We start from the raw sequence: 53,897 nt of genomic DNA, 5'->3' as shown, positions 1-53,897 counted from the left end.
ACGGCCTGATCGTGCGAGCTGCAAGGAGGGAACCGAAGGTCGATGCGGGCATCGACCTTCGGTTCACGACGCCGCAGATCGTGCGATCAGGCCGAGCGGAGCACGCGAGATCGTGGTCACCAGGCCCTAGGAGTCGAAGCCGAGGCCCAGCGCGTCGAGGGTGCGCAGGAGCAGGTTGCGCCGTCCGCCGTCGTGGTCGGCGCGGTCGAGCGACCAGCGGGTGGCCTGGATCCCCGCGGTGGCGAAGGGCTCCGGAGGGAAGGGCAGCGGGCGCGAGCGCACCATCTCGAGCTCGGTGCGCTCGGTCCGCTCGCCTGACAGCAGGTCGAGGACGACGTCCGCCGCGAAGGCCGTCGTGCCGACTCCGAGCCCCGTGTAGCCCGCGGCATAGGCGACGCGGCCCGAGATCGCGGTGCCGTAGAACGCGGCGAACCGCGTGCTGGTGTCGATCACTCCGGCCCAGCGGTGGCTGAAGCGCACGCCCTCGAGCTGCGGGAACGTGGTGAGGAAGTGCGAGGCCAGCGCGCGGTAGGTCTCGGGCCGCTCCTCGTAGCGCGAGCGGATGCGGCCACCGGGGTGGTAGACCGCGTCGTAGCCACCCCAGAGGATCCGGTCGTCGGCGGTCCGGCGGTAGTAGTGGAACTGGTTCGCCGTGTCGTTGACGCCCTCCCTCCCCCGCCAGCCGATCGACTCGAGCTGCCCGGCGTCGAGCGGCTCGGTCATCAGGACGTAGTCGTAGACGGGCACGGTCATGAGCCGGGTGCGGGCGAGGAGGGAGGGGAAGGCGCTCGTGCCGAGGATCGCGTGCGACGCCTCCACGGCTCCCCTGGCCGTGCGCACGAGCACTCCCGACGCGGTGGTTTCGAGGCCGAGCACCCGGCTGTCCTCGTGGATCTCGACGCCGAGCTCCTCGGCGACGCGGGCGAGCTCGCGCACCAGCTCGCCGGGGTGCACGAGCGCGCACTGCTCGGCGGGCACGACGAGACCGGCGAGATAGGTGGGCGAATCGACGAGGGCGCGGATGCCGTCGGCGTCGAGGAAGCGCGCGCCCGCGACTCCGTCGCCCTCGGCGAGCTGCGCGACCTGGTGCTCCTCGACGGCCACCGCGAGCGAGCCGGTGCGCTCGAAGCCGCAGTCCATGCCGTAGCGGGCGATCGTCTCCTGGATGCCGTCGAGGTTCTCGACTCCGAGGCGCTCGAGCCGGTCGCTCTCCTCCGGCCAGCGGGCGAGGCCGTTCTCGCGGCCGTGGGTGAGGCTCGACTCGACGAAGCCGCCGTTGCGTCCGGAGGCCGCCCAGCCGATCGAGCGGGCCTCGAGGAGGACCACGCGGCGACCGGGGTCGCGCTCCTTGGCGCGCAGGGCGCTCCACAGGCCGGTGTAGCCGCCGCCCACGATCACGAGGTCGGCGCGGACGGAGCCGACGAGCGGCGGCCGCGGGGCCGGCGCGTCCTCGAGCCAGAAGACGCCGCGCCGGGAGCCGGCGAGGGAGGCGTCGACGGCCGCGGAGGACGGGGCGAGACGTTCGAAAACAGTGGCGTTGATGGACATGATACCTCCATTACGCCAGTGATGGGCGAATTCTGCAACCGGATCCGTTGCCGGCACTGTCCGAGCACACCTCGATGCACCCCTCCTCCGACCACGCAACCGGGTCCGGGGCCCGCCGAACGTCGGCACCCGGCCAGGAGTCGAAACGGAGGAGATCTGTATACCGCTTGTACAACTCGCGGAATCCGACGCCCCCTCTTCCCCGCATTACAACAACGATGATCGAGGTTGTAGCATCGTGGAAACCTGCCCGAAACGGTGTTTGGGATACAAAAGAGGAGTCCCCGCGGTGACCATCACTCTGGAGCCGCCTCACCCCTCGCCCTGCTGGGAGCTACACATGACTGCTGTATCCCGCACCACCGCTCCACCCGCTTCCGGCCACACGGTCGCCTCCGTCCTCGACTCCATCGGCTTCACCCGCGCGCAGTTCTGGGTGTTCCTGCTGATCCTCGCCGGGGAGTTCTTCAACACGCTCGAGCAGAACTCGGTGGGCGCCATGGGCAGCCACATCAAGGAGACGCTGCAGATCGGCGACATCCAGCTCACGACGATCAACACCGCCACGGTGATCGGCGGACTGATCGGCCGTGTGCTGGCCGGCTACCTCGCCGACCGCTACGGCCGCCGCTTCTCCCTCAGCCTCAACCTGCTGATCTACACCCTCGGCGGACTGATCAGCGCCCTCGCGATGAACTACGAGATGCTGCTGGTCAGCCGGCTCATCGTGGGCATCGGCATCGGCGGCGAGTTCATGATCGGCCTCGTCATGCTCTCGGAGATGGTCTCCACCCGCTTCCGCGGCACCGCGATCGGCGCCGTCAACGTCGGCGCCGGAGGCCTGGGCAACTTCCTCTCCTACGGACTGTTCCTCCTGCTGCTCGGACCGCTGGAGACTCCTCTCGGCGGCCCCGACAGTGTCTGGCGCTGGTCGTTCGTGATCCTCGCCGTCCCCGCGCTGCTGGTGGTCTTCTACCGCCGCAAGCTGCCCGAGACGCCGCGCTGGCTGCTGTCGCAGGGCCGCACGGAGGACGCCAACCGCTCGCTCGCGATCCTCTCCTCGAACTCGCTCACCCCCACCGGCGCCCGCCCGCCGATCGAGCTGACGCAGGCGGACCTCCCGCCCGTGCAGATGTCGGCCTCCCCCGCCGCGGTCTTCAGCCGCCCGGTGATCCGCCGCACCGCCGCCCTCGGCGTCGCGTCCTGGATGGCCTTCGGCTCGCAGGTCACGCTGAACTTCCTGATGCCGACCCTGCTCGTCGAGCGCGGCTACTCCGTCTCGGAGAGCCTGCTCTACACGATGATCATGAACATCGGCTCGCTCCTCGGAGCGACGACCGCGGCCCTCATCGCCGGTCGGGTGGGCCGCCGCACGGCCGTCGGCACCGCCGGGGTCCTCGGCTGCCTCACCGCGCTCGCCTTCGCCGGCTTCGGGAACGGGACCGGTGCGATCCTCGTCCTCGGCGCCCTCTTCCAGTTCTTCACGATGGTCACCAACACGACCCTCGCCACCTGGACCGCGGAGATCTTCCCGACCGCGATCCGCGCCTCCGGAGCCTCGATCGTGAACGGCATCGGCAACATCGCCGGAGCGGTCATGCCGTTCCTCGCTGTCGCGCTCTACGGCTCGTTCGCCTTCGCCGGCGTCTTCGGACTCGCCGCCGTGATGTACGCGGTGCTCGTCGTCGCCTCCCGCTTCGCCCCGGAGACCCGGGGGCGCTCGCTCGAGGACGTCAACGAGAACGCCATCGCCGCCGCCCACTGACCCACCCACGCCCCCGGCGCTCCGGCGCCGGGGGCGCGAACCCACAAGGAGCACCATGGACACCCTCACCGTCTCGGCCACCGCCAACGGACTCAACTACCTCCCCGAGTACGTCGCCGATGTCGGCGGCCTGTTCGCCGAGCGCGGCCTCGCCGTCACCGCCACGGCCTGCGACCCCTGGACCGGCGTCCTCGACGACCTCGACTCCGGCGCCGCCGATCTCGCCCTCGGCGGGCTGTGGGTGCCCGGGATGTACGCCGGCACGAGCCGGGAGCTGACCGTCGTCGGGCAGCTCAACCACCGCTTCCCCATGACGATCGTCGCCCGCGAGGGTTCCGGACCCGTCGGGCTCGACTGGCTGGCCGGCAAGGTCGTGCTCGCCCCGGGCGCGGGCGGCAGCGCGCCGTTCGAGTTCACCGCGGGCCTGATCCGCGAGGCCGGCCTCGACGTCTCCGCCACCCGCTGGGTACGCGACCTGTCCACGGCGATGATGCTCGAGCTCTACCGAGGCGGCCTCGGCGACGCGATCGTGCTCGACCTGCTCTCGGCGAAGGAGCTCGTCGCGGCCGGCGGCGGGCAGATCGTCTTCCGCCACCTCGACGCGGGAGTGATGCCCAACAGCGTCTACTACACCCGCACCGAGCGGGTCGCGGAGCTCGCCGACCGCACCGAGCGCTTCGTCGACGCGATCGAGACGGCCATGCGGAGGATCACCGCGGGCGAGGCCGGCGCCGACATCGACGCGGTGCTCGCCGCCCGCTGGCCCGACCGCGACCCGGTCCTCCTGCGCGAGGCCGCTGAGGAGATGGCCGCCGGCGGGGTCTGGGACACGACGGTGATCGACGAAGCCGCCTCCGACCGCTGGATGCGCATCCTCGCGGAGGCCGGGCTCGTCACCCGCGCCCCCTCCCTCGCCGAGCTCACCGGCCGCGCGACGGTCGGCGCGCGCTGATGACGCTCGTCCTCGCCTCCGAGCAGATCTCCGCGCTGCTCCCCGACGTCGACGTGCTCGGCACGGTCGAGCAGGTGTTCGCGGATCTCGGCTCCGGAGCGCTGCACCAACCCGCCCCGACGGCTCTCGCGGGCGAGGACGACGGGCTGATCCTGCCGATGGCGGTCCGATCCGACGCCCTCGGTCTCGCCGCGGTGAAGCTCATGGCCGACCTGCCCGGCAACGCGGCACGCGGACTGCCGACGCAGCGGTCGACGATCCTGGTCACCTCGCTGGTGACCGGGGAGTGCGTCGCCGTCCTCGACGGCGCTCTCATCACCCGGGCCCGCACCGCCGCCGCCTCCGCGGTCGCCACGCAGTACCTCGCTCGGGCGGACAGCCGGGTGCTCGGCCTGATCGGTGCCGGCAACCTCGCCGTCGAGCACGTCCGCATGCTGCACGCGGTCCGGGACCTCGATGAGATCGTGGTCTGGTCGAGATCGGACGCGACGCTCGACCGCTTCGAGGAGGCGGTCGGGCGTCCCGTGACCCGCGCGGCGGATCCCCGCGCCGTCGTCGAGCGCTCCGACGTGCTCTGCACCCTCACCCCGTCCGTCGATCCGATCGTGCGCGGGGCGTGGTTGCACGCAGGCCAGCACGTGAACGCGGTCGGCGCCCGCCCGAGGCCCGAGCATCGCGAGCTCGACGCCGCGGCGATGGCGATCGGCACGCTCGTCGTCGACAGCGCGGCGACCGCTCGCGCCAAATCGGGCGACCTCGTCCGCGCGATGGCGGAGGGCGCGGTCGACGCGACGGCCGGGCTGCTCGAGCTCGGCGACGTCGTGGCCGGGACCGCGTCCGGCCGGACGACGGCGGAGGAGATCACCGTCTTCGATTCCGTCGGCCTGGCCGCGCAGGACCTCGCCGTCGCGGCCGCGCTGATCGACCTCGCGCGACTGCGGGACGCGGGCAGCGAGATCCGCCTCTCCGGAGTCCCCGCCGGAGCGAGCCGCTGATGCGCATCGCCGTCGTCAACTGCAACACGACCGCGTCGATGACCGAGACGGCCGCCGCCCGCGCTCGCCTCGCCGTCGGGCCAGGAACGGAGATCGTCGCGATCACCCCGAGTTGGGGCGTCGCCTCGGCCGAGGGCTGGTACGACAGCTTCCTCAGCGCGGCAGCCGTCCTGCACACACTCGAACGGCTCTCCGACGACATCGACGGCGTCGTGATGGCCGGCTTCGGCGAGCACGGCCGGGAGGGCGCCCGCGAGTTGCTCGACGTGCCCGTCGTCGACATCACGGAGGCGTCCGCGCACCTCGCGATGCTGCTCGGCCGTCGCTACGGCGTCGTCACCACCGTCCGCCGCGCGGTCGGCCAGATCGAGGACAGCCTCACCACCGCCGGCCTCATCGCGCACTGCGCCGCGATCGAGGACACCGGCCTCGGCGTGCTCGATCTGGAAGACGATCAGGAGGCGACCCTCGACGCCTTCGTCGCCGCCGGTGAGCGCGCCATCGCCCGCGGCGCTGAAGTGATCTGCCTCGGCTGCGCAGGCATGGCGGGGCTCGAGGAGCACGTCGGCGCGCGCCTCCCGGTGCCGGTCGTCGACGGAGTCGCCGCGGCGGCCGCCCTCGTCGAGACGCTCGTCCGCCAGGGGCTGAGCACCAGCCGGATCGACAGCTACGCCCGGCCGCTGCCCAAGGCGCGCAGCTGGCCCGGCGGGTGAGGTGAGCCGGGGACAGAGCGCACCGGGGCGACCGAGAGTGTTGAATGGTCGCACCGGCGTCGCGAGGAGGACCGACATGACACTCGCCAGCACCGAGGAGTCTCTCGCCAGCCAGACCTACCGGACCCTGCGTCGGCAGATCATCCTCGGACACCATCCGCAGGGGTCGCGGCTCGTCGAGGCGTCACTCGCCGCCGAGCTGCACGTGTCGCGGCTGCCGGTGCGCGAGGCCGTCCCGCAGCTCGCGAACGAGGGCTTCGTGCGGATGCTCCCCCGACGCTCCACTCGCGTCGCGCACTGGAGCGTCGAGGACGTCGTCGAGCTGTTCGACGTTCGGCTCAGCCTCGAGACTCTCGCCGCCCGCCTGGCCGCGCGGGCCGTCTCCGCCGGCGCGTCGCTCCAGCCGCTGCTCGACGCGATCGACGCCGAGCACCGCGCCCTCGACAGCGAGGACTGGCTCGAGGTCGCCGAGACCTCGACCGTCGTGCACGAGGCGATCGTCGAGGTCGCCGGCAGCGCGCTGCTCACCTCGTTGATGCGGGCGGTCACAGGGCGGATGACCTGGCTGTTCTACCTGACCAGCGCGCGCGACCAGCGTCAGCAGTCCGACGAGCACCACGGCCTCCTCGAGGCCATCCGCTCCGGCAACGATCGTCTGGCGGAGTCCATCGCGTTCACGCACATCGAGAAGGGTCGCGCGCCGTCGCTCGCGATGATCGCGGGGTAGTGGCAACCGGCGTGAGACGGCGCCCCAGCGACCGGTGAAGCATCCCCTTACGGGACGCGATACCTCCTGGACGGCGACCCGGGATCATTGCGTCATGGCTGAACCGTTTCCTGCCGTCTTCACTCCGATCGCTTTCGAAATCCAGCTTGTGCACGCGCGGCTTGATCGGGCTGACGAGCAGGTGCGGATGTTCCAAGAGACGTGGGACGAGTACCTGAGCACCAGGCCTCACAAGCTCCGGCACACCCCTGAAAGCGATGGGACGTTGACGGTGCGCCTGCACCGAACGAGACCACTTCCCGTCGAGTTGTCGGTGACCTTCGGGGAGCTGCTCTACGAGCTGCGCGCAGCACTCGACAACTGCCTCTACGCAATCGCGGTGCTCGTCTCGGGAGAGAACCCGCCGCCCAGCGCGGGGAGGCTGGAATGGCCGATCCGCGAAACGCCGACAGAGTGGAAGAGCCAGGCCGGCAGGTATCGCGACCTGCCGCCGGTGATTCGGGAGGCCCTCGAGAAGGTGCAGCCTTACCAGGCCGAGCTACCGGGGTGGAACAGCTTGGGGATCCTGCACGAGCTCGCCCGGGTGGACCGGCACCGATCGATGCACGGTCTGGGGCTGTATCTCTCTCATCTGCGCATGAAGGCCGATCTTCGGTACATCGAAGTCCTTGATCAGGGGCGGCCGGGCATCATCGGTGATGGTGACCCGATCGTGAGCCTGCGCCTGGCTGAGGGTCTCCTCCTTGCTCCCGACAACTTCGATCTGAGGGTCGAGTTCGACGTCGACGTGACGAACGTGACAGAGAGCATCGGCCCCACAGGACAGCCCGGCCGCCCGTGGGGCTCGCTCGACAAGCGCCTGCGCACCCTCGTCCTGGTGACGCGGCAATACACGACGGAACTACTGGGGATCGCCGCGGATCACGTTCTCGGACGAACGCCGTAGAGCGTATCGTCCGCCGAGAACCCTTGATGAGGCGCCGGGAGTGGTCAGCGGTGGCACCGCCTTGTCGTGATCCACGGCACCGACCGGTCGGCCGTGCTCGATCGAGAGGACGGTCGCTCTGACCTGTGACCGCGTGACCGCCTCCACCGGACGCGCTCCTCCGGAAATCGGCGGGACGATCGGATCGGACCGCGATCATCGGGTGCCGAGCGGGACGACCCGGCAGGGTGGAGGTCGAAGGGGGTGCCGTGATCGCGGAGCTGAACGGACTGGTCGAGCTGGTCGAGGACCGTCTCGACGACGACCTCGACGTGGCGGCGCTGGCGAGCGCGCTCGGCACGACCGAGCACCACCTCCGGCGGATGTTCTCGTCGCTCGCCGGCATGCCGCTGTCGGAGTACGTCCGGCGTCGCCGGATGACGGTCGCGGCAGCGCACGTCCTGGCGGGCGAGGACCTGCTGGGCGTCGCGGTGCGGTTCGGGTACGGGTCGACCGAGGCGTTCGGCCGGGCGTTCCGATCCGTGCACGGCGTCGCCGTCGGCGAGGCCAGGCGGCACGGCGGCCCCCTTCGATCGCAACCGCAGCTCAGGTTCCGCCTGACCGTCGAAGGGACCACCCCCATGACCACCCGCATCGTCGATCGACCGGCGTTCGTCCTCCTCGGCCACGTCGTTCGCGTGCCGCTCGTGCACGAGGGCGTCAATCCGCGCATCGCCGCCCACATCGCCTCGCTGCCCGCGTCCGAGCACGGCCGCCTGAAGGCCTTGAGCGACACCGAGCCGGCCGGGCTGCTCCAGGTGAGCGCCGACGTCGACCCCGACTACACCGAGGGGAGCGAGCTGACCTACCTGCACGGAGTGGCCGTCACGGGCACGGCCCCGGCCCCCGCCGATCTCGACACCATCGAGGTTCCGGCCGGCACCTGGGCGGTCTTCCGCACCGAGGGCGCGCATCCGGCGGCGCTGCAGGAGGCGTGGGCCGCGACCGCGACCGAGTGGTTCCCGTCGAACCCGTGGCGACTGCGCCCCGGGCCGTCGCTCGTCGCGGTGCTCGACCGTGCGGACGATTTCAGCACCGCCACCTGCGAGCTGTGGCTGCCGGTCGAGCGCGCCTGATCGCTCCGGCCGGCGGAACGGCGTGAGCAGCGGCGACCGGCCCCAGCACCCCGCCGTACACTGCGAGGGAACGGGGAGGGGCCATGCGAGGACGCCGGACGCAGGAGCGACTGCAGACACCCGCGGCGACCGCTCCGGCCGCCGCGCCCGAGGCCGACGACGTCTCGCCGGGCATGCGCATCGCGGCCGCGTGGTCGTGGCGGGTGCTCGCGGTCGCCGCGATCCTCTGGCTCGTCGTGCAGCTGGTCTCGATGGTGCCGGTCGTGGTCGTGCCGGTGCTCGTCGCGCTGCTGCTGACCGCGCTGCTGACTCCGCTGCGCGACCGGCTCGAGGCCTGGCGCCTGCCCCGCGGACTCGCGGTGCTCGTCTCGATCCTGACCCTGCTCCTCGCGATCAGCGGCCTCGTCGCTCTCGTCGTCGTGCAGACCCGGGCCGGGTTCGGCGGCATCGGGCAGCGCACGCTCGACGCGGTCGACGACGTGGAGGAGTGGATCCAGGGCCTCGGTTTCACCCAGGTGCAGCTCACCGACTGGGCGCAGAGCGCGATCACGTGGGCCGACGCGCAGGCCGCGACGATCGCCTCCGGAGCGCTCGCGGTGGGCTCGCAGGTCGCCGAGGTCGTCGCCGGCACGCTGCTCACCCTCTTCTCGCTGATCTTCCTGCTGCTGGACGGGCGGCGGATCTGGTCGTGGTTCCTCCGCCTGCTGCCGCTGCCGGCCAGGGCGCCGCTGCTCACGGGGGCGGCTGCCGGGTTCGAGGCACTCACGCAGTTCGTGCGGGCGCAGCTCGCAGTGGCGGCGATCAACGCCACGGGCATCGGCATCGGGGCGCTCGCGCTGCAGCTCCCGCTGGTCGTGCCGATCATGGTCACCGTGTTCCTGGGCTCCTTCGTGCCGTTCCTCGGCGCGATCGTCACCGGAGCGCTCGCGGCGCTGATCGCCCTGCTGTTCATCGGGCCGGTGGCGGCGCTGGTCATGGTGGGCGTGGTGATCGTCGTGCACCTGCTCGAGGGGCACGTGCTGCAGCCGCTGATCCTCGGGTCGGCGGTGAAGGTGCATCCGCTCGCCGTCGTGCTGGGCGTGGCGATCGGCCTCGAGGTCGCGGGCCTGGCCGGCGCGCTGTTCGCGGTGCCCGTGATCGCCACGGTCAACTCCGGAGTCACGGCGATGCGGGATCGCTCGGCCGCCCTGCACGATCGGACCGCCGCGTGAGCGCGCACCCCCTCGATCCGTCGGAGGTGCCCGGATCGAGGGTGCTGCCGGCGCTCGCCTGCCCCGTCTGCGGTGCCGCACTCGCTCCGGACGCGCTGCCGCGGCCCTCGCTCCTGCGCTGCCCGAACGGGCACAGCGCCGACGTCGCGCGGCAGGGCTACGTGTCGCTGCTGCGCGGGCGGCACGCCACCTCCGGCGACACCGCGGCGATGGTGCAGGCGCGCGAGGAGCTGCTCGGCTCGGGGCACTACCGCCCGATCCAGGACGCGGTGGCCGCGGCAGTGCCCGCGGACGCCCGGCTCGTCGTCGACCTGGGCTGCGGCACCGGCGCCTACCTCGCGGCGGTGCTCGACGCGCATCCGGGGGCCGCCGGCCTCGGACTCGACCTCTCGGCACCGGCCGCTCGACGCGCCGCCCGCGCGCACCCCCGGGCCGCGATCGCGACGGCGGACCTCTGGCAGCCTCTGCCGCTGGCCGACGGCTGCGCCGACGCGCTGCTGACCGTGTTCGCCCCGCGGAACGCCCCCGAGATGCTGCGCGTGCTGCGGGCCGGAGGGACCGCCGTCGTCGTGACGCCGCGCGAGCGGCACCTGCACGAGATCCGCCCGGTCTTCGGCATGCTCGGGATCGACGCGGGCAAGGCGGAGCGCCTCGACGAGCAGCTCGCCGGCTTCGCGCTGACCGAGCGGCGGGAGCTCGACTACGCGGTCGCGATGACGCCCGCGGAGCTGCGCGCGGAGGTGCTGATGGGTCCCAGCGCGCACCACGTCGACGCCGGGGCGCTGGACGCGGTCCTGGCGGAGCGCGAGGGGACGACCGAGGTGACCGTCGCGGTGACGGTGTCGGTGTTCGTCCGCGCCTGACGGGCGGTGCTCAGTACGACTGCCGGTTGCGCGCCCGGATGACGTCGCCCTCGAACTCCGCGATCATTGCGAGCGCAGTGACCAGCAGCCTGCCCATCGGGTCGGTCGGGTCGTGCAGCGACCCGGCGATGTTCAGCCGCACTCCCCTGCGCGTCAGCTCGTCCACGGTGTCTCGCGCATCCGTGATCGACCGTGCAAGGCGGTCGAGCTTCGTGACGAACACGGTCGAGCCGGTGTCGCAGGCAGCCAGGGCCTCGCGCAGCGCGGGCCGGTCGCGGTTCGATCCGGTGAGTCCGGCGTCGACCGAGATCCGGTCTGCCTGCACGCCCGCGGCGAGTAGCGCGACTCGCTGCGCCTGCGCGTCCTGCTTGTCGGTAGAGACGCGGGCGTCTCCGATCAGCTCAGGCGTCCAAGCAGTGTCCCGTTCGACGTCCCGCTAGCGAACAATTCATCGGACGGGTCTAACGGGACACGACGAGCAGCGGAGTTTCACGGCGCGCGGTGTCGCGTCTGCGTGTCCCGGTGCACGATCCCCTTTCGGAACAGTCTTCGACGTCCGCACGAGGGTCGCGTCAGTCGACGATCCTGTCCAGGGTCGCGGCGGGGAGGTCGAGCCGATTCAGCAGTCGGAGGACGACGAAGACGCTGGGGTTGTCCTGGTCGCCGCGCTCGATTCGCCGCAGGGTCGCGGTTCCGACGTCCGCGTCCCGGGCCAGGTCTTCTTGGCGAAGGCCTCGTTCCAGGCGGGCTCTGCGGAGGTGCGCTCCGAGGCGGCGTGCGGAATCGGTGGTGGCATGGAGAGGTCGAGGCATCAGCGTTCGGCCCTTCGGTGATCAGTCGGACAGGACCGGGGTGTCGCGGCGGCCGTAGGCGCCGGCGGCGAGGAAGGCGGCGGCCAGCAGAGCGGCGACGAGCCAGAAGGCGTTGAGGAGCCCGAAGGACTCCGAGAGGCCGCCGATGATGGGCGGGCCTGCGAGGTTCGCGAGGTAGCCGACGGAGGCGACGATGCTGACGCGGGCGGCCGGGTTCGGGCCGCTGTCGGCGGCGGCCGACATGCCCAGCGGGAAGCCCATCGAGACGCCGACCGCCCAGAGCACCGTTCCGAGGAGGATCAGCCAGGTGGGGCCGCCGAGGATGAACAGCACGAGCCCCAGCACTCCGACGGCGGCGGTGATCCGGATGGTGGCGACTCGTCCGATGCGATCGACGACCGGGCCGCCCACGACGCGGGCGATCGTCTCCCCGAGAGCGAAGACGGTGAAGAAGAGCGCGGCGATCGTCTCGGTCTGTCCGTGGCCGTCGCGGGCCGAGAGGGACAGCCAGCTGTTCGCGGTCCCCTCGCCCAGCTCGGCGCCGAACATGACGACGCCGATGAGCAGAAGGCGCCAGTCGGCCAGGACGCGCAGTCGCTGACGCCAGCCGCCCGAGGTGTGCGCACCCGCGGCGCTCGCCTCGACCGCCTCTGCCGTCGGAAGGTATCGAACCGCGATCAGGCCGGCGATCGCGATCAACACGGCCTCGATGCAGAACTGCACCTCGAAGCGGATCCCCGCGGCCGAAGCGCCCGCGCCGATGACGGAGCCGAGGATCGCGCCCGCGGACCAAGCGGCGTGCAGCAGCGGCATCAGCGTCTTCTGCACGGCGGCCTCGACGGCGGCACCCTCGACGTTGATCATCACGTCGAGCGACCCGACGCCCAAGCCGACGGCGACGAAGCCGACGACCGTGACACCGAGGGAGCCCGCGACACCGGCTCCGAGACCGACCACGGCCACACCGGCGGCAGTCAGCAGGAGGGCGCCGAGGATCGCCCGCCGTGCTCCGAACTTCGCGAGCAGCAGCGCAGACACGCCCAGGCCCGCGATCGAGCCGACCGTCACACCCGCCAGGGCGAGGCCGATCACGGCGTCACCGATGCCGAGGGAGTCGCGGATGCTCGGGAGTCGCGGGCCCCAGGTGGAGACCGTGACGCCTCCGAGGGCGAACATCACCATGACGGCGTTGCGCCAGGCGATAGTCGAGTGGAGGGAGGGAGCGAGGGCAGGACCGTGAACGTTCACGGTGGTGACCGTAGCAGACCGGGACCGTGCTCGAAAAGCTCAGGTCAGGCGGAGTCGCGGACGAGCAGAGTGAGCCCGACGGACGTCTCGTCCGCCCCCGTGATCGGAATACCGGCGAAGGATTTCTCGAGGAGCGCCACGGCGGCGTCCGCGAGCTGCGCCTTGTCGATCGACAGTGTCGTCAGCTCGGGCGTGACGAGGCGGCCGACGTCGAGCCCGTCCATGCCGATCACCGCGACCTCCTCCGGTACCTGTCGGCCTGCTCGCGCCAGAGCCTTGAGGACCCCCAGGGCCATGACGTCGTTGTAGACGAGGACGGCGTCGACATCGGGGCACTGCTGCAGCAGCTCGTCCGCCGCTCTCATCCCGCCCTCGACGCTCTCCTCCGCGATGAGAGCCGGGAGGTCCTCCCAGGACAAGCCCTGCTCCTGGACGCTCGCCCGGTAGACGTCTCGGCGGACATCGGTCCCCACGTCCGAGCCGAGGAACGCGATGCGACGACGATTCTGAGACACGAGACGGTCGATCGCCGCTCGCACCCCCTCCTCGACCTCGAGCACGACCCGGCCGTTCAAGCGCTCGTCCGCCGGGCCGTCGATCATCACCAGCGGGAGTCGCCGCTGACCGCCGCGCAGTACATCGTCGGGCAGCAGGGAGAGGGTGTCGGTGCGGCATCCCGTGAGCACGAGCGCGTCCACGCTCGAGGTGATCGAGGCGAGCTGCCCCCGCGTCTTCCCGCGATCCGTGCCGACGTCGCAGAGCAGCACGCCCCAGTCCCGATCGGCCGCGGCGCTGTTCACCGCTGCGGCCAGCTCAGCGAAGTAGGGGTTGCGGAGGTCCTCGAGCACCAGACCGATGGTCGTACGCCTGCCCCGGACCATGCTCTGAGCAGCCCGATTCGGGCGATAGTTCAACTCACCCGCGGCGGCGATCACCCGCGCCTTCGTCGCCGCACTCACATCGGCCATGTCGTTCAACGCCCGCGTGACGGTCTGCCGAGAGACGCCGGCGACGCGAGCGACATCGAGGATCGTCACCGGCGCGGGAGGGATCGACATGGCATGAGAGTACGCGTCGAGCGCGAAGGCTCGGCAGAGTGCCCCTCTGGCCGTCCGGTCACCCATCGGCTACCGGACGCCCGCCGGATCATCGTGGGCCCGCGACGGTCGGCGTGGAATGGCGGCGCCGTGGCCGGGGCTCGACAGTCGAGGGACGGCCTCACGGCATGCGGGAGGCGATGGCCGCGAGGGCGAAGCCGACGAGTGCGGTCGGCAACGCAAGGATGCACCAGACGATCTCCCACCCGTGGTGAGCATGGGTCCCGCTTGTCGCGCGGATGACGGTGAGGACCCAGACGCTGACAGCGCTGATGAGGGCGACGATGCCAGCCGCGAGGAGGAAGGCTTTCCCTGCTGCGGCCTCCTCGTCGGTGGGCATCAATCCCATGCCGATTCCTCTCGCGTTGATGGAGAGGTAGGTCAGCACGACGGGTGCGACGATCATCCCGAGGATGGCGATCGCGGCGATCACCGAACTCAGGGGTCCCTTCCGAGCGACGCCAACCACGCAGTGCACACTATCCGCGCGTCGCTACCCCCGCTCCTCCCCCTGCGAGCGGGCCTCTCGGCGTCGGCACGGAGACCCCCGGCCGGACGCCCGCTGGACCATCCCAGCAGCGATGGCGGGCGCCTGAGCCGGAGCTCCTGCTCGGATCTGCACGAGGGTGAGGTCGAGGAGCGGCGTCGGGACGCTCAGCTCCCGCGCTCGGCGAGCGAGGTCGCCGAGCAGGTGCTCGGCCTCGGTGGGCAGGCCGGCGACGAGGTCGCGGTAGAGCGAGGTCGTGAAGGCCGACCCCTCCTCGGTGAGGATCGCGAGGGACTGCTCGTGCGCCGCGGCGGACACCGGCAGGCCGGCCGCGTCGGCGACGGTCTCCGCCTCCTCGATCGCGTCGAGGATCCACGGGAGGGCCCCCGCCTCGAGGGCCGGGCCGATCGCGCTGCGGAAGAGGCAGGTGACGACGCCCGCTGCGGCGATGAAGACCCACTTCTCCCACAGCGCGGAGAGCACGTCATCCGACACCCGCAGGTCGATACCGGGGACGTCGAGCGCTTCGGCCACATGAGCCGGCACCGGTGCGTCCGTCAGCGAGCCGATCGTGAGCACCGAGAGCCCGGTCATCTGGCGGACCGCGCCGCCGTCGAGAGTCGCGACGATCTTGGCCGAGCCGCCGAGCACTCGCCCGGGGAACTCGGTCTCCAGCAGGTCGATGTGCGCCATGCCGTTCAGGATCGGCAGCACGAGCGTCGTCGCGTCGACCCAGGCACGAACATCGGCCACGGCGTCCTTCAGCGCCGACGCCTTGACCGTCACGAGCACCAGATCGAAGGCGGGCGCCTCCTCCCCCACGACCAGTGTCGTCACGTCGAGGGTGCGATCCTCCGAAGGCGAGACGAGGCGGAGTCCGTCTCTCCGCAGCGACTCGGCCCTGCCTGCACGCACCAGGTAGGTGACGTCGCGGCCGGCTTCCTGCAGGCGGCTCCCGAACGCACCACCGGTCGCGCCCGCTCCGACGATGAGAATCCGCATGGCGATGCCCTTCTGTCGCGACCACGATTCCTCCGAGAGTAGGACGTGGGCGGCACCCTCACGACCAGCCGCAGCGCATCCCTCTCCGTCCTCTCCGCCGCCGCCCTGCACCTCGCCGAGGTGCCCGCCGACGCCCGGAGCAGTGTGGCGCCGGGTGAGGTCCACGACCGGATGCCGGCGTGCATCACGCCGGACGGGTACGACGACTGGCTCGGCGGGCATCTCGACGTCGACGCTCTGATGCAGCTCCTCGACCGGGAGTCGTACGCGGTCGAGCACGACCTCGAGCACTACGAGGTGTCCGGCGACGTGAACAACGTCCGCACCAACGGACCGCATCTGCTCGACCCGCTCCCCGTCTCGTCGTTGGAAAACTGAGGGTGGCGACCGAGCAGTGCGGGAGTTCCGGCGCTTTCGTTCGGGTGGTGATGCGGGGGGCGCCTCTCGGGTTTGAGCAACACGAGGTCCCATCGAGCCAACTGTCATGCCCGAACGAGAGCCAGCTGACGCAGCGGTCGAAGAAGAAGATGCTCGCGGCGCACAAGGGCAAGTCCGTGCGCGCGAACGGCGCTGGCCTCCCGAGCCTCGGCGAGGATCACTGCTCCGCCGGCATCGGGGCGCCGGGTGAGGCGCCCCGCGCCCGCTCAGTACGACTCCCGGTTCCGCTCCTGGTCGACCACGGCCGCGCGGTCCGAGAGGCGCCGCAGTCCGGCGAGCGGCTGCGCCATGCGGTGGTTCGTGCGCAGCACGGGCTCCACGCGGTCCAGGAACGCCCAGTACCCGGCCGTCACGGGGCAGGCGTTCTCGCCCAGGCGCACCTTCGGATCGAAGCGGCAGCCGCCGCAGTAGTCCGACATCCGGTTGATGTAGGCGCCACCGGACGCGTACGGCTTGGTCGCCACGACGCCTCCGTCGGCGTGCTGCGACATGCCGATCACGTTCGCCGGCATCACCCACTCGGTGCCGTCGACGAAGACCTCCACGAACCAGTCGTTGAGCTCGGCCGGGTCCCACCCGCGCTGGAGGCCCCAGTTGCCCAGCACCATCAGGCGCTGGATGTGGTGCGCCCAGCCGTGGCGCCGGACGTCGTCGAGGGTCTCGTGCAGGCAGTTCGCCTCGATGCCCGAGGGGTCGAGCTCGAGCAGCGCCGAGGGCAGCGGGGCGGAGGCGCCGAGCGCGCGGCTGCGCCCGCGGTACTCCGGCCCCAGGTGCCAGTAGAGGTGCCAGACGTAGTCGCGCCAGCCCATGATCTGCCGGACGAAGCCCTCGACGCCCGCGAGCGGAGCGCCTCCGGACGCGTGCTCGGCGACGACGGTGTCGATCACCTCGCGCGGGTCGAGCAGGCCGAGGTTCATCGGAGCGCTCAGGAGCGAGTGCGCCATGGTCCAGTCGCCCGAGAGAATGGCGTCCTCGTACGGGCCGAAGTCCTGCAGGCGCGAGGACGCGAAGTCGGCGAGCGCCTCCTGCGCCTCGGCGGGAGTGGCGGCGAAGCGCCGCGGGCCGTCCTCGCCGACGAGGTGCACGGCTCCCTCGCGCTCCCAGCGGGCGAGATCCGCGCGGACCTCCTCGTCGATGTCGTCCTCCACCGGCCACCACGGATCCGGCAGCCCCAGCCGGGCCGCACCCTTGGGCGGCGGCTGGCGGTTGTCGTGGTCGTAGTTCCACTTCCCGCCCTCGGGCTGGTCGCCGCGCATGAGCACGCCGGTGCGCTCGCGGCTCCAGCGGTAGAAGTCCTCGAGCAGGAGCCGGGAGCCTGCCCGCGCGAGCGCCCACTCGCGGAAGTCCTCCTCCTCGGTCACGAAACCGCGGCTGGGCAGCACGCTCATGCCCAGGCGCCGGGCGAGGCGGCGGCCGCCGCGGGTGGGCGGATCGATCACCTCGAGGTCGTCGCGGCCCTCGAGCGCCTCCGCGAAGGTCTCGGCGCGGACGTACTCGACGCGGTCGCCCAGCTCGCGGGCGCGGTGCCGCAGCGCCGAGAGCCACAGCTGCGCCTTCGCGCGGTGCATCGGCCGCCGCCCGAAGGCCGAGCGCGCCTCGACGAGCAGCATCGGTCCGCCGTCGTCGAACAGCGGGCCGAGCTGGCCGATGACGCTCCAGCGGGTGCGGGTGGGGATGCTCATGCCCGTCACGCTAGGCGGGAGCGGCCGGGGCGGGTAGGAGTTGCGCCGCGCGGGAGGAGGTGCGGGGAGCGGGAGGGACCGGCACGGATGTGCAGCCGCAACGCCTTGCACCGCGGGGCGTGATGCAGTTCTCTCGAGTGGGGGCCGCCGTTCGGCGTGCCCCGGAACCCGACGCGATGAAGCGAGGAACCCGCCATGGCACACGACGACGAGACTTCCCCCGGAACGACCTCCGACGGCGCGAGCGAGGCGCCGCGCCGCGGCCGCCACGCCGCCGAGACGACCACGACCGAGACCCCGGACGGCGAGTACACGTCGACCGACGGCGTCTCGCACACCGCCACCGACGACCAGGGCAGCTACATCGACACCTCGGTCCACGAGGAGACCTCGACCGAGAAGGGGAGCTACGTCGACTCCGACTCCGCAGGACCGGACTCGGATGCCGAGGGCGAGTACACCGACCGCGACGAGTGAGCCGCGTGCGGCCGGGAGCTACGCCCCGGCCGCGCGGCACCGCAGGCGGACGAGCCGGTACACGGCTCCGACCGCGAAGACCGCGATGCCCGTCAGGATCGACGGCAGCGGCAGGGTGAGCACGAGCAGCACGCAGCCGATCACCCCGCCCACCGCGACGAACCGCGGGTACAGGCGGTAGCGCCGCTCCTGCGTGAGCGCCGACACGTTGGCGACCAGGTAGTAGAGCAGCACGCCGAACGACGAGAACCCGATCGCCGAGCGCAGGTCGGCCACGAGCACCAGCACGATCACGACGGCTCCCAGGGCGATCTCGGCCCGGCGCGGGACCTGCCGCACCGGATCGACGTGCGCGAGCATCCGGGGCAGATCGCCCTCGCGGGCCATCGCGAGGCTCGTCCGCCCGATGCCGGCGATGAGCGCGAGCAGAGCGCCGAGGGAGGCGGCGGCGGCTCCGACCCGGATGACCGGGCCGGTCCACGGCCACACCGCGGCCGCCTCGGCGAGGGGCTCGGTCGACGCCGCGAGCCGCTCCGGACCGAGCGCCACGAGGAGCGCCGTCCCGACCACGGCGTAGACGACGACCGCGAGCGCGAGGGCGCCGAGGATCGCGCGCGGGATCGTCCGGGACGGATCGCGCACCTCCTCCCCCATCGTGGCGAGGCGGGCGTAGCCGGCGAAGGCGAAGAAGAGCAGCCCCGCCGACTGCAGCACGCCGAGCGGGCCGATGGTGCCGATGCCGCCGCCCACTGAGGCGACGGCGGGTCCGGAGGAGACCGCGGCGGCGACGACCAGCGCGAGCACCGCCAGGACGATCGTCACGATGACGCGGGTGGCGAGCGCCGTCCGGGTGACGCCGAGCGCGTTGACGCCGACGAGGGCCGCGACGGCGAGCACGGCGACGGGGCGCTCCCACCCGGAGGGGGCGGCGTAGGCCGCGAAGGTCAGCGCCATCGCCGCGCAGCTCGCGGTCTTGCCGACGACGAAGCCCCAGCCCGCGAGGAACCCGGGCCACTCGCCCAGGCGCTCGCGGCCGTACACGTAGGTGCCGCCCGAGCGCGGGTACTGCGCGGCGAGCTGCGCCGAGGAGGAGGCATTGGCCCACGCGACGAGGGCGGCGAGCGCGAGTCCGGCGAGCAGCCAGGGGCCGGCCGCGGCGGCCGCGGGCGCGAAGGCCGCGAAGACGCCGGCGCCGATCATCGAGCCGAGGCCGATGACGACGGCGTCGCCGGTCCCGAGACGGCGGGCGAGGGAGGCGGGCGGGGTCACCCGACTCTTCTACCGCATCGAGGGGAACGGGCGGTGCTGCAGGGCTTCAGGGCGGCTTCAGCACGATCGCCCTAGCCTGGGGCGAGCCGCGCTCGCCGCGGGAGGAGCCCGGGAGGACGCCATCCGCATCCTGGTCGTCGACGACGAGATCAACCTGCTGCGCGCCCTCGAGACGGGTCTGGAGGCCGAGGGCTTCGCCGTCGACACGGCCACCACGGGCACGGACGCGCTGTGGCTCGCCCAGGAGGCCGAGTACGCGGCGATCGTGCTCGACCTGATGCTCCCGGACCTCAGCGGCTTCCGCGTCTGCGAGCGCCTGCGCGCGGCCGAGGACTGGACGCCGATCCTGATGCTGACCGCGAAGGACGGCGATCTCGATCAGGTGGAGGCGCTGGACACCGGCGCCGACGACTACCTCACCAAGCCGTTCTCGTTCCCGGTGCTCATCGCCCGGCTGCGCGCACTGATCCGCCGCGGCGCGACTGAGCGGCCGGTCGTGCAGGTGGTCGGCGACCTCGTCCTCGACCCCGCGTCGCGCCGCGTGGAGCGGGGCGGGGTGCCGATCCCGCTGACGGCACGGGAGTTCAGCGTGCTCGAGTACCTCGTGTCGCGGGCCGGCGACGTCGTCCCGAAGCGGGACGTGCTCGGCGCGGTCTGGGACTTCGACTTCGACGGCGACCCGAACATCGTCGAGGTCTACATCCGCACGCTCCGGAACAAGATCGACCGGCCGTTCGGCGTCGACACGATCCGCACGCAGCGCGGGGCGGGCTACTCGCTGGTGGCCGGATGAGCCGGCTGCGCACGCGGATCACGCTCGCGGCCGCCGCCGTGGTCGCCCTCGCCGCGGTGCTCGGCGGAGTCGGGTTCGTGCTGGTCCTCTCCTCCGTGCTCGCGGCGAGCGCCTCGAGCGCCGCCGAGGCCGAGGCCGAGCGTCTCGGCGCGCTGGTCGAGTCGGGCGGCGCCGAGGTGGTGCGCGCCTCGGAGGGGGTCGTGCAGCTCGTCGTCGACGGCCGCGTGGTCGCGGCGGGCGAGGACGCGGAGGACCTGCCGCCCCTCGCGCAGGAGGAGGGCGACGACCCCGTCACCGTGCAGGTCGAGGACGAGGGGCCCGTGGTCGTCGCCGCTCAGGAGCTCGACGACGGCTCGCTCCTCGTCGCCGGAGTGCCCGACGAGGGGCGGACGGAGGCGGTCGCGACGACCACGGCGCTCCTCGCCGTCGCGGTGCCGCTGCTCGTGGCCTTCGTCGCGGTGGTCTGCTGGGTGGTGGTCGGCCGGGCGCTGCGCCCCGTCGACCGGATGCGCGCCGAGGCCGACTCCGTCACCGCGGCCGCCCTGGACCGCCGGGTCGCGGAGCCCGGCTCGGGCGACGAGATCGACCGCCTCGCGCGCACGCTGAACCGCATGCTCGACCGGCTGCAGGACGCGCAGGAGCGGCAGCGCCGCTTCGTCTCGGACGCGTCGCACGAGCTGCGCTCCCCCGTCGCGGCCCTGCGGCAGACGGCCGAGGTGGCCCTCGCGCACCCGGACCGCCTCGACTCCGCCCGCCTCGCGAGGACGGTGGCCGAGGAGTCGGTGCGGATGGGCGGGCTGATCGAGGGGCTGCTGCTGCTCGCGCGCGCCGACGAGGCGCGACTGGCGATCGCGGCGGCTCCGGTCGACCTCGACGACCTGGCGCTGCGCGAGGTGCGGCGGCTGCGCGACTCCGGGATCGAGGTCGACGCGAGCGGAGTCTCGGCCGTGCAGGTCGTCGCCGACGAGGCGCTGCTCGCGCGGGCCGTGCGGAACCTGGTCGACAACGCGGTGCGGCACCGGTCGACGCGCCTCGCCCTGGCCACCCGGGCCGAGGGCGACGGGGCCGTGATCGTCGTGGACGACGACGGTCCGGGCATCGCGGCGGCCGACCGCTCGCGCGTGCTCGGGCGGTTCGTGCGGCTCGACGAGGGCCGTACCCGCGACGCCGGAGGATCGGGGCTGGGCCTCGCGATCGTGGCCGAGATCGCGGCGGCGCACCACGGCGCGGTGTCGATCGAGGACGCTCCCCTGGGCGGCGCGCGCGTGGTGCTGCGGCTCCCGCTCTAGCGCTGGAACGCAGGGCTCCATCGAGGCTCATCGCGCTTCAGGGTGGCTTCAGCGGCCGGACGCGAGAGTGGTCACGGCGTCGAGGACCGGCGCCGGAGTAGGAGCGGATCATGCAGAAGAAGACGAAGATCATCACCGCCGTCGCCGGAGTCGTCGTGCTCCTCGGAGCGGGCACCGGGATCGCCTACGCCGCGACTGACGGCTTCGAGGGATCCGACCGCCTGACCGGGGCGGACCTCGACCGTGCGAGCGACGCGGCCCTCGAGGAGATCGGCGGCGGCACCGTGACCTCGGCCGAACGCGACGACGACGGAGCCCCCGGCTACGAGCTCGAGCTGCGCGGCGAGGACGGACTCGAGTACGACGTGCGCCTCGACGACGCGTTCGCGGTGCTGTCGGTGGACGCCGACGAGGACGGGCGCCCCGCGAGCGGATCCGCCGAGGGCGGCGACGACACCTCGACCTCGGGGGTCGTCGACCCCGACGACCTGACCGGCGACGACCTGGCGCGCGCCTCGGAGGCGGCCCTCGCGGCGGTCGGCGGCGGCACGGTGACCGAGGCGGAGCGCAGCGACGACGCCGACCACGCCTTCGACGTGGAGGTCACGCGCGAGGACGGGACGGACGTGGACGTCGATCTCGACGCGGACTTCGCGGTGGTCGCGACGAACGACTGACGGCCGGACGCGGGAGCGGCTCAGCCGCTCCCGGAACCGTTGCCGTTGTTGCCGTTCCCGTTGCCGCCGTTCCCGTTGCCGTTGTTGCCGTCGTTCCCGTTGCCGCTGTTCCCGTTGCCGCTGTTCCCGTTCGCGGGAGCCTCCTCGGCCGGCTCCGTCTCCTCGGGCTCCGGAGCCTCCTCCTCGACGGGCTCCGTCTCCTCGGGACTCGGAGAGGGCGCCTCCTCCTCGGTCTCGACGGGAGCGGGGGTCTCCTCGGCAGGCGTCTCCTCGGCCGGAGCCTCCTCGACCGGAGTCTCCTCGACGGGCTCCTCGGGTTCCGGAGCCTCGTCGGTCTCGACGGGAGCGGGCTCCGGCGCCTCGCCGGCCCCGACCGCCGCCTCGAGGTCGCCGCGCACCACGTCCGCCTCGGCCTGGATCGACGCGGCCCGCTCCTGGGTCACGGTTCCGGCTGCCAGGGCCGCGGCGAGGGCGGCCTGCAGGGCCTCGAGCTCGGTGAGGGCGCCCGCGAAGTCGTCGGCGGAGGCGCGCTCCGCTACCGCGACGACCGCGTCGTCGAGGGTCTGCGCGGTGGCGTCGTCGATCGACGGGTCGGCGGCGGAGCACCCCGAGAGCAGGAGGACCGCGGTCACGACGGCGGCCGGCCAGGCGCGGCGCGCGATCACGAGCGGATGCTCTCGCGCAGGCGCTGCAGATGCTCGCCGAGCTCGCCGTCGACCGCGGGCAGCGGCGTCTGCTGGTCGCCTCCGAGCAGGACGACGGCGAGTCCCACCGCGATCGCGACGAGCGCGAGCACCAGCACGAGCAGCCACGGGTTGGGCCCGCGACGCCGCTCGGGCTCGCGTCGGAGAGTGGTCGTCGCGGTAGCGGGGGCGACCGGAGCCGCCGCGGTCCCGGCCGGCAGGAGGGTCGTCGCCGCGGTGCCGTGGTCGGGGACGGGATACACGGCCGTCGCCTCGGCGGTCGCGTCGAGCAGCTGCGTCCGGGCGGCCGTGAGGGGCACGTCGGGCACGACGATCGCCGTCGGCGGTCCGTCGCGGCGAGGGTCGATCAGCTTGCGGGCCGACTCGGCGACCTCGAGGGCCGACGGGCGCTCCTCCGGCTCGCGCTGCGTCATCGAGCCCAGGAGCGCGGACCAGCCGCTGCCCAGCGACGCCGACACCTCGGGGTCGCGCAGCAGCCGCGCGAGGGTCACCTCGATCGCCGAGCCCGTGAACGGGCGCTTGCCGGTCAGCGACTCGAGCAGCACCAGGCCGAGGGAGTAGATGTCGCTCGCGGCGGTCAGCGGATCGCCGTGCGCCTGCTCGGGGCTGAGGTACGCGGCCGTGCCGATGAGCGTGCCGGGCGAGGTGATGCGGGTCGCGTCGATGAGGTAGGCGATGCCGAAGTCGGCGAGCTTGGGCCGGAACTCGCGGCTGGTCAGCGGACTCGGCACGAGCAGGACGTTCGACGGCTTCACGTCGCGGTGGACGACTCCGGCCGCGTGCACCGTGTGCAGGGCCTCGCCGAGATCGGCGGCCATCGACGCGACGTCGTTCGGGGCGACGGGCCCCGAGGCGAGTCGCTCCGACAGGCTCGGCCCCTCGGCGAGCTCCATGACCATGTACGCCTGGCCGCCGGTGTCGTCGCCGCCGTCGTGCGCGTCGTACAGCGTGACCAGGGCGGGGTGGTTGAGGGCCGCGAGCAGGCGGATCTCGGAGGACTTGCGCTGCAGATCCTGCGCGTCGTCGATGCCGGCCGCGAACATCTTCAGCGCCACCGAGCGGCCGAGGATCTCGTCGCGGGCCCGGTAGACGGTCGCCATGCCGCCCCGGCCGATGAGCTCCTCGATCGTGTAGCGGTCGCCGACCGTCGAGCCGACGACTCGGGTCTCGCCCGTCCGGTGCGATGCCACGGGGTTCCTCCTCGCGCGGTGGGTGCTGCGGCGTGTGCCGCGCCCCCCCGGTGCGACCGTCGCTCCAGGGTAGTACGTCGAGCGGCCCCTCCGTAGGGGCCCGGAGGCGCTGTCAAGCGGGTGTCCCACCTCCGGGGCGCACGTAGCGTGGAGGCATTCCAACGGAGGGAACAGACATGACGGACCACGCGGATCAGGGATCGACTCTCGAGGACCAGGGCTCGACCATCGGGAAGCCCGACGGCGCTGCGGCGCCCACGTCGAGCGAGAGCGAGACGATCGAGAAGGACATGACGGAGTCGCCCGGCAGCGAGCGCGAGACCGCGGCGAAGCAGGACAGCGCTCCGGACGCGAGCGCGACCGAGGTCTCGGGCGACGCCGAGGTGAAGACGGTGCCCGGCACGGGCGGACCGGACGACGTCGGAGACGTCGAGGTGCCGCCGGGCGAGGTGCACCTGAACGGCAAGCCGTTCCCGGGGCATGCCGGAACGGCCTGATCCGACATGCCCCGGCAGCGCTCTCAGCGGCTCCGCCGCGCGGGCACGCCGGAACGGCCTGATCCGACATGCCCCGGCAGTGCTCTCAGCGGCTCCGCCGCGCGGTCACGCCGGGACGGCCTAGCCGCCTGATGGCACGACCCCGTCGGGACTAGAGCTCCACGGGCTCCAGGACCGACGGGTCGTGCCGATTGACCGTGCGGGAGTTGTTGACGCGCCGGTCGACCGGGTACGCCGTGATGGTCGAGGCCATCGCGGTCGAGGCGCCGTCGAGCGTCGCGAGCATCTCCTCCGCGGAGTCGAGGGGCTCGGGCGACAGCCACGCGTCGCGCACCTCGTCGGTGAGGAAGACGGGCATGCGGTCGTGCACCTCGCCCGACGCGTCGCGCGCCTCGCGGGTGATGATCGTGAAGGACACCCGCCAGGCCTCGCCGTCCTTCTTCGCCGTGTAGAGACCGGCGGCCGCGAGGATCGGCTCCTCGCCGTGCAGGAACCAGGGCTGCTTGCCGTCGGCGAGCGTCTGCCACTCGTAGTAGCCGCGCATCGGGACGATCGCCCGCTGCTTCGCGAACGCCCCGCGGAACAGGCCGTTCGAGGCGACCGTCTCGAGCCGGGCGTTGATCGGCGACGGCGCCTTGCCCTTCGCCCACGAGGGCGTGAAGCCCCACGAGGCCAGCTCGACCTCGCGCTCGACCGCTCCATCGTGGAGGCGCTCGCGCACGATGGGCGCGGAGTCGGTGGGGGCGACGCTGAAGTCGGGCGCCCAGTCGGCGGCCCTCCCGCCCGCCGCGACGAACTCGCGGATCAGCTCATCGGTCTCGGAGTCCATCGCGAAGCGGCCGCACATGGGAGGAACGCTACGCCGGAGGACCGACAGCGGCCAGCAGCGGATCCGGACGCACCCGGCGGATCGTCGCGACGGCGAGCCCAGCGACCATCACCGCTCCTCCGATCAGCTCGCCGACCGAGGGCGCCTCACCCAGCAGCGCCCAGGCCGACAGGACGCCGACCACCGGCACCAGCAGAGTGAACGGCACGACCGACGCCGCCGGGTACCGGGCGAGCAGCGAGTTCCAGATGCCGTAGCCGACGAGCGAGGCGAACACCGCCGTGTAGAGGGTGCTGAGCACCGCCGCCGGAGTGAGGCCCGAGAGTGCGCTCACGACGGCGGGGCCTCCGTCGACGAGGAGCGAGAGCAGCAGCGCCGGCACCGGCACGACGAGCGCCGACCACACGACGAGCGAGAGTCCGGAGGCGCCCTTCGCGCGGCGGGTCAGCACGTTGCCGATCGCCCACGACAGCGCTCCGCCGAGGCAGACGACGAACGGGAGCCAGGGCGCGGTCGTGCCGTGGGCGATGCCGACGATCACCAGGCCCGCCACTCCGACCCCGAGACCCGCGAGCTGGCGCGGGGTCGGCCGCTCCCGCAGGACGACGGCGGCGATCAGCACCGTCAGCACGATCTGCGCCTGGACCACGAGCGAGGCGAGGCCCGCGGGCATGCCGAGGGCGAGCGCCAGGTAGAGAAGGGCGAACTGCCCCAGGCTCATGAAGGCGCCGATGACGAGGACGGTGCGCAGCGGAGCCTCGGGGCGCGGCACGAAGAAGACGGCCGGCACCGCCACCACCGCGAAGCGCATCGCCAGGAACAGCAGGGGCGGCACGTCGGCGAGCCCCACGTCGATCACGACGAAGTTCAGCCCCCACAGCAGGACGACGACGAGGGCGAGGAGGCTGTGGCGACGGGACATGCCTCGAGACTGTCCGACGCGAACCGACAGCACCAGCGCAGGTCGCTACCGCCGACCCGGTAGCGTTCGTTCATGATCGAGCCCTCGGCCCTCCGCGCCCTGATCGCCGTGCGCGACTGCGGGACCGTCGTCGCCGCCGCCGAGGCGCTCGGCTTCACTCCGTCCGCCGTCTCGCAGCAGCTCAAGCGGCTCGAGCGCCAGTCCGGCGGGCCGGTGGCGCAGCGCGCGGGCCGCACGGTGTTCCTCACCGAGCACGGGCGCACGCTCGCCGAGCGGGGCGAGCGACTCCTGGCCGAGCTCGAATCGCTCGAGCACCTCGGGGCGGCACCGGCGGAGGAGATCACCGGAACTCTGCGGGTCGCCGCGTTCTCGACGGCGATGCGCGGGCTGCTCGTGCCGGCGCTGGCCGTGCTGCGCGAGCGCGCGCCCCGACTCCGGATCACGCTCGACGAGCTGGACCCGTGGGAGGCGGCGCAGCGGCTCGAGCGCGGAGCGGCCGATCTGGCGGTGCTGCACGACTGGCCCGGCCTCTCGCTCGATCTGCCGTCGACGATCGAGACCGCGACGCTGCTCGAGGACCGCGCCGACATCCTGATCCACCGCGACCACCCTCTCGCCGGGAGCGCGACGCTCGCTCCGAGCCGGCTCGCCGACGAGACCTGGGTGAGCATCCCCGCCGGGGCGATCTGCCACGCCTGGCTCCTGCGCACCTTCGCCGGCACCGGGCGCCAGCCCGACATCGCCTACTACGACGAGGACTTCAGCACGCACATCGCGCTCGTCGAGGCGGGTGCGGCCGTGGCACTCGTGCCCCGGCTGGGCCGCGAGCCGCTGCCGGAGCGGGTCGTCGCGGTGCCCGCGGTCGATCCGGTGTCGACGCGGGTCGTCTCGGCGGCCTGGCGCCGCTCGAGCCGCGGCAGCCCGGCGCGGACGGCGGTGCTGGCCGCGCTGCGCGCGGTGGTGTGAGCGGAGTGCGCTGCGCGCGGTGGTACGAGCGGAGTGCGCTGCGCGCGGTGGTGTGAGCGCGACCCGTCAGACCGACGCGTGCTCCGGGCTCCGAACCCGGCTCTTCGCCGACCAGAAGCGCATGAGAGCGCCGGCCAGGATCGAGCCGAGTGCGCCCGCCGCGAGGTCGGCGAGGGTGTCCTCGTAGGCGACGAAGATCGAGCCGTCGACGAAGGTGTGGCCGGCCCACTCGCCCCACTCCCACAGCACGCCGGCGGTGGTGCCGAAGCACGCGCAGAGCACGATCGCGGGAGCGAGCGGTCCGCGCTCCCCCGCGACCGTCGGCACCACTCCGGCGCGCGCGGCGACGACGTAGGCGACCGCTGCCGCGAGTCCGTTCAGGGTGAAGTGGACGACCAGGTCCCAGGCCGCCCAGGCCTGGTAGAGCTCGAGCACGCTGCTCCAGGAGGCGACCAGCAGCGAGACTCCGAACGCCGCGTCGAGCGCGGGGCGGACGCCGAGGAACCGGGTGAGGACGAGGCCGATCGACGAGAGGGCGAACACCGCGACGTCGACGAAGCCCCAGCCGATGCCGGCGGCGACGATACTGGCGACTCCGAGCGCCCGGACGATGTCGGCGAACCACTCGCCCCGGGTGCGGGGCGGCTCGAGGAACGTCTCGACGAGGACGGCGGCGCTCACGGCGCCGTGAACCGCAGCACGGCCTGGACCGGCTCGTGGTCGGACGGGGCCGCTCCGTCGTAGCGGACCGCGTTGATCCCGGCCGAGACCACCTCGAAGGCCCCCGCGGTGACGGTCAGCCAGTCGATCCTCCGGCCGGAGCGCGGCGCGCGGTAGTTGGAGTAGGTGCCCCACGCGGGCGTGAGGGTGCGCTGCGCGACGGCCCACGAGTCCGCGAGGCCCCCGCCGTCGAGCAGAGCGCGGTAGGGATCGGATCCGACGTCGGTGTTCGCGTCGCCCATGACGATCGCGGGCAGGCCGAGCTCGGTGACCCGCTCGGCCAGCAGCTGCGCCGAGCGGAGGCGGCTGCTGCGCGAGAGGTGGTCGAAGTGGGTGGCGACCACGGTCAGTTCGCGGTTCACCGCGTGGTCGACGAGCTCGGCGATCACGGCCGTGCGCGGGATCCGGTTGCCCCAGCTGCGCGAGCCCGCGACGTCCGGAGTGTCGGACAGGGCGATCTGCGACCAGTGGCGCACCGCGAAGCGGCTGCGGTCGACGAAGAGCATCACGCGCTCGCCGCTGCGATCGGGGTCGCGGCCGAAGCCCATGCCCTCGAAGGAGGAGCCGAGCACCTCCTGCACGAACCCCGCCTGGTCGGGCATCGCCTCCTGCACCGCGAGGATCGACGGGCGCTCGGTCTCGAGCAGGCGGCGGATCAGGGGCTGCCGCCGGTCCCACAGGTCGACGGCGCGCGAGGTGAGGCGGGGCATGCGGCGACGGATGTTGTAGCTCATCACGTGCAGCTCGGGCGCCTCGGTCGGACCGATCAGGGGCGTCGGGTCGGTCATGCCTCCACCCTACGGCGCTCCCCCTGGACCGAGCCGGAGGCGCCGCAGGCTTGCGGAGACGGCCCCGCGCGCACCTACTCTTCGAGGATGACCCTCTCCCCCGCACTCGCGGACCTCGCCGGCGCCTCGTTCGTCTCGCTCACCACCTTCCGGAAGACCGGGGTCGGGGTGTCGACCCCGGTGTGGATCGCCCGCGACGGCGACGACCTCATCGTGACCACGCCCCGGAAGAGCGGGAAGGTCAAGCGCCTGCGCAACGACCCCCGCGTGACGCTCGTGCCCTGCGACCGCCGCGGCCGCGCGCAGGAGGGAGCGCCCGTCGTCGAGGGCACGGCCCGCATCGTGTCCGACGAGGACACCGTCGAGCGGCTCGGGCGCGTGTTCCTCGGCAAGTACCGCCTCGAGTACCGCGTCTTCATGGTGATCGAGCGCCTCGTCAGCCGCGGCGACCGGACCCGGGTGATGCTGAGGATCTCCTGAGTCCTACACCTCCGGGCTCGACACCGGAAGGCCCTCCGGACGGGACGCGCCGGGGTCTACCGTGGGGCGATCGCACGCCGGTGCCCTCGTGCGCCCCCGCGCCGACCGGCGGCACGCAGAAGGAGCACTCATGAGCATCGGAGCAGGGATCTTCCTCCTCGTCGTCGGAGCGGTACTCGCGTTCGCCGTCGACGTGCAGGTGTCGGGGATCGATCTGGCGCTGATCGGCTACATCCTGATGGCCGCCGGTGCAGTGGGGCTCGTCCTCGGACTGGTCCTGATGACCCGTCGCCGCCAGGCGGTCTCGACGACGCGCTCGGCGGTCGACCCGGCCAGCGGCGAGCAGGTCACCCGCCGCACGAGCGAGAGCGACGGCCCGCTGGTCTGACGCGGACCCTCGCGGAGACGACGAGAGGGGCGGGCCGGTCATCCGGCTCCGCCCCTCTTCCCGTTCACGGCTCCGTCGGAGCGGCGGGACTACTCGTCGTCCGGCTCGCCGCCCGAGACGGTGTCGGTGTCGCCGCCGCCCTCGGACGTGTCGGTGCCGGTTCCGTCGGGGAGGTCCTCGGTCTTCTCGGTGTCGTCACCGGTGGTGCGGTCGCTGCTCATGCTGCTCTCCCTTCGCCCGGCGCTCTGCCGGAGGATTCCACTCTGCTCCGGTAACGCGCGCTCCGGGAGGGGTAGCGGCTGCCTGCGGGGAGGTGACACGAGCGGAATCAGATGATCTGCGCCTCGTTCGGGAACCTGATGCTGCTTTTCAGCAGCCCTCTCCTGGGCAGCCGAGCTCCCTCGTCATCCCAAGCTCATGGCCGCCTCCGGCGCCGTCGCCACGACGTTGAACAAGCGGGGATTGCTCGACGCGAACCGCGACGTGCGCGCCGGAAAGGGCCACGTGTGGACCTTCGACCCGCAGCGCGTCGCGCTCGAAGACGCGACCTGGTGGTGGAATCCCTCTCCTACGTCACCGACGACACCTAGGCCACCGAGCTCGCGACGCACTTCGCCTCCGACACCCGGACGCTGAACGCGAAGACCGACGCCTACTTCGATGGCAAGGGCCAAGAGCTGCTGTGCGACCTGCTGGTCGCGGCCGCGGCCGGCAACCGACCGATCAGCGACGTGCTGCTCTGGCTGACTTCCGTCGAAGACGAGACATCCGTCGAGCTCCTCCACGACAACGGCTACCCGACGAACGCGCGAGCGGTCCGCGGCGTCATGAACACCGCCGAGAGAGCTCGCGACCGAATCTACTCGACCGCGCAGGGCATGGCGCTGTGCTTGAAGAGCGCCGCGACCGCCGATTGGGTGAACGCCCGCCCGAACGACACTCGCCCGCCGTTCGTCTCGGAGAAGTTCGACACCTCGACGGAGAGGCTGTACTCGCTGTCGGAAGCCGGCGTCGTCACCGCTGGCCCGCTCGTCTTGTCCCTAACCTCCGCGACGGTCGAGGCCGCGAAGGAGCACACCGCGCGCTCCCGCGGCCGATGTCTCGCGACGCCGCTCGTTGACATCGTTGCCGAGGCGAGTTGGTGATCGCAGCTTTACCACCAAGTCACCGTCCGTACGGCGACTATTGAACTATCCATAGTCGTGATGCCACCGATACGAGGATGCGCAATGAAACGTAGAATCATTGGAGTAGTGACCGTAATGGTCGCAGTCGTCGGGGGCGTCAGCGCCTCTCCGGCCAATGCGAAGCCAGTCAGCGAAAAAGGGCTCGACGACTGGCAATACAGTCAACCCATTCAGGACTTCATCAAGGAAGTCGGGCCCGACTACATTGATTCGATGAAACGGCAAGGCAACCTGATCGACTGGATCGAAGAGCAAGATCCTGATCATAGAAGCGGCTACCTCTACGTTGCGGAGGGCGCGGCCCCAGGGTCTGTAGACATCGCATGGAGTGGAGAGTCCGCACTCCGTTCACAAGCTAGCATAAAAGCTAAAGAGCTGGGATTGGTGCCAACTTTCACCGAGCGACCTTTCGACTGGCCAACAATCGATGCACAAGCGCGGGCAATCATGGATCGTAAGAGAGAGTTCGCAGTCGACGGCTTTGCAATCAACTCAATCGATGCACTCGCGCCTGAGACGACTGACCTCGTGGTACACGGAACATTTTCGAGCACCGCAGTGTCAAATTCAGAGCATTCATCGAGCGCAACCCCCGAACCGGCTGGCATTGCCGCCGATCTCCAAAAGAAAATCGCGTTGCAGGTCTCTACTGGCATGTCAGAGCTCGGCCCGATTCCGGTCAGATTGTCGACGGGAAACCTCTCGGAGCCAACGGCCAACCGAAATGACGACACTCCGTCGTACTGGGGCGGCGGATTCATGCGAAGCTGGTACCCAATCCGTGAACGGTCAACGTTCTGTTCGACCGGATTCGCCTACAACTTCAGCGGAACGAAACGAATGACGACTGCAAGGCACTGCACGCCGATGATCAGCGGGGGAAACTGGACGACTTACGACAATGATTCCCAGCTGTACGGAGGAAACTCCAGCAGCAATCGCTCGCCTGACTATGGCGCGCTTCGCCTGACGGCACAACTCGGCGCTGGCAGAATTTTTGACGGCGGGCCTGGATCCACGTCGAACGGCGTTCCGGTCAAGGGGCATCAGAGCGTTGGTCCCGGGAACCAGTTGTGCTCTGAGGGTGCGAATACCGGCGTGATCTGCGGAATTGTTGTTGACAAGATGATGGTTCTATGGGACGACGGCTTCGGGTCTTTCTACAATATTCAAACCAGGAACACGGGCACAGTTGTCAACGCTGGAGGCAACAGCGGAGGGCCTCTCATCGCTCCCTGGTCTAATGGATTCGGGGCTATTGGAATGATCCAGTACGGGAATACAGACGCTGCTTGCCCCACTCTTCAAGAGTCCTTCGTCAACTGCTACAAGGTGATGGGCTTCACGTCGGCCAAGTCAATCGGCGACGTTTGGGGAGCGGCTCTCGTTACTCAATAAGTCCAAGAGTCGAGTGAGTTCCGCCCACCCGAAGGTTGGGCGGGACTCCAAAGGGAGGCAGCGACACCGCAAAAGGCGAAGACGGTCGCTAGCTGAATCGCAAAAAGCATCGAAGCGCCGACTGGCGGGGTACTCACCCAGAAGAGATCGAAAATGTAGTAGATTCCGCCGATTATGCGAGTCACCGCAAGTGCAACAACTGCAATCCTCGTCCGTCGAGACAGGCCATCTGCTCTCACGAACGCAAGTGCTAGAGAGAAATAAGCAATGGTCAGAAGTAGAAGTGAAACCGACTCGAGCGTTGTTGGTTGCCGGCTAGTCACTAAGGCCGATCTGAACGTACTCAACGCAACAGCCGAAAAAACTTCTGCGACTCCCGCCAGTATGCCGAATGATAGCAAGGAGATCTTGGGTCGAGAGCCACTCGCTACTAGGCCCAAGAGACCCCATCCAAGAAGAAGGGCAAGCGCTGTCACCAAACGATAAGGACTCACCGCCTGTCCGCCGACCGTTGCTACATTGGCACCAGCCAAGATCACGAGCACGTCGATCAATTCTGAAAGAGTACCGAACAACCACGATAGTGCCGCGATTCCAAAAAACAACACCGCTCCGGTACGGACTCGAGCGTCCCTGTCAAGCGCGACTCGCACACGTTCTCGTGGACCAGCCCTCGTCAGATTGAGGCGATCGGTCGCGTCGCGTTCTCGTCGGCCCAGACTCTCGTCACGATTGAGGAATGTTCCCATCAAAGCGGCGCCGTTCTGTTCTTGCCATTCGAATAAATCTATTCGGACGATACACCTGGGTTTTCGCTCGGATCAAGACATGGCACGGATCACAGACGGTCGACGTGCACCAAGCGTTTCAGGCCGGATCGCTCCAGCCGAGGTTGTCGGCGATTGTCCGCAGCGTGCGCACGGTGATCTCGTACTCCTCCTCCGCGACGCCCGCGGTCGCGCTCGCGCGCTGCGAAGCGACGACCTCCTCGAGCCGCGCGGTCGCCACCTCGCCGCGCTCCGTGAGCGCGTAGAGCTCGGACCGCGCCTCGACCCAGCCGCTCTCGAGGAGCTCCGCGAGCTGCTCCGCCGCCGACTCCCCGGCCGGGTCCGCCGCGGTGGGGGCGCGGAGGAAGGGGGCGAGGGCCCGGTCGAGCTCGGCGAGCGGCGAGGGTCCGCGCTGCAGCTGCTGCAGCAGCTGCCACTGCCGCCGGGTCACTCCGTGCTCCTCGAGGGTGACCGAGAAGCGCTCGTCGACGAGGCGCTCCACGAGGGTCAGCCAGTATCCGATCGGTCGTTGATCAGCCATGGCGTCACGATACGCCCGGGCACAGCAGGAGGCACCCGGTCCGCGGTCAAGGGCCTGAGATCCGGGCCCGTCCTCCGGTTGACTGGGGTCACCGCTGAGAGACGGCGGGTTCTGGGGAGGTCACATGGCGAACCACCGTTTCGAGCTGCGGTCCGGCCGGGGCATCGGAGTCTCGGCGGCGGGCGATCCCGTCGCCGATCGGCTCGTCGTCTTCTGCCATCCCACGCCCGGAGCGGGCGGCTTCGACCCCGATCCGCTGGTGACCGGGCCCTGGGGCCTGCACCTGCTCATCCTCGACCGACCGGGGTACGGCGCCTCCGACCCCGTCGATCCGCGGCATGCCCGCGTGCAGGACCGGGCCGACGACCTCGCCGAGTACCTGCGCCGCTCCGAGCGGACCGCACGGGTCATCGACGGCGCCGAGTTCGGCAGCGTCGGCGTGGTCGGCTGGGGGTCGGGAGGCGCCTTCGCCCTCTCGCTCGCCGCCCGCCACCCCGATCTCGTCGACCGCATCGCGCTCGTCGGCACGCCCGCTCCTCCGCAGGCCGGCGTGCTCGTCCAGCGGACCGGAGCGTGGGAGCGCCGCGAGGTGCTGCCCGGCGAAGACGCGGGGACCCTCGCGGGCACGCTGCCGGAGGGTCCTCCCGGGCTCGACGCGCTCGGCATCGATCCCGAGGACCCCGTTCTCGCGGGCACCCGCGGACTGCGCAACCGGCTCGAGCGGATGCTCGGCGAGGGCTGGCGGCAGGGCCCACTGGGCGCCGCGACCGACCTCGCGGCCCTGCGCGACGGGAGCTGGGCCGACGAGCTCGACGCGGTGACCGCCTCGGTGCTCGTCGTGACCGGCGAGGACGACCCGGTCGCCGGCACGGAGGACGGCCGCTGGTACCGCGGACGTCTCGCCGATGCGCGCACCGCGAGCGTCGCCGGGACCGGACGGCTGGCCCTGGTGCGCGAGTGGCGCCGGATCCTCGACCACGTCGCTCCGCTCGAGCGCGGGGCGCAGGGCCGATGAGCCGCCCGGTGCCGCTGGGCGCGGGCCCGCGGATCCTGGTGGGGGCGATGGCCGTCTCGGGAGTCGTGCACCTCGTGCACCCGCGGACGTTCGACGCCGTGGTCCCCCGCGGGATGCCGGGCTCGGCGCGCGGGTGGGTCGTCGTGTCCGGAGTAGCGGAGCTGGCGTGCGCCGCGGCCACCGCCTGGCCACCGACGCGCGCGGTCGGCGGGATCGCCTCCGCCGCCCTGATGGCCGCCGTGTTCCCCGGCAACGTGCAGATGGCGCGGGACGCGCGACGCCCCCGGACGCGCGCGATCACGCTCCTGCGCCTGCCGCTGCAGATCCCGCTGGTGCTCTGGGGGCTGCGGGCGGCCCGGTCGCAGGGACGGTGACGCCCCTGCGCAAGCCCGCGCGCGTGCGGCGGACGTCCTGCTAGCTTCCCGGAATGAGCGACCAGACGGCGGACGATCGCCGAGACCAGCTGACCAGTGCCCCGCAGGCGACCGAGGCCGACGCGGCGCCGCGCATCGACGTGTCGACGACCGAGGCGGGCGACACGCGCATCGACATCCGCGAGGACGCCGCCGTGCGTCCCGGACGCGTCGAGGACGACGAGGACGGCTCCGATGACTGAGCCCCGCCGCGCCGCACTCGTCTACAACCCGGTCAAGGTCGACCTCGACTCGGTGAAGGCCGCGGTGTCGCGCGCCGAGCAGGCCGCCGGCTGGGCCGGGACGCTGTGGCTCGAGACCTCCGTGGAGGATCCCGGAGTCGGGCAGACCCGCGAGGCGATCGAGGCCGGCGTCGACATGGTGATCGCGGCCGGCGGCGACGGAACGGTCCGCGTGGTCGCCGAGGCGCTGCACGGCTCCGGCATCGCACTCGGGCTCCTGCCCTCGGGCACCGGCAACCTGCTCGCCAGGAACCTGAACCTCACCCTCGACGACATCGACAACGCGCTCACAGTCGCCTTCTCGGGCGCCGACCGCGCTATCGACATCGGGATGATCGACATCGAGACCGACCACGGCCGCGACCGCCGCGCCTACGTGGTGATGGCCGGGCTGGGCATCGACGCGAAGATGCTCGCGAACACCGACGACGACCTGAAGAAGCGGGCCGGCTGGCTCGCCTACGTGGACGCGCTGCGGAAGGCCCTGCTGGACAAGAACCAGCTCGAGTTCCGCTATCGCCTCGACGGCTCGAAGGTCCGCAAGGTGCGCGCGCACACGATCATCGTGGGCAACTGCGGCGCGCTGCCGGCGAACATCCTGCTGCTGCCGGACGCGGCCGTCGACGACGGCGAGTTCGACATCGTGCTGCTGCGGCCCGAGGGGTTCTTCGGCTGGGCCCAGATCATCTTCAAGGTGGTGTGGGAGAACGGCGTGCTGCGGCGCAGCGGAGTCGTGGGCCAGAAGCTCATGGGGCTCACCAAGGAGGTCTCGGCCCTGCGCTACGTGAAGGGCCGCGAGCTGGTCGTGCGCCTGGAGAAGGCGCAGGAGATCGAGCTCGACGGCGATCCGTTCGGATCGACCTCGGCGTTCCGCACCTGGATCGAGCCCGGCGGGCTCACGGTGCGGGTCCCCGCGTAGGCGCCTCGGAGGCCGCCCGTCCCTCCGGGAGCGGGCGGCCTCCGCCGTTCCTAGGCGCGGACGGCGTCGGCGTTCGGAGCCGATGCCTCCCCGGCGAGTCCCGAGGCCACGACCGGGACGGCGTACTCGAGCTGCGGAGTGGAGCGGCCGGGCTCGAGGGCGGTTCCCGACCAGGTGAAGACGTAGTCGACCGACCCGTCGGTCAGCGGGACCGCGCCGACGAAGCGCCAGCCCGCCCCCGACACGGCGGTGGGAGCGGCCCCGGCGTGCGCCGCGGCCGGATAGCAGACCCGCACCGAGAGGACCGGAACGGGCGCTCCGACAGAGGAGGCGTGCCAGTACCGGTTCTGGATCTGCACCTGCGCGCCGGAGTCACCCCTCACGGGGGTGCTGGGCAGGCGGGATCTCCAGGGAAGAGGGTGTCTCGGGGGTGGGTCGTCGCCGATCCGCGGCCGGGAGTTTCGGGTTCCCGGCCGCGGCACGCGAGAGGTTCGGGTTCTCGCGGTGAGGCGGTGCGCTCCGACGCGGGCGGGGATTCGGGTTCCCGCCCGCGGGAGGCTGCTCAGCAGGTGCGGATCTGCAGCGCGGCTTCGGGTGCCGCACCCCATGCACCTGCATGGACATGGCGACCATAGTGCGCGATCCGTCGCGTCGGCAAGGGAAAGGCGCGGTCCTGCCCCCGATTCGTCGCGTTTCTGGTAACTTTCCCGCCCTCCTGGCGCGATCCACGACGGAATCAGCAGTTCTGAGCGCACTCGGTCCGCGGGCCCGGGGAACCGACGCGGTGCCGCGGGCCCGCCGTCAAGCCACCGCGGACCCGAGCCCCCTTCCCGTACCTTTCCCCCATGGGTATCTTCGACCGGCGCGCCTCCGCGCGCCCCGCCACCGCGCACCCCGCACCCTCCCCCTCACCCTCGTCCGCACCGGAGCCGGCTCCCGCGCCGCGCCGGACGGTGTGGTCCGACGGGCTGGGCCGGTTCGCCCTGCGCTGCCTCCAGGTGATCGTGATCCTCGCGCTCGCGTCGATCCTGGTCTTCGCGATGACGCAGCTCACCCTGGTGCTGATCCCCGTGATGATCGCGATCATCCTGGCGTCGGCCATCCACCCGCTGCTGAAGTGGCTGCGGCGCAAGGGAGTGCCGTCGATCCTCGCCACGTGGCTCTCTCTCCTGGGCCTGCTCGCGGTCCTCGGCGCGGTGGGCTGGCTCATCACGGTCGCCGTCCGCAACCAGTGGGACGACCTCGTGAACCGCGCCTCCGACGGCATCGCGTCGCTCCAGGACTACGTGCAGCACCTGCCGTTCCAGATCGACGAGCAGCAGATCGAGGACGCCCGCACGACGGTCGTCGACTTCCTCACCTCGAGCAGCTTCGGCTCCGGTGCTCTCGCAGGGGCCGCGGCCGCCGCCAACTTCGTCACCGGCCTCGTGCTGATGATCGTCGTGCTCTTCTTCGTCATGAAGGACGGCCCGAAGATCTGGGAGTTCCTCCTGCGACCGTTCGTCGGCGAGAGCTACGACCGCGCCAAGCGCGTCGGCACCAAGGTGGTCGACGTGCTCGGCGACTACGTGCGCGGCACGGCGACCGTCGCGGCCGTCGACGCCGTCGGCATCGGGATCGCGCTGGCGATCATCGGCGTCCCGCTGGCGATCCCGCTCGCGGTGATCGTGTTCCTCACCGCGTTCATCCCGATCGTCGGAGCGACGGCCGCCGGCATCCTCGCCGCCCTGGTCGCGCTCGTGGCCAACGGGCCGATCCCGGCGCTGATCGTGATCCTCGTCGTCATCGCCGTCAACCAGCTCGAGGGCAACTTCCTCCAGCCGGTGCTGATGGCCCGCTCGCTCAAGCTCCACCCGCTGATCGTGCTCGTCGCCCTGACCATCGGAACCGTGCTCGCGGGCATCGTGGGCGCCGTTCTGGCGGTGCCGATCGCCGCGGTCGTCTGGGGCGTGATCTCGGTCTGGAACGGCCACGACCGCCCGGCCGAGCCGGCACGGCAGAAGCGGCGCGAGACGGTTTGAGCGCGCGTCAGGGACGGCCGATGATGCCGTCCCGCAGCGCCTGACGCCGCAGCGCGATCCGGGTGCCCGCGTCCACGCCCGCCTCGCGGTACTTCGCACGGGCGCTGCGGAGGCAGCTGCGCGCCGAGTCCTGGGTGATGCGCAGCTGCGTCGCCACCTGCTTGAGCGACACTCCCTCGACGAACAGGCCGATGACCTGGCGCTCGCGCGGGGTCAGCGTGCCGATCGCCTCGCCCTCGAGCAGGGCGCGAGTGCGATCGGTGGCGAACACGCCGCCGGCCGCGGCCGTCCGGATCGCCTCGATGATCACCTCCGTCGGCTCGCTCTTGACGACGTAGCCGCGCGCGCCCGCCTGCAGCGCCCGGCCGATGGTCTCGGCCCCGGCGTGCGTGCTGATGATGACCACCGCCGCTCCGGCCGCGCGCAGCGTGCGGATCTTCATCGCGAGGTCGAGATCGTCGCCGAGGTCGATGTCGAGGAGCACGACGTCGCTCGGGAACGCGGGGTGACCCAGCAGAGCCGTCCAGCTGGCCGCGGTCGCGACCACGTCGATCCGCGCCTGGGACCGGCGGATCCACTCCGACAGCGCACGGAGCAGGATCGGGTGGTCGTCGAGGATCGCGAGGGTGATCGGCGGGGCGTCCTCGGTGCGGCTCGCGGGAGTGCTCACGGGGTCCTGCTCCTGTCGCGCGGGTGCTGCTCGAGCGAGTGCTCGAGGCGGACGGCGGTGCCGGCGGCGTCCTGGTGCACGCGGTAGGCGCCCAGCTCGCCGAGGATGCCCCAGACGGCGGAGTCCAGCTCGCGCGGACGGGTGCCGAACGCGGTCACTCCGATCGAGAGGATCGTCGGTCGCGGCGGGTCCCCCGCGCTCCGCACCGTGCGGAACACCGCCTCGACGCCCGGGCGCGAGGTCGCGCTCGGCTCGGTCAGGAGCCACAGAACGGACAGCATCCGCGCCCGGTCCGGCGGCAGGAGCGACGCGGCGAGCCGGTCAGGATCGTCCAGCACGACCGCGCCCGAGAGGTGCGCGGACTCGTCCAGGGCGATGCGGAGCCACGTGCGGTCGTGGCTGCGGGCGAGGGCGCTGCGCAGCTCGTCGCCCAGCAGCCGGCCCTGCTCCCCCGTCCGCTCGTCGAGGCCTCCGGGCGCGCCCCCGCTGATCCGGGCGAGGAGCTCCTCCACCCGGCCGTCGATGCTCGCCAGCTCGGACGCCGCGAGGCTACCCGGCCCGGTGCCCGGCGCGTCGATCATGCTGTCGGTGAGGGTGCGGTCGAGCTTGCGGTGCACGTGCTCGTCGACGGTCGACAGGATCATCGCGCAGAACACCGTCGGGGCGACCGCCAGCAGCGTGATCGTCGTGCCGATCCCGGTGCCTCCGGGAGCCGTGACGCTCTGCACGGCGAGGGTCGCGACGCTCAGCCCGAGCAGCAGCCCGAGCGCTCCGTAGGTCCGCGACAGCGGGTGGAACGCCATCAGCCCGAGCAGCGTCGCCCCGACTCCCACGCAGATCGACGGGTAGTAGACCCCGGAGGAGCCCGGCCGCGCCGAGTCGGCGATCTCGAGCGCGAACGCGGCCGCGTCGACGATCATCACCGCCGTGAAGGTGCGCAGCCCCAGCTCGCCGCGGCGGAGCAGGGCGCTGACCGCCCCTGCGACGAACGCGGCGATCACGGCGAGCCACGCCGCTCCGGTCAGCACGCCCGCCGAACCGGAGTTCCACGACCAGGAGTAGGAGAAGACGCCGCGCACCATCACGAGGCCGGCGACCGTGAGGAAGCCCAGGCCCAGGTAGCTCGCGGTCAGCTGGTGGGTGCGCTGGATCTGCGTGCGCACCGCGCGCAGCGATCCCGGCCCCGTCTCGGCCGCGCGGACGAGGGCGAGGAGCGTGCCGCCGGGGCGCTCCGGCCCGCTCATCGCGGAATCCTCATCAGGACCGTGGTGCCGGCGCCCGGGGCGGAGAACACGCGGGCGGACCCGCCGGCCGCCTCGAGGCGCCCGTGCACCGACTCCGCGAGGCCCAGCCGGCCCGCCGGGACCGCGCGCGGGTCGAAGCCGGCTCCGGCGTCCGAGACGGCGACGCGGACCTCGCGCTCGTCCTGCTCGATCGTGACGTCGACCGCGCGGACCCCGGAGTGCCTCCGCACGTTCTCGAGGCACTCGCCCGTCGCCCGCGCGAGCGGCTCGAGGGCGTGCGCGGGGACGCCGCCGTCGCCCGCGTGCCACGAGATCTCGAGGCCGAGGGCGCGGAACCGGCGGTCGACCGCGGCGAACCGCTCGGGCAGCAGCGCGCAGGGCAGGTCGCCCGGAGGATCCTGCGGCGGCTCCTCCGAGCGCTCGAGGCGCTGCAGGAGGTCGAGGTCGGCCGCGGCCCGCTCGCGCAGCGTCTGCGCCGGGACGCCCTCGCCCCGGTGCGCGACGAGGGTGAGGGTCGCCAGGATCGTGTCGTGCATCAGCCGCGCGTCGTAGCGGCGGCGGGCCTCGTCCTCGCTCGATCGCCGCTCCGCGTCGTGGGCGGTGCGGAGTCGCCGGGTGCCGATGTCGGCGCGCTCGACGCTCGCGGCGATCCAGCGCGCAATGGCCCAGCAGCCGGTCCAGCTCACGACGACGGCGAGGGCGACGAAGAAGGCGCGGCCCGACTCCAGGGTCGCGGCCGTGCTGAGCGCGAGCACCGGCACGAGCCCGGCGAGGGCGAACACGGGGAGCCGGCGGGAGGCGCCGAGCGCGAGCATCGGAGTCGGCAGGGCCATGGACGCCAGCATCGTGATGCAGCCGAGCACGGTCGGCGCGCGGAGGTCGAGGTCGGAGAGCACGAACATCACGAGGGCGGTGAGGCTCAGGGCGCAGGAGAGGGCCACGAGGCGGGCGCTGCTCGTGGAGCGCGCCCGACGGGGCAGGAGGACCACTCCGGCGGCGAGGACCAGAACGAGGAGGATCGGCACGGCGCGAAGGGCCTGGGCCGGCTCGAGCACGAGCAGGTGCACGGCGGAGGCGCCGGTGAAGACGCCCTGGGCCCGGCGTGCGCAGCGCAGGCCCACCTCGGACTGCTCGCGGCGCAGGGCGGCGCGCTCCGGGGGCGCGGAGGCGCCCGGATCCGTCGAGGGGAGCATCGCCGTCGGGCCTCGCCGCTCTGCAGGCACCCGATCGCGCAGGGGCCGCGCGGGACGGGGGCGGTGGATGGGACTCGAGGCCGCAGACGGCCCCGTGGACTGCATCGTCGCATACAGGAGGCGCTCCGTATCGGCCTCAGTTGTCGGGTTCCGCGTCGTGGAACGACTCCTCCCGTCACGTTTCGGCCGCGGCGGTCGCGCCCGGCGCCTCCGATCCCGTAGGCTGAGGACATCTCCTGGGCGATCGCCCGAATTCCACGGCTGAGAAGTCGCCACCACCAGCACGCACTCGCTGGAGACGACGAAGAGACTCAGCCCCTGATAGAGACCGCGCTCCCCCTCCAGATCGATCTGGTCCGGGAAGCACCGATCGACGGCATCGACCTCGATCCAGCGGTTCGAACGCCCGCCTCGCCGGCGGGTACCGCCCTTCACAGGACGCCGCGGAAGCCGCGACGTTCCTCGTTCGACCCCCGCCCCTCCGACTCCGTCGGAACGCGGGACGTTCTCCCCCGCGGAGGTCCCCTCCGCCCCCAAGACGACCCGAGCTGTTCCCGATCGACGCGTGTTTCATCCGCGCGGAGGAGGAACCGTCCGGGTACCGCACGCTCGTGCGGAATCTGACGACGCCCGCTCCGGCAGGCGTCATTAACACATAAGGAAAAGAAATGCCTACTGGCACCGTTAAGTGGTTCAACTCCGAAAAGGGCTTCGGCTTCATCGCTCCCGACGACGGAGGCGCCGACGTGTTCGCGCACTTCTCCGCCATCGCGAAGCAGGGCTACCGCGAGCTCGTCGAGAACCAGCACGTCGAGTACGACGTCGAGCAGGGCCGCAAGGGCCCGCAGGCCGCGAACATCCGCGGCGTCGGCGAGTAATCACCGACTCCTGACTTCTCCGGAGTCCGGTTCGCCGGTTCCTCAGAACTCGCAGCGCCCCGTCGGCCGTGATCCTCGGATCCGGTCGGCGGGGCGTTTCCGCGTCCCCCGCGTGTCCGGACCCTCCGCGGTCACGCGTCCCCTGAACGGTGGGTAGGCTCTTTCCGGGGCTCCCGTGGCCGAGCCCCGGCCCCCGTGACTGCACCGGGCGCCGCACGAAGGCAAGGTGGGGACCATGGGACGACTGATCTACGGACCGCAATCGCTCGAGATCGACTTCGAGGACCGGATGCTCGCGCACCTCAAGGTGGCGATGTTCACCAAGATGCGCCGCAACGAATCGTTCAGCCTCTCGTGGGCCGAGCCGGAGTCGAGCGGCTACGGGCGCAGCTCGGTCTGGATCCACCCGGCCACTCCCCTGCACTTCCGCTTCTTCGGCAGCAAGCGGCCCGCACTGAACCGCGCCTGGATCGAGCAGTTCGTCTCGAGCGCGAACAACACGGGCGAGATGCTCGTCGTGCCGGAGCCGCAGGAGGGCTGAGGGCCCTCCTCCGTTCGGGCGACGCGGTTCGGACGACCGCGGCTCAGGCCACGCGGCTCGGACCGCGCGGCTCACACCACGCGCGGTCGCGCCGTGTGCACCAGCTCGTCGTGCGGCAGACCCGCCAGGCGTGCGGCGACCTCGGCGCAGGCCGCGTCGTCCGCGCTCGCCGAGGCGTACTCCTCCGGCCACAGCGGCGTCAGGGTGACCAGTTCGACGTCGCCCGTGGCGAGCTCCATGCGATCGGGCAGCCGCGGGCTGCGCAGCCCCAGCAGCACTCCGACCGCGCCGTCGGCGTCGGCCCAGGCCAGCGGGGCGGCGGCGCCGTCGAGCCGGGCGACGTCGACGCCGGTCCGGCAGCAGACGCCCTGCAGTGCCGCGCGGCGGGCGGCCTCGTAGAGCAGGCGGAACTGCCAGTGGTTCCACAGATCGGAGGCCGGCACACCGCGCAGCGCCGAGCTCTCGAGGCAGAGCTCCAGACCCAGCCCGGTGCCGGGGCGGCTCAGCCGGTCGAAGGGGTCGCTCAGCCCGTCGGTGGCGAGCACCACGGAGGAACCCCGCTCGACCCGGAGGAACGCGCGGTGGTCGGTCGGCCAGCGGGCGCCGCCGCGCGTGCCCGGGTCCTCGGTCGAGACGACGACCGTGCGGTCGAGCTCGCCGATCCCGCGCCACACCTCCGCGCGGTCCTCGGCGACGGCCTCCGCCAGCGCCCGCCGCTCGTCCGGGGTCCAGCGGACCTCGCGGGTGCGGTTCAGGAACAACGACATGGGACTCCCCGTCCGCGCAGGAGGTCCCTGCGCTCCCGGCACGCTACGGGGCCAGCCGGGACGCGACCTCCGAGCAACCGGGGGAGAAGCTGGGTGTCGCTCCTGTGGGGGTGAGAGGTCAACCCCCTCCGCGTGCCGTCAGCCCAGCGGATTCACTCCGTTGGTGCGCCAGCGCTCGTCGGCGAGCTGGCCGGGAGTGCCCTCGCCGTCGTGCTCGCCCAGGGGCTCGGCCTCGCGGGCGGCCTCGGCGGGCACGGCGCCGAGCGACGTCCCGCTGCCCTCCGCGGTGCTGCCGGGGGGCAGCAGCCCCTCCTCGTCCTCGGAGTCGGACACCTCGTCCTCGGCGACGTTCTCGGTGCCGCTCTCGGCCATCGAGTCGTAGCCGTGGTCCGGGTCGCGGCTCTCGTCGGCGCTCGTGCTCTCCTCGACCTCGGCGTCCGCCGGGCGGACGTCGTCGGGCCGATCCGCGTCGGTCACCGGACCCGAGGGGTCGGCGCCGCTCTGTCCCTCGCCGGTCCAGCCGGAGAACTCGGGGCTCGTGTCTGCGCTCATGGGCGCCACGGTAGCACCGGGGCCCCCGGCGGCCGGAGGCCTTGCGGATCACCGGGAACCGCTCCCTCCCCGGCGCCCGGGGCATGTCGGACACGGGATTCGACACGACCTAGGCTCGAACGACGCGGCGGGCGCCGCACGGACGACGGGAGCACGATGCGACGACTCGGATACGAACGGTTCGGCGGACCGGACGTGCTCTCGTGGCGGGACGCCCCGGTGCCGATGCCGCGGCGCGGCGAGGTGCTCGTGCGCACCCGCGCGGCGAGCATCAACGCCACCGACGAGAAGATCCTCTCGGGCTCGGCCCGCGTGATGGCTGTCGGACGGCCGCGGCCGCTGGGCTTCGGGCTCGACATCGCCGGGACCGTCGAGGCCGTCGGTCCCGGCCCGGGCAGCGTCTCGATCGGCGACCGCGTCGTCGGGATGACCCGCCACGGCGACGCCTTCGCCGACGCGTCCCTGGTGCGCGGCAGCTCCCTGGTGCCCCTGCCCGCCTCCCTCGACCTCGTGCAGGGCGTCACCCTCGCCATGTCCGGAGGAACGGCCGTCGGGCTCGTCGACGCTTTGCGCGTGCGCGCCGGGCAGAAGGTGCTGGTGGGCGGCGGCTCCGGAGCGATCGGCCAGCTGACCGTGCAGCTGCTCGTCCGCGCGGGCTGCGAGGTCGCGGCGACGGGCTCCGCCGCCTCCGCCGACGTGCTGCACGGGCTGGGTGCCGAACCGCACGACTACCGGGCGCTCGATCTCGGCGTGCTCTCGGGCCGCTTCGACGTCGTCGTCGACGTGTCGGGCCACCTCGCCGTCCACGACGCCGCGATCCTGCTCGCTCCGGGCGGGCGCGTCGTCACCCTCGTGCCGAACGGCCCTGCGCTCGGCGCCCAGGCCGTCGGAGCGCTCCGCCGCGACCGCCCGAGCGTGCGGAACCTGATCGTCGTGGCCACCGCCGAGCGGATCGGTCGGGCGCTCTCGCTCGCCGCCTCCGGCGAGCTGCGTGCGGAACCCGGCGCCGTGCATCCGCTCGGGGAGATCGTCGACGTGCTGACCCAGCGCGCGGCGGGCACCGACCGCACGATCGGGAAGATCGTCTTCACGGCCGACGGGTCGGCTCCGCTGGTCTGACGGGCGCGGATCCTCCGGAAGGGCGCAGAACAGTACCGGGAGCGCGGGCGCTCGACAAGCACCCCGAGGTCTCGGGCGGGCCCCGTCAGGATGGTCGCATGCCCGCAACCACCCGCTCTTTCCCGTACCCGCTCGGCGTCTCCCTCCGCGGCGACGACGGCGCCAACGTCGCCCTCTACTCCGAGACCGCGGACAGCGTCGAGGTCTGCCTCTTCGACGAGTCCGGAGCCGAGACCCGCGTCACCCTCACCGACCGCACCGGACACGTCTTCCACGGCATCGTCCCCGGCATGGGCGTCGGCACCCGTTACGGCTTCCGCGTCGACGGCCCGTGGGACCCCGCGAACGGCCTGCGCCACAACGCGCACAAGCTGCTGCTCGACCCGCACGCGACCGCGATCGAGGGCTCCTACGCGTGGAGCGAGGACGTCTTCGGCCAGTACTACGAGGACGCCGACCGCCGCAACGACTCCGACTCGGCCGCCTCGGTGCCCAAGTGCGTCGTGACCGACCCCTCCTCCTTCGACTGGTCGGGCGACACCGCCCCGCGCATCCCGCTCGAGGACACGGTCGTGTACGAGGTGCACGTGAAGGGCTTCACGCAGCTGCACCCCGACGTGCCCGAGGACGTCCGCGGCACCTACCGCGGCCTCGCGCACCCCGCCGCGATCAAGCACTTCACCGACCTGGGCGTCACCTCGGTCGAGCTGCTCCCCGTGCACCAGTTCGTGCAGGACTCGCACCTCGAGGAGAAGGGCCTGCGCAACTACTGGGGCTACAACTCCATCGGCTTCTTCGCCCCGCACAACGAGTACTCGCACGCCGGCGACGACGGCGCGCAGGTCGACGAGTTCAAGGCCATGGTCAAGGCGTTCCACGAGGCCGGCCTCGAGGTGATCCTCGACGTGGTCTACAACCACACCGCCGAGGGCAACGACAAGGGCCCGACGCTCTCGTTCAAGGGCATCGACAACGGCTCCTACTACCGCCTGGTGGAGGAGGACCGCGCCAACTACTTCGACACCACGGGCACCGGCAACAGCCTCAACGTGAGCCACCCGGCCGCGCTCGGGCTCATCATGGACTCGCTGCGCTACTGGGTGACCGAGATGCACATCGACGGCTTCCGCTTCGACCTCGCCACGACGCTGACGCGTCAGACCGGCGAGGCCGAGGTGCACAGCGCGTTCCTCGACCTCATCGCGCAGGACCCGGTGCTCGCTCCCGTCAAGATGATCGCCGAGCCGTGGGACACCGCGGGCTACCAGGTCGGCGGCTTCCCCGCCGACTGGTCGGAGTGGAACGGGAAGTTCCGCGACGACGTGCGCGACTTCTGGCACGGCGCCGACTCCGTGCTCGGCACGACCGCGCAGCGGATCCTCGGCTCGCCGGACGTGTACGAGGCCGACAAGCGCTCGCCGCTCTCGAGCGTCAACTTCGTCACCGCCCACGACGGCTTCACCCTCGCCGACCTCACCTCCTACTCGCGCAAGCACAACGCGGCCAACGGCGAGGACAACAACGACGGCGAGAGCGACAACCGCTCCTCCAACAACGGCGCCGAGGGCCCGACCGAGAACGAGGCGGTCAACGAGCGTCGCGACCGCATGCGCCGCAACTTCCTGGCGACCCTGCTGCTCTCGGCCGGCGTGCCGATGATCCTGGGCGGCGACGAGATCGCCCGCACCCAGGGCGGCAACAACAACGCCTACTGCCAGGACGACGAGATCTCGTGGTTCGACTGGGAGAACGCCGACCGCGAGCTGCTCGCCTTCACCCGCGAGCTGATCGCGCTGCGCGCCGCCGAGCCGGCGCTGAAGCCCAAGTGGTTCCGCCGCGCCCCGGGCGACGGCGGCCCCGACACGGTCGACATCCTCCGCTCGGACGCCGAGGGCTTCGCCGACGAGGACTGGGACAACCCGGACGCCCGCTCGATCACGTTCGTCTTCACCCACGAGGGCAGCGCCTCCTTCGCCCTGCTGCTGAACGCGGCCGAGAACGGAGTCGAGTTCACGGTCCCGGAGGCGCCCGGCGCCGAGTGGGAGCTCGCCTGCTCGAGCGACCCCGACCAGGTCGTGGCGGGCGAGGTCACGACGCTGATCGTCCGCGACGCGTCGTTCACGCTGCTCCGCTCGGCCTGATGAGCACCGCCGGCCGGGCCTCGCGACGCCTCCGCTTCCGGGGGCGCATCGCGGGGCTCGGCACGGCGTCGGGCACCCGCCTCGTCCTGGGGCTGTGGGAGCGCACGCCGCTCGGCGCGTTCTCGGACGCCATGATCGAGCGGGCCGACGGGCACCGGATGCTCATCGCTCCGACCCGCGACGTCGCGGACCTGATCTCGGCGACGTACTCCTTCGACGAGATCGTGGTCGCGCCGGTCTCGACCCGACGGATCGCCGGCGGTCTGGCGGTCACTGCTGGTGACCTGGAGGTCGCGCTGCAGCTGGGCGGAGTCACTCCGCTGGGCCGGCTGCTGCGGATCGTGCCCGGGCCCCTCGCCGAGAGCCCCGTCTGGCTGACCGCGATCTCCCCCGTCGCGTCCCTGCTGGTCCGCGGTGTCCGCACCGCCGGCTCCGCGGGCGGCGGCCGGAGGGAGTACTACGGCGTGCGGACGATCCGGCGCGTGCTGGGAGTCACCGCGTCGCTCGACGGGAGCGATCTGGGGGCCCTGCGGCCGCTCACTCCGCCCGTGCGCTTCGGCTTCTCGTCGGCGCCGGCCGAGCCCGCGATCGTCGACGTCACCACCACCATCGTGCTGCCGCGCGGTGGCCAATCCGCGCCCCGGCGCGACGAGGAGAAGGGAGCCGCTTCGTGAAGAAGGGCGACAAGATCAGCTGGAACACCTCGCAGGGCGAGACCCACGGCGAGCTGGTCGAGAAGAAGACGAAGGAGTTCCAGTTCGAGGGGCAGAAGTTCAACGCCTCGGACGACGAGCCCTACTGGATCGTCCAGAGCGACAAGACCGACGCGAAGGCCGCGCACAAGGAGTCGTCGCTGACGAAGAAGTGAGCGCGGGCGGGCGGCGGTGGCCCCGGCGCCGCCGTCCGCGACCGGGCTACTCGGCCCGGCGCACCAGCTCGTGCACCCAGGCGAGCTTCTCGGCGATCACCGGAGTGATGACGAACGGGTAGAGGTCGTCCTTCCCCATCGAGCGGTTCACGCTGTTGAGCGCGAGCGAGAAGCCGTGCCAGCGGTGCAGGATCTCGGGCATCTCGAGGCCGGCGACCCGGTCGGCGCCCCTCGAGTGCACGCTGTGCGCGAGCGACTCCGGGAGTCGGCCGCGGGGGCCGTCGATGCTCATGCCGACCGCCTCGGTGGTCTCGAGCGCGTCGGCGATGTGCAGGTAGTGGGCGAAGGTCTCGGCGAAGTCCTCCCACGGGTGCGTCGTCGCGTACTGCGAGATGTGGTCGCTCGCCCAGTCCGCTCCCGACGCCCCGCCGTAGTGCGCGTCGAGGGCGTCCGCGTAGTCGGCGCGCTCGTCGCCGAACAGCGCGCGGAACGCCGGCAGCAGATCGGTGCCCTCGACGAGCTGCTGCCAGTAGTAGTGCCCGATCTCGTGGCGGAAGTGGCCGAGGACCGTGCGGTACGGCTCCCCCAGGCGCGCCTTGAGCGCCTCGCGGTGCGCGTCGTTCCCCTCCGAGAGGTCGACGGTGACGACTCCGTCGGCGTGCCCGGTGGTCACGGAGCCGAGCTGCGCCGACGACAGGAGCCAGAAGGAGAGCCCGACGCCGTTCTCGCGGCGGTGCACGGGCAGGTCGAGGTGGCAGAGCTGACGGATCAGGCGGCGCTTCGCGAACTCGGCGACCGTCAGCTGGCTGAGCACGGCGGCGTCGTAGACGACCGGCCGCTCGCCGGTGAGGGCGCAGGAGGCGCAGGCGCCGCCGGTCAGCTCCTCCTGCAGCCAGGTGCAGCCGATCGTGTCGCGGTAGCGGCAGAGCAGCCGGCCCGCGGCCTCGACGAGCTCGTCGGTCTCGAGCGCGTAGGCGAGAGCGGTGCCGCAGCGCAGGCACGCGGCGTCCTCGAACTCGACACGGGCCTCGCAGTGGGGGCAGCCGAACACGCGCATGACGGGCGGACCTTCCGGGTGGGCGGCGGCGTGTGCCGCCCCTCGACCCTAGGACCTGGTGAACACGATCTCGCGTGCTCCGCTCGTCCTGATCGCACGATCTGCGGCGTCGGGAATCTCGACCACTGCCCGCAGTGGCCTTCGCTCCCCTCCTTGCAGCTCGCACGATCAGGCCGTGCTCGCAACCGCGATCTCGTGTTCACCAGGCCCTAGTGAGCGCGCCGAGCGCCCGCTCGGGGTTGCCTGGGAGGCCGGGCGTCAGGCGCCGACGAGCCGCGTCGCCGCCAGGCTGTTCAACGAGACCTGCTGCTCGGCCGCCTCGATCACGAGCTGCCGATGGAGTTCAGGCGGGATCCGCACGAGGAAGCGACCGGAGAAGGTCCGGTCTCCCAGCGCGGAGGGCGGCTCCTCCCCCGTCTCGGCCATGTCGATCAGAACGTCCGCGACGAGATCGTGGATCCCCGAGAACGCAGCGGACGACGTGTCCGCCGCCCAGGAGAGGGAGGGGAACTCGGCCGCGGTTCCGAGGAACTGCCCGTCCTCCGCCGACCAACGGACCCGGTACGTGTAGTGCTCCGCATCGCTCACCGCTTCTCCTCTCCGCTTCTCTCGATCGCCGCCAGCACCTGCTTCACCTGATACGGCTTCGCTCGACCGTGATCGTCCTGGATGTTGACCCGGGGGTCGCCGGGCCACGGCGTGCGGTACACGCGATGCGACGAACGGCTCTGGCGCGGTTCACCGAAATAGTGCTCGCACACTTTCGCCAGATCCTCGAAGCGGACGCCCTACGGACTGCTGCGCATGCGCTGGAGTATCTTGGACACTGACGGCATTCCGATAGTATCACCGGCGATATCAGTTGGCCGTCGATCCCGCGCCATCGAGGTGGCTCGGCCGCGCTCGACAGGAGTTGCGACCGTCCGAGTCCCGATGTCGATGCGCCCGCTGCGGGGCTACGCGATGCGGATGAGCTTCTTGTTGACGAACTCCTCGAGGGCGCTGCGGCCCATCTCGCGGCCGGTGCCCGAGCGCTTGACGCCGCCGAAGGGCAGCTCGGCGGCGTCGCCGAGGACCAGGTTGATCCAGACCATGCCGGCGTCGATCCGGTCGGCGAGACGCAGGGCCTGCTCCTCGTCGGTCGTGTAGAGGTAGGAGCCGAGGCCGTACGGGGTGTCGTTCGCGAGCGCGATCGCCTCGTCCTCGTCGCGCACGCGGTAGAGCGCGGCGACCGGTCCGAAGAACTCCTCGCGGTAGGCGTTCATCTCGGGAGTGACGTCCTCGAGGACCGCGGGCGGGAAGAAGTTGCCGGTCACCTCGCCGCTCGCGCGCACGGTGGCGCCCTGCTCGCGGGCGGTCGCGAGCTGCTGCTCGAGGCGCTGGGTGGCGGCGGAGGAGGAGAGCGGACCGAGCAGGGTCCCCTCCGCGAACGGATCGGCCGGCTGGGCCTTGGTGAAGGCCTCGGTGAACTTCGCCGCGAACTCCTCGTAGAGGTCGTCGATCACGATGAAGCGCTTGGCGGCGTTGCAGGACTGGCCGTTGTTGTCCAGGCGGGCGGCGACCGCGTCCTCGACCGCCTTGTCGAGGTCGTCGGTCGACAGCAGCACGAACGGGTCGGACCCGCCGAGCTCGAGCACGACCTTCTTGAGGTTGCGGCCCGCGATCTCGGCGACGGCGGCTCCTGCACGCTCGGAGCCGGTGACCGACACGCCCTGCACCCGCGGGTCGGCGATGACGTCGGCGGCCTGGTCGTTGCTCGCGTACAGGTTCACGTAGACGCCGACGGGCGCTCCGAGCTCCCTCGCGGCGGTGGCGAAGATGTCCGCGATGGCGGCGGCCGACTCCGGGCACTGCGGCGCGTGCTTGAGCAGGATCGTGTTGCCCGCGACGATGTTCGGACCGGCGAACCGGGCCACCTGGTAGTAGGGGAAGTTCCACGGCATGATGCCCAGCAGCACGCCCAGGCCCGCTCGGCGCACGAACGCCGAGCCGGTGCCGTCGGACAGCTCGATCGGCTCGTCGGCGAGGAACGCCTCGCCGTTCTCGGCGTAGTAGCGGTAGATGTCGGCCGCGAAGCCGACCTCGCCCTGCGCCTGGTCGAGCGGCTTCCCCATCTCGCGCACGATGATCTCGGCGAGCGCATCGGCGCGCTCGACGTGCAGGTCGGCGATTCGGGCGATCAGGGCGGCGCGGGTCGCGACCGGGACGGTGCGCGACCACGTGGAGTACGCGTCGTGCGCGGCTCCGATCGCCCCCGTCAGCTCGGCGTCGGTGATCGACGGGTACTCGCTCAGGGTCTTCCCGGAGGCCGGGTCGATGACGGCGTAGTGGGTGCTCATGCGGGGAGTGCTCCTTCGCGGTGGGGAACGGTGGTGAGTGCGTGCTCGTCGAGGACCTCCTGCGCCAGGCGGCGGCCGACGCGGATCGCGCCGTCGACGTGCTGGTAGCCCTCGGCGGCCAGGTCGCTCGTGCCGAAGCGGAGGGGCCCCACGGGCTCGAGCTGCAGCGCGCCGTAGCGGGTCAGGCCGCCGAGGTCGAAGCTGGCGGCGTAGGCGCCCTGCGTCCACTCCTGCGCGGCCCAGTCGCTCTCGTAGTAGACGACCGGATCCAGCGCCGCAGGCCCGTAGTAGGCGGCGAGGGAGTCGAGGATCGCGGCCTTGCGCTCGGCCTCGGGCAGGCGGAGCACGCGGTCGGCCTTCTCGTCCGAGACGAAGCCGACGAGGGTGCCGCGCTCCTCCCCCGCGTTGGAGTTGTCGTAGGCCTCGTGCACGAGCGCGTGCGGGCTGAACGCGGTGCCCGAGAGCCCGTCGGCACGCCAGAACGGGGTCGCATAGGTGGCGTGCACCTTGATGACGAGTCCGAGCGACTGGTGCTGGAGGGCCTGCTGGCGCAGGTGCGGCAGGGCCGGGTCGAAGCGGATGCGGCCGACGAGGTTCGGCGGGACGGCGACGATCGCGTGCCGGGCCGCGACCACGGCGTCGTCGGTGCGGACCTCGACGCCGTCCTCACTCCAGTGCACGGAGCGCACGGCCTGCTCGAGCAGCACGAGCTCGCGTCCGAGCCGCTCGGCGAGCAGCTCCGGCACCCGCTGGAGACCGCCGAGCACGCGCTTGTCGAGGATGAAGTCGGCGTCGACGAGGTGGCTGAAGGACCCCGCGCTGGCGGCCATCAGCAGCGCCTGCAGCAGCGAGAACGAGTGGGCGGGCTTGGTGAGCATGGCGTCGGCGACGAACAGGGCGACGTTGGCGCGCGCCTCCGCATCGTCGGTCTGCTGCTCGAGCCACGCGCTGAAACTGATGCGGTCGTAGTCGGTGGCGAGCGGATGCGCCCACGGCGCGGCCGGGTCGGTCTCGGCCACGAGGCGGTCGAGCAGCTCGATCAGGCGGCCGATCTCGGCCTCGGTGCGCTCGCCGCCCGGGAAGATGTCGCCGGTGAAGCGGCGGGCACGGCCGTCGGAGCCGATGTAGACGCTCTCGCCCTCGCGGTAGCGGGAGTAGGTGGACAGGCCCAGCTCGTCGAGCGTCTCGAGCAGCGCGGTCTGATCGGGGGAGACCCACTGGCCGCCGAGCTCGAGCATCTGGCCGTCGACCTCGCGCGTCTCGAGGCGGCCTCCGACGCGGTCGCGGGCCTCGAGGACGACGACGGTGCGCCCCGCCTCGTGGAGCCGCAGAGCTGCGGTGAGCCCGGTGGCGCCTGCTCCGATCACGACGACGTCGCGCTCGATTCGGGACATGACTACTCGTTCCGTCGGTGATCCCGGGCATTCGCGAGGGATTGCGGATCATTTTGCCACAGGGACGGTGGAAAAGGGTGGTGAGGTGGGGGGAACTGGAGGCTGCCCGTGGTGCGGGGGGCTCGATGAGCAGGGGCGACACTGCTGGTCGAGCAGCGACGCAGCGGCCTCTCGAGGCCCCGCGGACCTCAGGAGTAAGGCTGGTCGACCCGATTCCGCGAATACCGCGTGGATCACCGCACTCAGCCTTCGTTGTGCAGGCCGATCGGCCCGCATCGAGGTCAGGAGCCGCACGAGCGAGCGCGGCGGTCCTCATCCGCTGGTCGAATAGCCCCGCGGGGGCGTATCGAGACCCACCATCACCAGAACTCCCCTCTGCGCAATTACATAGGCGTGCTATGTTTATATCCGTGCCCACCCCCTCCGCCCCCGTGCGCCTCGCCTCCGCCGCCACCGCCCTCGCGCGGTACGCCGGTCGCTCCAGCGGAGCCACCGGGCTCGGCGCGCAGTCCGGCGCCGTCTGGTCGACGCTGGCCGAGCTGCGCACCTCCTCCCCGCTCCGCCTCGGCGAGCTCGCCGAGCGGGTGCGCGTGACCCAGCCCACGATGACCGGGCTGATCGCCCGGCTCGACGAGGCCGGCTGGATCCGCCGGGTGCACGACGAGAGCGACGGCCGCGCCTGGCTCATCGAGGCCACCGACGCCGGCCTGACCGCCCTCGGCGAGCACCGCCTCCGCCTCGACTCCGCCCTGGCGCCCCTGTTCGACGACCTCGACGACGACGACCGGCGCGTGCTCGAGCGCGCGGCCGCCCTCGTCGAGGAGCGCGTGCGGCGCATCTCCTGATCCCCTCCCCGAAAGGACCCTCCGTGTCCACTCCCGCCCACTCCCCCGCCGGCGGCTCGATCCTCCGGCAGCCGCTCGCCGTCTGGGCCGTGGCCTTCGCGGCCGTCATCGCCTTCATGGGCATCGGCCTGGTCGATCCGATCCTCCCGGCCATCGCCGAGAGCCTCGAGGCGACCCCGACCGAGACGTCGCTGCT

Annotated in this window: 61 protein-coding genes (1 of these 61 cut by a window edge); 33 read left to right on the top strand and 28 right to left on the bottom strand. The window is 71.8% G+C overall.

The window, feature by feature from the left end; genetic code table 11:
* Positions 1 to 126: 126 nt before the first annotated feature.
* Positions 127 to 1,542, bottom strand: coding sequence for an NAD(P)/FAD-dependent oxidoreductase (locus ASF46_RS02690; protein ID WP_157602361.1), 1,416 nt, complete (start codon positions 1,540 to 1,542; stop codon positions 127 to 129).
* A 346-nt stretch (positions 1,543 to 1,888) separates the two neighbouring features.
* Here ASF46_RS02690 and ASF46_RS02685 point away from each other — a divergent pair, with 346 nt between their 5' ends.
* From ASF46_RS02685 to ASF46_RS02645, 9 genes are all read left to right on the top strand, one after another.
* The gene (locus ASF46_RS02685) at positions 1,889 to 3,313 is read left to right on the top strand and encodes an MFS transporter (protein ID WP_056866314.1); all 1,425 of its coding nucleotides are present in this window, start codon (positions 1,889 to 1,891) and stop codon (positions 3,311 to 3,313) included.
* A gap of 55 nt (positions 3,314 to 3,368) precedes the next feature.
* Positions 3,369 to 4,265 (top strand): ABC transporter substrate-binding protein, encoded by an 897-nt coding sequence (locus ASF46_RS02680; RefSeq protein WP_056866313.1) that lies wholly within the window; start codon positions 3,369 to 3,371, stop codon positions 4,263 to 4,265.
* Positions 4,265 to 5,260, top strand: coding sequence for an ornithine cyclodeaminase family protein (locus ASF46_RS02675; protein WP_056866312.1), 996 nt, complete (start codon positions 4,265 to 4,267; stop codon positions 5,258 to 5,260). Before ASF46_RS02680 ends, ASF46_RS02675 begins: the two co-directional genes overlap by 1 nt.
* Positions 5,260 to 5,973 (top strand): aspartate/glutamate racemase family protein, encoded by a 714-nt coding sequence (locus ASF46_RS02670; protein ID WP_056866311.1) that lies wholly within the window; start codon positions 5,260 to 5,262, stop codon positions 5,971 to 5,973. The genes ASF46_RS02675 and ASF46_RS02670 overlap by 1 nt, the downstream gene beginning before the upstream one ends.
* Positions 5,974 to 6,049: 76 nt before the next feature.
* Entirely contained in the window at positions 6,050 to 6,700 is a 651-nt protein-coding gene (locus ASF46_RS02665; protein WP_056866310.1) for a GntR family transcriptional regulator, read from the top strand.
* Between the two features lie 94 nt (positions 6,701 to 6,794).
* On the top strand, positions 6,795 to 7,646 hold the full coding sequence (locus ASF46_RS02660) for a hypothetical protein (RefSeq protein WP_056866309.1): 852 nt from the start codon (positions 6,795 to 6,797) through the stop codon (positions 7,644 to 7,646).
* A 248-nt stretch (positions 7,647 to 7,894) separates the two neighbouring features.
* Positions 7,895 to 8,761 (top strand): AraC family transcriptional regulator, encoded by an 867-nt coding sequence (locus ASF46_RS02655; protein WP_056867406.1) that lies wholly within the window; start codon positions 7,895 to 7,897, stop codon positions 8,759 to 8,761.
* Positions 8,762 to 8,844: 83 nt separating this feature from the next.
* Positions 8,845 to 9,972 carry an AI-2E family transporter gene (locus ASF46_RS02650; RefSeq protein WP_056866308.1) on the top strand — a complete coding sequence of 376 codons (1,128 nt, stop codon included), beginning with the start codon at positions 8,845 to 8,847 and terminating at the stop codon, positions 9,970 to 9,972.
* The gene (locus tag ASF46_RS02645) at positions 9,969 to 10,835 is read left to right on the top strand and encodes a methyltransferase domain-containing protein (protein ID WP_157602169.1); all 867 of its coding nucleotides are present in this window, start codon (positions 9,969 to 9,971) and stop codon (positions 10,833 to 10,835) included. The genes ASF46_RS02650 and ASF46_RS02645 overlap by 4 nt, the downstream gene beginning before the upstream one ends.
* A 10-nt stretch (positions 10,836 to 10,845) precedes the next feature.
* Here ASF46_RS02645 and ASF46_RS02640 read toward each other — a convergent pair whose 3' ends face one another.
* The 6 genes from ASF46_RS02640 to ASF46_RS02615 form a co-directional block, all read right to left on the bottom strand.
* Positions 10,846 to 11,232, bottom strand: coding sequence for a recombinase family protein (locus ASF46_RS02640; protein WP_200919683.1), 387 nt, complete (start codon positions 11,230 to 11,232; stop codon positions 10,846 to 10,848).
* Between the two features lie 175 nt (positions 11,233 to 11,407).
* A complete protein-coding gene (locus ASF46_RS19905) occupies positions 11,408 to 11,647 on the bottom strand; it encodes a helix-turn-helix domain-containing protein (protein WP_056866306.1) in 240 nt (79 codons plus the stop codon).
* 21 nt (positions 11,648 to 11,668) lie between these two features.
* Positions 11,669 to 12,895 carry an MFS transporter gene (locus tag ASF46_RS02630; RefSeq protein WP_056866305.1) on the bottom strand — a complete coding sequence of 409 codons (1,227 nt, stop codon included), beginning with the start codon at positions 12,893 to 12,895 and terminating at the stop codon, positions 11,669 to 11,671.
* 44 nt (positions 12,896 to 12,939) lie between these two features.
* Positions 12,940 to 13,953, bottom strand: a complete 1,014-nt coding sequence (locus ASF46_RS02625) for a LacI family DNA-binding transcriptional regulator (protein ID WP_056866304.1) — start codon at positions 13,951 to 13,953, stop codon at positions 12,940 to 12,942.
* Positions 13,954 to 14,113: 160 nt separating this feature from the next.
* Complete coding sequence (locus tag ASF46_RS02620; protein ID WP_157602167.1) at positions 14,114 to 14,425, bottom strand: hypothetical protein; 312 nt, start codon at positions 14,423 to 14,425, stop codon at positions 14,114 to 14,116.
* Positions 14,426 to 14,485: 60 nt separating this feature from the next.
* Positions 14,486 to 15,481, bottom strand: a complete 996-nt coding sequence (locus tag ASF46_RS02615) for a 2-dehydropantoate 2-reductase (RefSeq protein WP_082485176.1) — start codon at positions 15,479 to 15,481, stop codon at positions 14,486 to 14,488.
* Between the two features lie 45 nt (positions 15,482 to 15,526).
* On the opposite strand from ASF46_RS02615, the gene ASF46_RS19640 reads away from it, so the two are divergent.
* Positions 15,527 to 15,859, top strand: coding sequence for an SOS response-associated peptidase family protein (locus ASF46_RS19640; RefSeq protein WP_056866302.1), 333 nt, complete (start codon positions 15,527 to 15,529; stop codon positions 15,857 to 15,859).
* A 266-nt stretch (positions 15,860 to 16,125) separates the two neighbouring features.
* On the opposite strand, the gene ASF46_RS02605 is transcribed toward ASF46_RS19640, so the two are convergent.
* Positions 16,126 to 17,601 (bottom strand): cryptochrome/photolyase family protein, encoded by a 1,476-nt coding sequence (locus tag ASF46_RS02605; RefSeq protein WP_056866301.1) that lies wholly within the window; start codon positions 17,599 to 17,601, stop codon positions 16,126 to 16,128.
* Between the two features lie 195 nt (positions 17,602 to 17,796).
* Here ASF46_RS02605 and ASF46_RS02600 point away from each other — a divergent pair, with 195 nt between their 5' ends.
* Positions 17,797 to 18,078, top strand: a complete 282-nt coding sequence (locus ASF46_RS02600; RefSeq protein ID WP_056866300.1) for a hypothetical protein — start codon at positions 17,797 to 17,799, stop codon at positions 18,076 to 18,078.
* Between the two features lie 18 nt (positions 18,079 to 18,096).
* Here ASF46_RS02600 and ASF46_RS02595 read toward each other — a convergent pair whose 3' ends face one another.
* A complete protein-coding gene (locus ASF46_RS02595) occupies positions 18,097 to 19,347 on the bottom strand; it encodes an APC family permease (protein WP_056866299.1) in 1,251 nt (416 codons plus the stop codon).
* Between the two features lie 121 nt (positions 19,348 to 19,468).
* On the opposite strand from ASF46_RS02595, the gene ASF46_RS02590 reads away from it, so the two are divergent.
* The 3 genes from ASF46_RS02590 (at position 19,469) to ASF46_RS02580 (ending at position 22,106) form a co-directional block, all read left to right on the top strand.
* Entirely contained in the window at positions 19,469 to 20,140 is a 672-nt protein-coding gene (locus ASF46_RS02590; protein ID WP_055788854.1) for a response regulator transcription factor, read from the top strand.
* On the top strand, positions 20,137 to 21,429 hold the full coding sequence (locus ASF46_RS02585; RefSeq protein WP_056866298.1) for a sensor histidine kinase: 1,293 nt from the start codon (positions 20,137 to 20,139) through the stop codon (positions 21,427 to 21,429). Before ASF46_RS02590 ends, ASF46_RS02585 begins: the two co-directional genes overlap by 4 nt.
* Positions 21,430 to 21,539: 110 nt before the next feature.
* Positions 21,540 to 22,106, top strand: a complete 567-nt coding sequence (locus ASF46_RS02580; RefSeq protein ID WP_056866297.1) for a PepSY domain-containing protein — start codon at positions 21,540 to 21,542, stop codon at positions 22,104 to 22,106.
* Positions 22,107 to 22,126: 20 nt separating this feature from the next.
* Here the strand turns inward: ASF46_RS02580 and ASF46_RS02575 are convergent, their stop codons facing one another.
* Both ASF46_RS02575 and ASF46_RS02570 read right to left on the bottom strand, forming a co-directional pair.
* Positions 22,127 to 22,771, bottom strand: coding sequence for a hypothetical protein (locus tag ASF46_RS02575; RefSeq protein WP_056866296.1), 645 nt, complete (start codon positions 22,769 to 22,771; stop codon positions 22,127 to 22,129).
* A complete protein-coding gene (locus ASF46_RS02570; protein WP_056866295.1) occupies positions 22,768 to 24,000 on the bottom strand; it encodes a serine/threonine-protein kinase in 1,233 nt (410 codons plus the stop codon). The genes ASF46_RS02575 and ASF46_RS02570 overlap by 4 nt, the downstream gene beginning before the upstream one ends.
* 176 nt (positions 24,001 to 24,176) lie before the next feature.
* Between ASF46_RS02570 and ASF46_RS19335 the strand changes: the two genes are divergently transcribed.
* Positions 24,177 to 24,497 carry a hypothetical protein gene (locus ASF46_RS19335; RefSeq protein WP_055786294.1) on the top strand — a complete coding sequence of 107 codons (321 nt, stop codon included), beginning with the start codon at positions 24,177 to 24,179 and terminating at the stop codon, positions 24,495 to 24,497.
* A 151-nt stretch (positions 24,498 to 24,648) separates the two neighbouring features.
* Here the strand turns inward: ASF46_RS19335 and ASF46_RS02560 are convergent, their stop codons facing one another.
* Positions 24,649 to 25,344 (bottom strand): SOS response-associated peptidase, encoded by a 696-nt coding sequence (locus ASF46_RS02560; protein WP_082485172.1) that lies wholly within the window; start codon positions 25,342 to 25,344, stop codon positions 24,649 to 24,651.
* 10 nt (positions 25,345 to 25,354) lie between these two features.
* Positions 25,355 to 26,248, bottom strand: coding sequence for an EamA family transporter (locus tag ASF46_RS02555; protein WP_056866294.1), 894 nt, complete (start codon positions 26,246 to 26,248; stop codon positions 25,355 to 25,357).
* 72 nt (positions 26,249 to 26,320) lie between these two features.
* Between ASF46_RS02555 and ASF46_RS02550 the strand changes: the two genes are divergently transcribed.
* Positions 26,321 to 27,214 carry a LysR family transcriptional regulator gene (locus ASF46_RS02550; RefSeq protein WP_056866293.1) on the top strand — a complete coding sequence of 298 codons (894 nt, stop codon included), beginning with the start codon at positions 26,321 to 26,323 and terminating at the stop codon, positions 27,212 to 27,214.
* A gap of 66 nt (positions 27,215 to 27,280) precedes the next feature.
* On the opposite strand, the gene ASF46_RS02545 is transcribed toward ASF46_RS02550, so the two are convergent.
* Together ASF46_RS02545 and ASF46_RS02540 are read right to left on the bottom strand one after the other, a co-directional pair.
* Entirely contained in the window at positions 27,281 to 27,895 is a 615-nt protein-coding gene (locus ASF46_RS02545; protein WP_056866292.1) for a hypothetical protein, read from the bottom strand.
* Positions 27,892 to 28,722, bottom strand: a complete 831-nt coding sequence (locus ASF46_RS02540) for an endonuclease/exonuclease/phosphatase family protein (protein ID WP_056866291.1) — start codon at positions 28,720 to 28,722, stop codon at positions 27,892 to 27,894. The genes ASF46_RS02545 and ASF46_RS02540 overlap by 4 nt, the downstream gene beginning before the upstream one ends.
* Positions 28,723 to 28,809: 87 nt before the next feature.
* Between ASF46_RS02540 and ASF46_RS02535 the strand changes: the two genes are divergently transcribed.
* Entirely contained in the window at positions 28,810 to 29,202 is a 393-nt protein-coding gene (locus ASF46_RS02535; RefSeq protein WP_056866290.1) for a PPOX class F420-dependent oxidoreductase, read from the top strand.
* Between the two features lie 130 nt (positions 29,203 to 29,332).
* Positions 29,333 to 29,590, top strand: coding sequence for a DUF6458 family protein (locus ASF46_RS02530; protein ID WP_055786276.1), 258 nt, complete (start codon positions 29,333 to 29,335; stop codon positions 29,588 to 29,590).
* A gap of 89 nt (positions 29,591 to 29,679) precedes the next feature.
* Here ASF46_RS02530 and ASF46_RS19845 read toward each other — a convergent pair whose 3' ends face one another.
* Positions 29,680 to 29,811, bottom strand: a complete 132-nt coding sequence (locus ASF46_RS19845; RefSeq protein ID WP_268788495.1) for a hypothetical protein — start codon at positions 29,809 to 29,811, stop codon at positions 29,680 to 29,682.
* Positions 29,812 to 30,321: 510 nt separating this feature from the next.
* On the opposite strand from ASF46_RS19845, the gene ASF46_RS02525 reads away from it, so the two are divergent.
* A complete protein-coding gene (locus tag ASF46_RS02525; RefSeq protein WP_056866289.1) occupies positions 30,322 to 30,735 on the top strand; it encodes a hypothetical protein in 414 nt (137 codons plus the stop codon).
* A gap of 108 nt (positions 30,736 to 30,843) precedes the next feature.
* Complete coding sequence (locus ASF46_RS19035; RefSeq protein ID WP_157602165.1) at positions 30,844 to 32,175, top strand: hypothetical protein; 1,332 nt, start codon at positions 30,844 to 30,846, stop codon at positions 32,173 to 32,175.
* A gap of 867 nt (positions 32,176 to 33,042) precedes the next feature.
* Here the strand turns inward: ASF46_RS19035 and ASF46_RS02520 are convergent.
* Complete coding sequence (locus tag ASF46_RS02520; protein WP_056866288.1) at positions 33,043 to 33,483, bottom strand: hypothetical protein; 441 nt, start codon at positions 33,481 to 33,483, stop codon at positions 33,043 to 33,045.
* Positions 33,484 to 33,607: 124 nt separating this feature from the next.
* On the opposite strand from ASF46_RS02520, the gene ASF46_RS02515 reads away from it, so the two are divergent.
* Genes ASF46_RS02515 through ASF46_RS02500 form a run of 4 tightly spaced genes read left to right on the top strand, consistent with a single transcriptional unit; the run spans position 33,608 to position 36,072 of the window.
* The gene (locus ASF46_RS02515) at positions 33,608 to 34,498 is read left to right on the top strand and encodes an alpha/beta fold hydrolase (protein ID WP_055786270.1); all 891 of its coding nucleotides are present in this window, start codon (positions 33,608 to 33,610) and stop codon (positions 34,496 to 34,498) included.
* Positions 34,495 to 34,872, top strand: coding sequence for a hypothetical protein (locus ASF46_RS02510; RefSeq protein ID WP_200919652.1), 378 nt, complete (start codon positions 34,495 to 34,497; stop codon positions 34,870 to 34,872). Before ASF46_RS02515 ends, ASF46_RS02510 begins: the two co-directional genes overlap by 4 nt.
* A 53-nt stretch (positions 34,873 to 34,925) precedes the next feature.
* Positions 34,926 to 35,114, top strand: a complete 189-nt coding sequence (locus ASF46_RS02505; RefSeq protein ID WP_056866287.1) for a hypothetical protein — start codon at positions 34,926 to 34,928, stop codon at positions 35,112 to 35,114.
* Entirely contained in the window at positions 35,107 to 36,072 is a 966-nt protein-coding gene (locus ASF46_RS02500; RefSeq protein ID WP_056866286.1) for a diacylglycerol/lipid kinase family protein, read from the top strand. The genes ASF46_RS02505 and ASF46_RS02500 overlap by 8 nt, the downstream gene beginning before the upstream one ends.
* 50 nt (positions 36,073 to 36,122) lie before the next feature.
* Here the strand turns inward: ASF46_RS02500 and ASF46_RS02495 are convergent, their stop codons facing one another.
* Complete coding sequence (locus tag ASF46_RS02495) at positions 36,123 to 36,455, bottom strand: hypothetical protein (RefSeq protein ID WP_056866285.1); 333 nt, start codon at positions 36,453 to 36,455, stop codon at positions 36,123 to 36,125.
* Between the two features lie 462 nt (positions 36,456 to 36,917).
* Here ASF46_RS02495 and ASF46_RS02490 point away from each other — a divergent pair, with 462 nt between their 5' ends.
* A complete protein-coding gene (locus tag ASF46_RS02490) occupies positions 36,918 to 38,093 on the top strand; it encodes an AI-2E family transporter (protein WP_056866284.1) in 1,176 nt (391 codons plus the stop codon).
* Between the two features lie 7 nt (positions 38,094 to 38,100).
* On the opposite strand, the gene ASF46_RS02485 is transcribed toward ASF46_RS02490, so the two are convergent.
* Genes ASF46_RS02485 through ASF46_RS02475 form a run of 3 tightly spaced genes read right to left on the bottom strand, consistent with a single transcriptional unit; the run spans position 38,101 to position 41,200 of the window.
* Positions 38,101 to 38,763: a response regulator transcription factor gene (locus ASF46_RS02485; RefSeq protein WP_056866283.1), complete on the bottom strand. Its 663-nt coding sequence runs from the start codon at positions 38,761 to 38,763 to the stop codon at positions 38,101 to 38,103.
* The gene (locus ASF46_RS19330) at positions 38,760 to 40,007 is read right to left on the bottom strand and encodes a hypothetical protein (protein WP_056866282.1); all 1,248 of its coding nucleotides are present in this window, start codon (positions 40,005 to 40,007) and stop codon (positions 38,760 to 38,762) included. The genes ASF46_RS02485 and ASF46_RS19330 overlap by 4 nt, the downstream gene beginning before the upstream one ends.
* Entirely contained in the window at positions 40,004 to 41,200 is a 1,197-nt protein-coding gene (locus tag ASF46_RS02475; RefSeq protein ID WP_056866281.1) for a sensor histidine kinase, read from the bottom strand. Before ASF46_RS02475 ends, ASF46_RS19330 begins: the two co-directional genes overlap by 4 nt.
* Positions 41,201 to 41,868: 668 nt before the next feature.
* On the opposite strand from ASF46_RS02475, the gene ASF46_RS02470 reads away from it, so the two are divergent.
* Together ASF46_RS02470 and ASF46_RS02465 are read left to right on the top strand one after the other, a co-directional pair.
* Positions 41,869 to 42,078 carry a cold-shock protein gene (locus ASF46_RS02470; RefSeq protein ID WP_055786246.1) on the top strand — a complete coding sequence of 70 codons (210 nt, stop codon included), beginning with the start codon at positions 41,869 to 41,871 and terminating at the stop codon, positions 42,076 to 42,078.
* Between the two features lie 235 nt (positions 42,079 to 42,313).
* Positions 42,314 to 42,619: a hypothetical protein gene (locus ASF46_RS02465; RefSeq protein WP_055788845.1), complete on the top strand. Its 306-nt coding sequence runs from the start codon at positions 42,314 to 42,316 to the stop codon at positions 42,617 to 42,619.
* A gap of 71 nt (positions 42,620 to 42,690) precedes the next feature.
* Here ASF46_RS02465 and ASF46_RS02460 read toward each other — a convergent pair whose 3' ends face one another.
* Together ASF46_RS02460 and ASF46_RS02455 are read right to left on the bottom strand one after the other, a co-directional pair.
* Complete coding sequence (locus tag ASF46_RS02460) at positions 42,691 to 43,386, bottom strand: hypothetical protein (RefSeq protein ID WP_056866280.1); 696 nt, start codon at positions 43,384 to 43,386, stop codon at positions 42,691 to 42,693.
* Positions 43,387 to 43,524: 138 nt separating this feature from the next.
* Positions 43,525 to 43,938, bottom strand: coding sequence for a hypothetical protein (locus ASF46_RS02455; RefSeq protein ID WP_056866279.1), 414 nt, complete (start codon positions 43,936 to 43,938; stop codon positions 43,525 to 43,527).
* Between the two features lie 156 nt (positions 43,939 to 44,094).
* Here ASF46_RS02455 and ASF46_RS02450 point away from each other — a divergent pair, with 156 nt between their 5' ends.
* The 4 genes from ASF46_RS02450 to ASF46_RS02435 all read left to right on the top strand — a co-directional run bounded on the left by ASF46_RS02450 (position 44,095) and on the right by ASF46_RS02435 (position 48,066).
* Complete coding sequence (locus tag ASF46_RS02450) at positions 44,095 to 45,057, top strand: quinone oxidoreductase family protein (RefSeq protein ID WP_056866278.1); 963 nt, start codon at positions 44,095 to 44,097, stop codon at positions 45,055 to 45,057.
* A 98-nt stretch (positions 45,058 to 45,155) separates the two neighbouring features.
* A complete protein-coding gene (gene glgX, locus ASF46_RS02445) occupies positions 45,156 to 47,198 on the top strand; it encodes a glycogen debranching protein GlgX (protein ID WP_056866277.1) in 2,043 nt (680 codons plus the stop codon).
* On the top strand, positions 47,198 to 47,872 hold the full coding sequence (locus ASF46_RS02440) for a hypothetical protein (protein WP_056866276.1): 675 nt from the start codon (positions 47,198 to 47,200) through the stop codon (positions 47,870 to 47,872). Before glgX ends, ASF46_RS02440 begins: the two co-directional genes overlap by 1 nt.
* Positions 47,869 to 48,066, top strand: a complete 198-nt coding sequence (locus tag ASF46_RS02435) for a DUF2945 domain-containing protein (protein WP_056866275.1) — start codon at positions 47,869 to 47,871, stop codon at positions 48,064 to 48,066. The genes ASF46_RS02440 and ASF46_RS02435 overlap by 4 nt, the downstream gene beginning before the upstream one ends.
* Positions 48,067 to 48,112: 46 nt before the next feature.
* Here the strand turns inward: ASF46_RS02435 and ASF46_RS02430 are convergent, their stop codons facing one another.
* From ASF46_RS02430 to ASF46_RS02410, 5 genes are all read right to left on the bottom strand, one after another.
* Positions 48,113 to 49,123, bottom strand: a complete 1,011-nt coding sequence (locus ASF46_RS02430; protein WP_056866274.1) for a zinc-binding metallopeptidase family protein — start codon at positions 49,121 to 49,123, stop codon at positions 48,113 to 48,115.
* A gap of 258 nt (positions 49,124 to 49,381) precedes the next feature.
* Entirely contained in the window at positions 49,382 to 49,711 is a 330-nt protein-coding gene (locus ASF46_RS02425; RefSeq protein ID WP_056866273.1) for a type II toxin-antitoxin system HicB family antitoxin, read from the bottom strand.
* Positions 49,708 to 49,884 (bottom strand): toxin HicA, encoded by a 177-nt coding sequence (locus ASF46_RS02420; protein ID WP_235576831.1) that lies wholly within the window; start codon positions 49,882 to 49,884, stop codon positions 49,708 to 49,710. The genes ASF46_RS02425 and ASF46_RS02420 overlap by 4 nt, the downstream gene beginning before the upstream one ends.
* A gap of 195 nt (positions 49,885 to 50,079) precedes the next feature.
* A complete protein-coding gene (locus ASF46_RS02415) occupies positions 50,080 to 51,462 on the bottom strand; it encodes an NAD-dependent succinate-semialdehyde dehydrogenase (protein WP_056866272.1) in 1,383 nt (460 codons plus the stop codon).
* On the bottom strand, positions 51,459 to 52,856 hold the full coding sequence (locus ASF46_RS02410) for a flavin monoamine oxidase family protein (protein ID WP_056866271.1): 1,398 nt from the start codon (positions 52,854 to 52,856) through the stop codon (positions 51,459 to 51,461). Before ASF46_RS02410 ends, ASF46_RS02415 begins: the two co-directional genes overlap by 4 nt.
* Before the next feature lie 410 nt (positions 52,857 to 53,266).
* Here ASF46_RS02410 and ASF46_RS19325 point away from each other — a divergent pair, with 410 nt between their 5' ends.
* Complete coding sequence (locus ASF46_RS19325) at positions 53,267 to 53,701, top strand: MarR family winged helix-turn-helix transcriptional regulator (RefSeq protein ID WP_056866270.1); 435 nt, start codon at positions 53,267 to 53,269, stop codon at positions 53,699 to 53,701.
* A 23-nt stretch (positions 53,702 to 53,724) separates the two neighbouring features.
* Positions 53,725 to 53,897 carry the start of an MFS transporter gene (locus tag ASF46_RS02400; protein ID WP_056866269.1) on the top strand. The gene runs 1,063 nt beyond the window's last position, so the window shows 173 of its 1,236 coding nt (coding positions 1-173); its start codon is at positions 53,725 to 53,727; its stop codon lies beyond the right edge, outside the window.

It is taken from the genome of Rathayibacter sp. Leaf296 (assembly GCF_001423045.1).
In the GTDB taxonomy this organism is placed as follows: Bacteria; Actinomycetota; Actinomycetes; order Actinomycetales; family Microbacteriaceae; genus Rathayibacter; species Rathayibacter caricis.
Note: the sequence above shows the minus strand (reverse complement) of the source record. Positions and strands in the feature narration are given on the sequence as shown.

Excerpts from the sequence above, each read along its gene's own strand:
- ASF46_RS02685 (WP_056866314.1), top strand. The coding sequence starts at position 1,889 with ATGACTGCTGTATCCCGCACCACCGCTCCACCCGCTTCCGGCCACACG.
- ASF46_RS02680 (WP_056866313.1), top strand. The coding sequence starts at position 3,369 with ATGGACACCCTCACCGTCTCGGCCACCGCCAACGGACTCAACTACCTC.
- ASF46_RS02675 (WP_056866312.1), top strand. The coding sequence starts at position 4,265 with ATGACGCTCGTCCTCGCCTCCGAGCAGATCTCCGCGCTGCTCCCCGAC.
- ASF46_RS02670 (WP_056866311.1), top strand. The coding sequence starts at position 5,260 with ATGCGCATCGCCGTCGTCAACTGCAACACGACCGCGTCGATGACCGAG.
- ASF46_RS02665 (WP_056866310.1), top strand. The coding sequence starts at position 6,050 with ATGACACTCGCCAGCACCGAGGAGTCTCTCGCCAGCCAGACCTACCGG.
- ASF46_RS02660 (WP_056866309.1), top strand. The coding sequence starts at position 6,795 with ATGGCTGAACCGTTTCCTGCCGTCTTCACTCCGATCGCTTTCGAAATC.
- ASF46_RS02650 (WP_056866308.1), top strand. The coding sequence starts at position 8,845 with ATGCGAGGACGCCGGACGCAGGAGCGACTGCAGACACCCGCGGCGACC.
- ASF46_RS19905 (WP_056866306.1), bottom strand. The coding sequence starts at position 11,647 with ATGCCTCGACCTCTCCATGCCACCACCGATTCCGCACGCCGCCTCGGA.
- ASF46_RS02625 (WP_056866304.1), bottom strand. The coding sequence starts at position 13,953 with ATGTCGATCCCTCCCGCGCCGGTGACGATCCTCGATGTCGCTCGCGTC.
- ASF46_RS02615 (WP_082485176.1), bottom strand. The coding sequence starts at position 15,481 with ATGCGGATTCTCATCGTCGGAGCGGGCGCGACCGGTGGTGCGTTCGGG.
- ASF46_RS02605 (WP_056866301.1), bottom strand. The coding sequence starts at position 17,601 with ATGAGCATCCCCACCCGCACCCGCTGGAGCGTCATCGGCCAGCTCGGC.
- ASF46_RS02600 (WP_056866300.1), top strand. The coding sequence starts at position 17,797 with ATGGCACACGACGACGAGACTTCCCCCGGAACGACCTCCGACGGCGCG.
- ASF46_RS02585 (WP_056866298.1), top strand. The coding sequence starts at position 20,137 with ATGAGCCGGCTGCGCACGCGGATCACGCTCGCGGCCGCCGCCGTGGTC.
- ASF46_RS02580 (WP_056866297.1), top strand. The coding sequence starts at position 21,540 with ATGCAGAAGAAGACGAAGATCATCACCGCCGTCGCCGGAGTCGTCGTG.
- ASF46_RS19335 (WP_055786294.1), top strand. The coding sequence starts at position 24,177 with ATGACGGACCACGCGGATCAGGGATCGACTCTCGAGGACCAGGGCTCG.
- ASF46_RS02560 (WP_082485172.1), bottom strand. The coding sequence starts at position 25,344 with ATGTGCGGCCGCTTCGCGATGGACTCCGAGACCGATGAGCTGATCCGC.
- ASF46_RS02555 (WP_056866294.1), bottom strand. The coding sequence starts at position 26,248 with ATGTCCCGTCGCCACAGCCTCCTCGCCCTCGTCGTCGTCCTGCTGTGG.
- ASF46_RS02550 (WP_056866293.1), top strand. The coding sequence starts at position 26,321 with ATGATCGAGCCCTCGGCCCTCCGCGCCCTGATCGCCGTGCGCGACTGC.
- ASF46_RS02540 (WP_056866291.1), bottom strand. The coding sequence starts at position 28,722 with ATGACCGACCCGACGCCCCTGATCGGTCCGACCGAGGCGCCCGAGCTG.
- ASF46_RS02535 (WP_056866290.1), top strand. The coding sequence starts at position 28,810 with ATGACCCTCTCCCCCGCACTCGCGGACCTCGCCGGCGCCTCGTTCGTC.
- ASF46_RS02530 (WP_055786276.1), top strand. The coding sequence starts at position 29,333 with ATGAGCATCGGAGCAGGGATCTTCCTCCTCGTCGTCGGAGCGGTACTC.
- ASF46_RS19845 (WP_268788495.1), bottom strand. The coding sequence starts at position 29,811 with ATGAGCAGCGACCGCACCACCGGTGACGACACCGAGAAGACCGAGGAC.
- ASF46_RS02520 (WP_056866288.1), bottom strand. The coding sequence starts at position 33,483 with ATGGCTGATCAACGACCGATCGGATACTGGCTGACCCTCGTGGAGCGC.
- ASF46_RS02515 (WP_055786270.1), top strand. The coding sequence starts at position 33,608 with ATGGCGAACCACCGTTTCGAGCTGCGGTCCGGCCGGGGCATCGGAGTC.
- ASF46_RS02510 (WP_200919652.1), top strand. The coding sequence starts at position 34,495 with ATGAGCCGCCCGGTGCCGCTGGGCGCGGGCCCGCGGATCCTGGTGGGG.
- ASF46_RS02505 (WP_056866287.1), top strand. The coding sequence starts at position 34,926 with ATGAGCGACCAGACGGCGGACGATCGCCGAGACCAGCTGACCAGTGCC.
- ASF46_RS02500 (WP_056866286.1), top strand. The coding sequence starts at position 35,107 with ATGACTGAGCCCCGCCGCGCCGCACTCGTCTACAACCCGGTCAAGGTC.
- ASF46_RS02490 (WP_056866284.1), top strand. The coding sequence starts at position 36,918 with ATGGGTATCTTCGACCGGCGCGCCTCCGCGCGCCCCGCCACCGCGCAC.
- ASF46_RS19330 (WP_056866282.1), bottom strand. The coding sequence starts at position 40,007 with ATGAGCGGGCCGGAGCGCCCCGGCGGCACGCTCCTCGCCCTCGTCCGC.
- ASF46_RS02475 (WP_056866281.1), bottom strand. The coding sequence starts at position 41,200 with ATGCTCCCCTCGACGGATCCGGGCGCCTCCGCGCCCCCGGAGCGCGCC.
- ASF46_RS02470 (WP_055786246.1), top strand. The coding sequence starts at position 41,869 with ATGCCTACTGGCACCGTTAAGTGGTTCAACTCCGAAAAGGGCTTCGGC.
- ASF46_RS02465 (WP_055788845.1), top strand. The coding sequence starts at position 42,314 with ATGGGACGACTGATCTACGGACCGCAATCGCTCGAGATCGACTTCGAG.
- ASF46_RS02460 (WP_056866280.1), bottom strand. The coding sequence starts at position 43,386 with ATGTCGTTGTTCCTGAACCGCACCCGCGAGGTCCGCTGGACCCCGGAC.
- ASF46_RS02455 (WP_056866279.1), bottom strand. The coding sequence starts at position 43,938 with ATGAGCGCAGACACGAGCCCCGAGTTCTCCGGCTGGACCGGCGAGGGA.
- ASF46_RS02450 (WP_056866278.1), top strand. The coding sequence starts at position 44,095 with ATGCGACGACTCGGATACGAACGGTTCGGCGGACCGGACGTGCTCTCG.
- glgX (WP_056866277.1), top strand. The coding sequence starts at position 45,156 with ATGCCCGCAACCACCCGCTCTTTCCCGTACCCGCTCGGCGTCTCCCTC.
- ASF46_RS02440 (WP_056866276.1), top strand. The coding sequence starts at position 47,198 with ATGAGCACCGCCGGCCGGGCCTCGCGACGCCTCCGCTTCCGGGGGCGC.
- ASF46_RS02430 (WP_056866274.1), bottom strand. The coding sequence starts at position 49,123 with ATGCGCGTGTTCGGCTGCCCCCACTGCGAGGCCCGTGTCGAGTTCGAG.
- ASF46_RS02415 (WP_056866272.1), bottom strand. The coding sequence starts at position 51,462 with ATGAGCACCCACTACGCCGTCATCGACCCGGCCTCCGGGAAGACCCTG.
- ASF46_RS02410 (WP_056866271.1), bottom strand. The coding sequence starts at position 52,856 with ATGTCCCGAATCGAGCGCGACGTCGTCGTGATCGGAGCAGGCGCCACC.